Origin of the sequence: Moorella naiadis (nom. illeg.) (assembly GCF_051020825.1) — a bacterium.
GTDB lineage: Bacteria > Bacillota > DSM-521 > Neomoorellales > Neomoorellaceae > Neomoorella > Neomoorella naiadis.
Window position 1 is genome coordinate 1 of the sequence record NZ_JAXGFQ010000026.1, and the last position, 47115, is coordinate 47115.

A 47115-nucleotide genomic window follows, 5' to 3' on the forward strand; every position below is an offset into this window, starting at 1 on the left:
TCGCCGTTATGGTAAATATTCCTGCTACATTATGTCGATTTGAAGGTGTTTTGAGAGGGTTTTTGCACCGGAATCATGCTATATATTATTAAAGCTGCCGATCCAGGCATCGCGGCGCGACCCTTTTTTCCCGGTGGTAGGCTCGGGCCACCTGCCGGGCTGTTTGTACCTGCTCCATTTCTGCCCGGACCCTGGCTAAAGCTTGCTGCATTTTAATTGCGCTAGTTTCCTGCAGGGGACGACACGTTTCCCAAATTAAATACAAATTCCGGGCGGTTGCAGTTAGCTCCCGGTGTGTTACCGGCGGCAGGTCCGCATCCTCCCAATCCGGCGCCGCACTCCCGGAAGCTGCTGCTAAAAGGTTTTCCAATTGGCGCGTGGTTTGCCTGGCCAGGCTTAGTTTTTCCCGCCAGGGTAAAGCTGCCGCCAGGAGATTGTTTAAATCATCCCAGGCGCCGGCTTCTATGGCCTGCAGTTGTTCCTCTAGTTTATGTTGCCAGGCCTTGACCAAATCTTTTTCCTGGTTATAAGCCGCAATCAGCTTATCAGCGACCCTGGCTATTTCGTCCATACTATTACCCTCATGAATAATACTCGGCCTGCTAACCCTGCCTGCTCATCCCCACCCTGGTGCGGTAATCGTGAGTCTGATAAACCTTAGTTGCCTCTTCCCAGGTATCGCGTAGTTGTCGCAAAAGGTCGATCACTTCATTAATCATGTTTGCGCTTTTCTTCACGTTGGCTTGTACCAGGTGGCGATACATAAACTCATAAAGTTTAAACAAGTTTTCGGCGATATCGCCTACCTCCCGGTTCAAGGTCACCATCAATTCACTTAAAATATCCTCAGCCCGGCCCAAGTTTTTGCTCACGGCAGCATAATCCTTTTCCTCCACGGCCGCCAGACCCTGACGGCAAAAACGCAGGGCGCCGTCATAGAGCATCAGGACCAGCTTCTCCTGGGATAGGGTCTGGACCTGGTTTTCCTGATAAGCCTGATAGGGGTTGTTTACGAGCATATGTTGCACCTCGATCGGCATCCGCTTTGTCACATCAATATATCTACTTATTAAAGCCTGTTATTAAAGCCTGCTATGTCTTTACCCTCACTAAATTAATTGTATCTTGCATCTTCGCCTTTACTCCGCTTCATGAACATCAATATCATAAAACGAGATTTAATCCAATGGGCATAAGCTACTTCGCCTGATAGGCTCCCAATCCGGCAAGCTGCCCCGACAACCAGGCCCCCTGGCTCTGCAAAGACGCCAGTGCCGTCTCCATGGCCGTAAACTGTTGGCGCAACTGGTCTTCTTTGGCATTTAGCTGATCCTGCATGGCGGCAATTTGCTGGTTCATATCATCGATGATATTTTGTATCCCTTGTTCCTGGGAAGTGATAATCCCGTCACCTGCCCGCACGAGGGTGGCAATGTAGCTGTCGAGTTTCTCCGCCAAACCCGTTCCGCCGCTATTTTTAAATAGATTAGCCACGGCATTAGGGTCCGCCGTTAGGGCAGCGGTAAGTTTGGTGGTATCCAGGGTTATTTTACCGCTGCGGTCAAAGGTTAGCGCCCCGTCACCCACATTAGGTCCCGTAGAGATACCGATACTCCAGGGCGTTTGGTAATTCCCGGTCAATCCGGCTACCTGGCCGGTCATTAATTGCCACAAACGGCTCTGGATGCCCGCTAAAGTGGGGTCGCCCTGCAGGTCACCTTTGTCCCCTAATTTAGTGCTGATAAAATCCATGACTGAGTTGTACTGGTCCACCAGGGCCTGGATGGCATCAACCGCCGGCTGGGTATCATTGGCTACTTGTAAGCTGACGGTTTCTCCCGCTTCAATCGTACCATTTTTATTAGCGTCGGTAATCCCCAGGAGATTTAGCGTCACCCCGGCGATCACATCGCTTACCGTATTGGTTGGGCGGGAAATAGCCAGGCCGTCGACCGTAAATTTGGCATCCTGGGCGGCCTGGACGACAGCCCCCGCTAAAACAGTCCCGCTGGTATCTACCAAACCCAAACTATTCAGCACCTTATTGGGATCACTAAAAGTTATACCCCCGGCGGCTCCGCTGGTCTTGCTGGTAATTACCAGCCGGTGATCCACCACGCTGGCCGTTACTATATCCCCGGCTCCGGGACTGGTTTGCCCTGAGGGCGGTAGGGCATTAATCAAATTACTGATGGACTGCAAACTGTCAGTAGCGCTGACGGTAACACTCCTGGTCTGTCCTCCCACCGTAATGCTAAAAGTACCACTTAAATTTAAAGCCGCAGTATCATCAGTAGTTACTTGATTAACGCTGGCTACTTTATAAGCCTGGGCTAGTTGGATAACGCCGACCTGGTAGCTGCCGGCGACGGCTCCCGTGCCAACCGTAGCCGTAAGAGCCGCCGGGTTGCCGGAAGTGGCCTTCAGGCTGGTAAAAGTAGTTGCCAGCTCCAGATTCCCTAATTTACTTTGTAAAGAGGTCAGTCGGGTATAGATATCCTGCCAGGCATTCTTCTGCGTTTCATAGGTTGATTGGCGTTGTTGTAAATTTACCAGCGGAATGCGCTCGATGTCCATTAACTGCTGGATAATACTATCCGTATTTAATCCCGAAGCCAGACCGCTGATATACATCGTCCCGCTCATTTGCCCACCCCCTATATCAATTCATCAAGTAGCAAGCCTACCATATACTGCATCTGGTCGGCTATTTTGAGGACGTTCTCGGGAGGTATGCGGCGAATAACTTTACCCTCCTTGGCGTCAATTACTAAAACATAATACTGGCCGCTTTCCTCATCCAGCTTGAACTTTAATTTGATATCAAACAGGCTGGTGGTACTATTAAGTTTCTTGATGGCCTTTTCATAGTCTTCGCGCGTATACCCCTGTTGTCCCTGTTGCTGCTCGCCTTCAGCCGAGATACTAATCTTCTTGGCATCCTGGACCGCCGGCTTCTGGGTCTGGCTTTGAACCTGCCCCAGCACCAGGGGATCCACGCCTTCCACCCGCATCATCATCGCCTCCCCCATCCGTAAGCTACTCACTCTTAGTATATCGGCTCCGGTTGGAGAGGCTTGATAAGTTAATATGTTTTAGATTACAAGTTTTTGAGTGTTTTATTTAACCCATGGTTTTTAATTCACGGCCGGGGTTTGCTTAAATATTTTTCCTTTAAGTCGCCCTAAGAGCAACCCCCAAGCCTCCAGGGCCGGTAATAATTCATATCGCAAATGATCAGCCATGCAGCTTAGATTTTCCTCCTCCATTTCCTGCATCATTTTGCTTAAAATCGTATTAATAGCTTGTAATTGTTTTTGGATCTCTTCATTTATCGGCCCATCATTTTGAAGAATATTTAGGGATGAAGTTACGTTAAAAAGCCAGTCCAATCCTTCCGTAAAAAGGGCCATCATTCCCTGGGCTTCGCTAAGCTTATTTGCCAAAAACAAATCGGCTATTTTCTCCGTAGCCGTTTGCAGTTTAAGCAAGTAACTCTCCGCTTCCAGGATAGATTCTTGCTCGAGTTCACTCATCTGGCTTCTCCTCCTTCCTTTCTAATGCCCTAATGTAACCTTCCAAATCGTCTACCATCTTATTTAGATTTGTTTTTAGATGCGCCCCATAAGCTACGAGAGCCCGGGAAAAAAGGGCATAAGTATCCACCAAAAGCTTAAGTTTTTCCTGTAGTCCTTTTTCCTCGTTTACTTTAGGCACCAAGAAACTGTTAATTGTTTCGAGAACATGGCTAATTTCAGGCAGCATAAAATACTGGAAAACCGGCATCCCGGTAATTTTTTTATCAATTGCCTGGAAATATTTAGCGGTAGTTTCAAATTCTTCCCATGTAACCCGGGTACTTTCCCCGGTTGCAGCTATCTTTTTATCCAACTCCTCCTTACATAAAGTCATAATCCTGCCTAGATCTTTCCGGGCTAACTGCAACTGGGTTAATACGGGGTAGAAACGCTCCGGCGAGAGATTTTTTTCTTCCTTGCACTCCTTGGTATCCTTTTTTAATAATTTCAGGTCAATATCCTCCCGGCACCATTTTGCCAGGGCATCCGTAAGGGGCATGACGTGTGTCCCCTCAATATGGGCTCCCGCCGCCGAAGCATTAATAAAAAACCGGCTTTCCTGAGCTTTGTTCCGGATATACTGCTCAAACCAGGTTTTCATTGAGCACAAGGAACGGCTCGTTAAAACGGTGTCACCATTAATTCCTTTTACCTGTAAAAAAGAATCCCTGTTCTCCTGGGGAATTTCTTCCCGGTGGGTCGCTCCCTCGGCATGGGTAAAACCGCCGGTATAAGCCAAATCCTGGCCCACAAAAATAATCGGGTTGCATCCCATTTGATAAACGATATCCAGGGCCGTATTAGCTACCGAAGGGCCGCTTCTAATGTTTATAGTTTGCCGGTCGCAAAGATAATCCATCCACTGGACAAAGGGAAAGGTATCCAGGGTAATCACATAACGCCGTCCCTTAAATTCGGAAACAATACGCGGATAAATAGTCGGCGGATATGCTAAAATTAAATCTTCCGTGACCAGGTTTTTAAAATGCTGGTAATTGGCTGCATCGCCATCGACCGATACCAGGAGATCGGGTTTTAGGCCGTATCTTTCAAAGATCTTAACCGCCGAACCATTACAAACTATTAAAGCCTTCCCCTTGGCCAACTGTAAAGTTGTGATACTTTTAGTAAGGGAGGGCCCGGCCGAGACCAGGATGGCCGGTACACCAGTAAACTTATTCTTTAGGGAGGAGATATTATTATCTCCAAGGGAACTAAGGAAATTCTCGGTATAATTGTCGAGCCAGGTAAAGGAGAAACTCTCGATGGTCGCCAGGTTGACTGTCCTCTGGATAAACTTTTGTCTCAATTGTTCCTGCAGCCATTTTATCTTTTCCGGGATGATAAATCGATAGGAAGGCATAGGTAAAATTTCTATTTTTTTGTAAAGGCTTTGGTTGATAATATAATCTACTTTGTTTAATACTTCCTCGCCTTCCCCTGCCAGAAGATAAAAACGGGGATTGGCGGCCAGGTGGTGTAAATCCCTTAAAGATAAAGCTGCCTGTAAAACGCCGCCGACAACCTCAACGGCCAGAATTTCCGCCCGTTCTTTGTTATTTAATAAAGCCTCCGCATAATAGCCTAAACCAAAACCGAGCATAACAAAAAGTTCCGTTTCATCATCTTGTGATTGGGCCCAACGGTTTGCTTCCTCGCGGGGGTTATAGAGGCTATGGAGCGGATAATGTTTACCGCCAGCTTCATACAGCAAAGTCGCCCAATGACTGGGGGTAATCTCTATCTTTATTCTGGTATCAGGCTTAATAAAATTCAACTGCTGTTCCAGGTGAAAAGCGGCAATATTTTTTAGGTACCGGTCTCCCGTCATAATATTTCCCCTTGCTGTATTAAGGACCGGCCTTGAAGCCGGTCCTTTAAACTGCATACCTTAATAACTTTAAGTATTTTTACCTCAACAATTGTAATACAGTTGCCGGTATCTGATTGGCCTGGGCCAGCATCGCAGTGCCCGCCTGGGAGAGAATTTGATCCCGGGTAAAATTCATCATTTCCTGGGCCATATCAACGCCCCGGATCCGGGATTCCGCGGCCGTCAGGTTCTCGCTGGCGACATTGAGGTTATTAATGGTGTGCTCCAGCCTATTCTGCACGGCCCCCAGGTTGGCGCGTTCCGTGGAAACTTTGCCGATGGCATTATCAATAGTACTCAACAAAGCGGAAATACTGGCAGCTGTTTTGCTCGCTCCCGAAACATTGATTTTGTTTGCTGTGCCGCTAGCAATCCCCAGTCCCGTGGCGCTCATATTATTTATGCTAAGCTGTATAGTTTGCCCGCTGTTAGCTCCGATCTGGAAAGTAAATTTTGCCTGGGCCATTGTAGTGCCGCTAACTTTCCCAAGAAGATTTTTGGTGTTAAACTGAGTTGTACTAGCAATCCGGCTTAGTTCACTCTTTAAATTATCTAATTCCTTTTGGATCTGACTACGGTCCGCCGCAGTATTGGTATCATTGGCAGCTTGTACCGTTAACTCCCGCATCCGTTGCAAAATGGCATGGGTTTCATTAAGGGCGCCTTCTGCCGTCTGGATTAAAGAAATCCCATCCTGGGCGTTGCGCACCGCCTGGTTCAGGCCATTAACCTGGCCCCGCATTTTTTCGCTGATGGCCAGGCCGGCGGCATCATCAGCGGCCCTGTTGATCCTGAAGCCCGAGGAAAGCTTTTCCATAGATTTGCTCAGGGCATTCTGGGTAATTGATAAATTCCGGTAGGCATTCAGTGCTGTTAAATTCTGGCTGATAATCAACTTAAATCATCCTCCTTGAAGTTAATGCCGGCATCCCTGCCTTGAATTTTAAAACCTTTACCGCCCAACATCCTGCTGCCCTTTATTTTTCCGCCTCACCTCCTTGAAAAGAGTTTCAGCCTTGCTCAGGTAAAACATCTTCTCCTTCTATTATCGTCACTTTTAAATCATTATTTAGACCTAAAAAGCCTGCTGTTACTTTTTAATGCACCTTCAGCGGCTTTAAACCCTTATAAATGTCCACCCTCTGTAAAATAGTCTGGGCCCGCTCTAACCAGGTATGTTTTTGTATTGCCAACCGTCTCCCTGCCAAAGCTATTTCATTTAATTTATCCTGGCGGGAAAGAAGACCGGCGACCTGGTCCGGTAGAGTATCAAGTTTGGTCCACGAATATAAAATAATATTCTCGCCATTAACAAATTCCTGGGCGTAAAATTTATTATAGTCGCTTACAGCAACCGCCCCGTTTAACATAGCCGAAAAAACGCGTTCATGAGACCCGTCAGGAAAATTGGGGCCAATATTAAGGACAATTCTGGCCCGCTGCATGAGATTTAACATTTCCGGAAAGCTTATAGCCTGATGGATAATGAAATTGCCGTCCAACCCGGCGCTTTCCCAATTCGAACCGTATATTTCGACTTTCAAGCCACTCCTGGCCAGTGTTTTCAGACATGCCAAGCGACGGTAGGCCCGGATGTATTTGTCAACAAGGGGCAATAACAAAATAAATTTTCGCGTCAACTCATAACTGAGGTAAATCCCCCGCGCCGCTAAAACCTGATCTGCTCCTTCTTCAATACTTAAACAATCTTGGGTCAGCAAAAAGTCAGCTATATCATTCAGTAAATTTGTCAACAAATTTTTGGGGTCATTCCAGAGATTACGGAGGATATCAGGATCGGCAAAAGAACCGCCAAATAGAACATCTATATCCCGCGGCTGTTGGTTGGGATTAATACTGCCCTGGCTAACATAACAGCCACCGTGAGGCAAAAAGATAGAGGACTTTTGGAAACTAAAATAATTATTTATAAAGTTAACATGGGACCGATCTACGCAAGCTATAATTAAATTCTCTACCTCTTGTTCCAGCCGTTGCAGGTGATAAACCGGGTGATCCACCATGATTGCAACAAAAGGTACTTCCCGGGCATCATATAAAGACTTAGCACCTAAGCGGAAATCTATACCAATTGCATTGAAAGCTATAACCAACTCAATAGGGCCTGCAAAAGCTTCTTGTAATCGCATCGACGAATCTGGTGCTAAAAAGTCTACGATATCAACATCCTTACCCAAAGATTGAAAAGCTCCCGTCAGTTGATCCGCGAAGATACGCAGGACATCATATTGAGACTGCCCTTTGTAAATTACAACTTTGCCCATCGCTATTTCCCCTTTAAAAAACTTGTCCGGCATTAATAATCCCATTTTTCATACAGCGGTTTAAAATAGCCCTGGCCACCTGATTTTCGCCATTAATTTCAAGAGCCCTTATCGCTTTGTTTGCTGCTGCTAGATAATCTCCCTGTATTTCTAAACATAGGGCATTTAGCAACAGCACTTCCATGTCATCCGGAATGAGCTCCAAATATTGACTGCTGGCATCTCTACATTCTTCTACCTGACCTGTTTTGATGTACATTGCCAGCATACTCTTAAAATTAATTATGTCGGTGTTAGATAACGTTTGATCGGATACGATTTCTGCCGCAGGAAAAGGCAAATTGTTGGCAGTAAAAAGGGCGAGCACGGCCAATCCGGAACGCCAGAGATATTTGGCCCCCGCTTTTTTAAGGTCATGAATCGTCCAGCCAGATAAATGTTCTTCATAGGGATTCTTAAAAACTTCTCCCTGATCAAAATAGACATACGGCGTTGCGATTAAAAAATTGCGACCTTTGTCCTGGCAATAATTTATAAATTTGTAGGCATCCTTTTTACGGAAATGCTCTAATACATCAATGGCAATAATACAATCGTACATTCCATCCATTTTTTCGATTATCGTTAAAGCATCGCCAAGAAAAATTTTATCATAAATATACTTGTGAACAGGTGTTAAATACCTGGAGTCGATCTCAATTCCGTCAATCTTCTTTGCCCATTTAGCATATCCCCCTTCTTCCCCCGGCTTTAAGTCCAACAGCTCACGTAAAAGAAAACCATACTTGCCAAAACCGACGCCGATATCCAGGACCGAATAAGGGTTGAGCATTGTTACAACCTGGAGTACATCTAAAAGATGGCCAAAATTGCTAGATGGCAAAAATCATCACTCCTTTAAACCTTTCTCCGCAAAACTTCAGCCAGGGCAAAATCAACTTCATTATCGATATCCACCGAGCGCCTAAGGGGCATAATATAGGCGTATGTTCGCGGGCCATACCAGGACTTTTGCTTTTTCATAAATTCCCATGTGCCCAAATAAATAGCCCCGTTCAAACGATAAAAAACGGGTAATTCCTGGCGGTTTAGATTTAGGATCTCGGGCTGGATAAAATTTTCCATACTTAGATCTTCTGGCAAAGTGTTACTCCACCAGGGGTGGTGGTCAACTTCACATACTGAAACGACTGCCTGGGCATTGCGTTCCAGCATTAACCGGCAGGCACCCAGGATGTCGTCCGCATTACGTAAAGGGCTGGTCGGCTGCAGGGCCATTACCCAATCGAAAAGGCGCCCCTGTTCCTCGCACCAGGCCATGGTGTGGGCGAGGACATCGCTCCCCCGGGCCGTGTCGGTTGCCAGCTCTGCCGGGCGTATAAATGGTACTTCCGCCCCGGCTTGCCTGGCTATCCTGGCTATTTCTTTACCGTCAGTTGAAACCAACAGGTAATCAAAAACGCCGCTGGCCCTGGCGGTCTCGATGGTATGGACAATTAAAGGCTTCCCGGCTAGGGGCCTGATGTTTTTTCCCGGTACGCCTTTGGAACCGGCCCGGGCGGGGATAAAACCGAGGATGGTTTTACCTTGATACACCAATTCTTCTCCTTTCCACTTACGAACACGGACTACTACTGTGTGACCGCTAACCCGGCGACCACCGTTCAGCCGGGACATCCTATGCCGCGGGTTGGATTACCAATGTGACCGTTACCGCGGCCTGAGGAAGTTCCGGTACCGGCAATTATCCTACATCAGGCCGTCAAAGGCCCGTAGGGTCTGGCGGTATTCGTCCCACTGGCCGATATCAAACCAGCGGCCGTGATGGGGGTATACTCCCACCCGGAGGCCTTTATCTTTAGTGGCCATAATCAAATCCGTCATATGTATGGAAGAGCCCTTATCCAGGCCCTCTAAAACCTCGGGCTCTAACACATACAGGCCGACATTGACCAGAAAATGAAAATTGGGTTTCTCTTCTATCAGGTGAAATTCCCCGGCGTCGGTGCGCAAAACGCCGTAAGGAACGGTAAAATCCCGCAGAGCTCCCACTATAGTCAGGGCATTTCCCTTCTCCCGGTGGTAACGCAATAATTCTCCATAATTCATCTCAATGATAACGTCGCAGTTGGTCACCAGGAAAGTCGCCCGTAGTTGCTGCCGCAGGAGCCTTAGGGCGCCGGCGGTCCCCAGGGGCTCTTCTTCCTGAACAAAATTTACCTTATAAGGCCGCCCGTTGCTGTCGTTGAAATATAATTTGACCACCTCGGCCTTGTAACCTAAGGAAAGGAAAAACCGCTTAAACCCCTGGTCATAAAATCTGTCCATCAACACCTCCACTATCGGCTTATCGCCCAAGGGGATCATGGGTTTGGGCAAAATTTTAGTAAAGGGGTCCAGCCGGGTACCCTTTCCCCCGGCCATAATGACCACCGGTTCCGGTCTTTCCACGCTTTTATTGTCGAAAAGGTCTACCCATAGTAAAAGGTCGACTACCCGGTTCTCGCCATCTACCAGGGGGATATGGCGAATACTGTGGGCCAGCATTAACTGCCGGGCCGCCGCCAGGGAAGCATCTGCCGGGAGCACCCGGGGACGGGGCTGCATCACCTTACTTACCGGAACATCCAGGCTTTCTCCCCGTAAAAGGGCGCGGCGTATATCGCCGTCGGTTATTATACCGGCGAGGTGCCAGCCGGCATCCCCCACCAGCAGCACCTGCAGGCCGGCCCTGTCCATACGCGGCAGGGCCAGCTTCAGGCTCTCATCGGGCCAGGCCCATAAATCCTTGAGCTGTTCATCGTGCCAGCCCATGGTCATTCCCCCGTATACAGGCCACATTCCAATTCAAGACTACCATGCCGCTGCCGCGGCACCAGCAGAAGGATGAAAGTAGTAAATTGTGCTATTGCCAGGATAAAGCACCTGGTTATCCCGTAATAACCGGGAGGCGTCCGGGCGCCAATCCTTAGATCATATCCCAGTCTAAAATACAGCCGGCGGGGATATCCTGCCTGGCCCGGCGACCTACCACCAGGTCCCAGTAGCTGGGGGGGATGCCTGTCCCGGGCCGTTTGGCCACCAGGCAGGCTTCGGTGACTATCTCCCCGGCGGTTATGTCCCTAGCCGCCACCAGGCTGCGCCTGGCTGCCGGCATGATGGCCAGCTCGCCCGGCGCCGGCCGTTTGATGCCGTCCCCCAGGCTTTTTTCCACCTGGCGGACGGCCGCGACCATTTCTTTAAACTCTCCCGGCTCCAGGGAGGCGCGGTGGTCGGGACCGGGGAGGGTGCGATCCAGGGTTAAGTGTTTCTCAATCACTTCCGCCCCCAGGGCCGCTGCTGCAATGGGTATAGCGATTCCCATGGTGTGATCTGAATAGCCTACCGGTAGAGCGAAGGCCTGCTTCATGGTCAGCATGGCCTTTAAATTTACTTCCTCCGGCGGGGCAGGGTAATTGGTGGTGCAGTGCAGGAGGATAATATCCGTCGCCCCGGCTTCCCGTATAATCTGTATTGCCCCCTCTACTTCACCCAAGGTCGCCATGCCGGTGGAAAGGATGACCGGCCGCTTTTTGTTGGCGATCCGGCGCAAGTAAGGGCAGTTGGTGATTTCGCCCGAAGGGACCTTAAAATACGTTACACCGAGCTCTGCCAGAAAGTCGATGCTTTCCATATCAAAGGGCGAAGATAGAAACATGATGCCCCTTTCCCGGCAGTAACTATGGAGCTCCTGGAATTGGCTGTAGCTCAGTTCCAGCCGTTTAATCATCTCCAGCTGGCTTTCGTCTCTTTCGGGTATATTTTCCCTTTGATATTGGGCCCGCTCGGCATTGGGGTTTACTACTGCTTCAGCTTTGAAAGTCTGAAACTTGACGGCGTCTGCCCCCGATTCTATCGCCGCATCTACTAATCTTTTAGCCAGCTCCAGGCTGCCATTGTGGTTGACGCCCGCTTCGGCGATAATGAAAACCCTACCGGACATGGTAATTCCTCTTTTCCTCGGGAGCGGGAAAATCCAGGCGTTTTTCTAACAGCTTGCGATCAAGAGGTATTTCCTCCAGTACTTTGACAATCCTGCCGCTTACGTTGCCGTCTCCATAAGGATCGTAAGGATTGACAACTCCTTTTAACCTTTGCCGAAAATCTCGATCTTCTAAAGCTTTCTTTATCCCTTTAACAATTTCTTCTTTTTTGCAAGGGACATCTATTATACTAGCGGCCCTAATTCTGCCTTTTTGGCGTTCGCCGATATTTACAGTCGGGACATGAAAACTCGGCGCTTCAATTATGCCGCTGGAAGAATTGCCGACAACGACGGAGGCTAAACGCATCAAGCCCAGGTAACCCCTCGAACCAAGGCTGTCCTTGATGATTACATTAAGGCTATCTCCTGCATAACGTTGCCACGCAGCAATAATACTCTGAAAGCCGGCTTCAGTCCCCGGGTAGGTAATTACCTGCTGGGACTCTGAAAAACATCTTAAAGCAGCTATCAGCTTATCTACTTCTTCTGCGGGAGAATGGCCCTTTTCTAATGTTTCGGGGTGGTAAGTGACCAGCATGGTCGGTTTCCCAGGATCAATGCCTAAACTCTCTTTTAATTCATCTATGAGCATATAGTCTTTGTTGTAAATATTTTCCACCGCCGGAGCGCCCACGACATGGATGCGCCAGGCTTCCTCGCCCATCTGCCTTACTCGCCAGCCGTATTCCCAGGTCGCCGGGAAATGGAGATGCGCCATCTTGGTAATGGCGTGTCGGACCTGGTCGTCCAAAACCCCGCCAGTTGATTCCCCACCGGCAATATGGGCTATTGGTATTCTTTGAATTAACGCTACTGTAGCCGGTGCAATAAGTTCGTATCTATCTCCCAATAAAAGGAAAACGTCCGGTTTGATTTTCTCAACTATATCAGCGAAGGAAATTATGGCCAAACCCACTGATTTTATAATTGCATCTTTATTATCAGCGGCCAGGGCATTGTTAACTGTAGCAGTGATGTCAAAACCATCATTCTTAATCTCGTTGATGGTATATCCTTTCCAAGGAACCAGGTGCTCACCGGCAACAATAAACGATAACTGCAATTGCGTTGATTCCTTGATTCCTCTCAAAACCGGTTTAAACAAGCCATATTCTGACCTGGCAGAGGTTAAAACCGCGATTTTTCTCACAGGTTGCAGGCCTCCAATAAATGATCCTGGTCAGGATCTAACCCGGGCCGGGTTACCGGCTACGGTGGCCCCTGCCGGTACATCGTCGATAACTACCGCCCCGGCTCCGACTATGGCACCCCGTCCGATGCGTTTCCCCTGGATGACGCAGGCGCCGGCGCCGATGAAGGCTTCCTCTGCAACGATAACACTGCCGCAGAGAATAGCTCCAGGACCAACTTGCGCCGAATGTCCTATCCGGCAGCCGTGTTCGATTATGGCTCCGGTATTAATAATTACATTTGCGCCAACTGTAACCGCCGGGTTAATTACGGCGCCGGCCATAATTACAACGCCATTACCAAGGGTAGCACCCGAGGCTATTATAGCTGCCGGGTGACGCAGTACCGGAAAATTAAAGCCCAGGCTGAGGACTTTTTCATACAGCTTGCGGCGGTAGTCGTTATTAAAACCGGCCATACCCATAGCCGCCATGTCTACGCCGGCCCGTTTAACGGCGGGTAAAACATCATCGCCGCCCAGGTATTTGATACCCAAATCTGCTAGCGCATTATCCTGTCGCGGGTCAGTGCAGCCGATAATTTCGTAGTTGCCGGTTGCCTGGATTATCTCGCTGACGACTATGGCGTGTCCCCCGGCGCCGACAATCACAATCGGTAAAGACATGGCTGAACAGGTCAGCCCCTCTTTATTAATTTATTAATAAGATTTAAGAACTGCACATACGGCCATTATATCCTCTTCGGTCAAAAAACTGGCGCTGGGTAAGTTTATACCGTTTTGATGCAACTGGGCAGCTATTGCACATGGGGGAAAGTTAGACCCACGGTAGCACGGTTGCTGGGATACAGGCTTAAATAAGGGGCGGGCCTGGATGCCCCGGCTTTTTAGCCACTGGATCAGAACGGGCTTGTTGGCTTTAAATTTCCCCTCGTCCAATACTATTGAAAAAAGCCACCAGTTACTCTCCGCCCCGGGTAGCTCTTCTTGCCAGCTCAGGCCGGGGAGGCCTTGCAGTTCCCGGCGATAAATCGCTGCATGGCGCCTTTTGGTCGCCAAAAACTCCGGCAGGCGTTCTAATTGCGCCAGGCCCAGGGCCGCCTGGAGATTGGTTAGGCGGTAATTGAAGCCTATCTCCTTATGCTCATACTCGGTTTCCCCGGGCTCCCGGCCTTGGTTGACCAGGAGCCTGGCCCGGCGGGCCAGGTCAGGGTTGGCCGTTACCAGCATACCGCCGCCGCCGGTAGTGATAATTTTATTGCCGTTGAAGCTAAAAACGCTTATCTGGCCGAAAGTGCCTGCTTTTTTTCCTTTATAAGTTGAACCTAAAGCTTCAGTAGCATCTTCTAGCACATACAGCCCGTACTTCCGGGCCAATCCCAGGATGGCATCCATGTCGGCCGGGTTGCCGTAGAGGTGGACCGGGATTATTGCTCGTGTGTGTTTGGTAATGGCTTTTTCTATCGCGGCGGGATCGATGTTCCACGTCCAGGGATCAACGTCGACCACTACCGGCCTGGCCCCGGCGTATACGACCGGATTCACCGTGGCAATAAAGGTCAGGGCTGGTACAATAACTTCGTCCCCTGGCCCGATCCCCAATAATTTCAGGGCCAGGTGCAGGCCGGCCGTGCCGTTTACTACTGCTACTGCCTGGCTGATACCTAAATAAGCGGCAAAGCGCTGCTCAAACTCCCTTACTAGGGGCCCTGCTGAAGAGACATAACCGCTTTCCAAGGCTTTTAATACATAGTCCTTCTCCAACTCACCGAGATTAGGCCAGTCCAGCGGGATCTTGATTTCCTGCATCAGTAAGGCGCCGCCTTATATGTTATATTGCCCAGTTTTATATAACTCCAGGCGATTTTTAAACCACTCAATTGTCATTGCCAGTCCTTCCCTTAAGGAGACTTTTGGTTGCCATCCTGCCAGCTGGTTTGCTTTGCGGTTATCGCAGCATAAACGTTCTACTTCACTCGCTTCCGGCCGATAACGTTCTGCATCCGCCCTGGTTTTTACTTTTACCCCCGTTAATTTCTCTAACAGATTAACCAGGTCGCCGATGCTTATTTCCCGGCCGCTGCCGATGTTTACTACTTCCCCCACTGTATGAGGTGAAAGGCCTGCGGTTATAAAACCGCTTACAGTGTCTTTGACAAAATTGAAGTCCCGGGTCGGGGTTAAATTACCGAGTTTGATTTCCTCCTGGCCGTTTAATAACTGGGTTATTATCGTTGGGATTACCGCCCGGGCCGACTGACGCGGGCCATAGGTATTAAAAGGCCGGACGATAGTTACCGGTAAAGCAAAGGAGCGGTAAAAACTCCAGGCCAGTTGATCGGCCCCGATTTTGCTGGCTGCATAAGGTGATTGGGCCTGGAGGGGATGGTTTTCGTCGATTGGCACGTAACGGGCTGTGCCATAAACTTCCGAGGTTGAGGTATGGACCACCCGGGCAACCCCTTGCTCCCTGGCGGCCTGGCAGATATTATAAGTCCCTTCGATATTGGTTTTGATATAAGCAATTGGTGAGACGTATGAATAAGGTATACCTATCAAAGCTGCCAGGTGATATACGGCTTCTCTTCCCTCTAACGAAGCTTTAACGCTATCGTAATCGCGGATATCGCCGGTATAAACTTCGATGTCATCCTTAAATTCGCTTTCCTCCAGCCAACCCCAGTTATTGCGGGAGTTATAGTGGATGAACGCCCGCACGGTGTGGCCCTGTCTTACGAGCTCTTCTGCCAGATGTGATCCTATGAAACCGCCGGCACCGGTAACTAAAATACGCAAAAAATGTATCTCTCCTTTGTTTTTGTTGTTTTCCTTTATATGTTATTTTGGGTGCCTTATTTTGTCCTATTATATATTAATTTTGTTTTTATATATTAATTTTGTTTCTTGGCTTTGACATCTATGATTATCGACATTTTGCAACAAGGCTGTAGGGGTAAAAGTAAGATTTTCTTGCGTAGCTGGAGAATAATAAAAAACCCGGCCACTGCTGCACTGCCGAGAATAATTATATTTCATATCATAACAACGGTAAACCCTCAATGCTATTACTATTAACGCTGTGTCACTTTAAAAGGTAAATTACCCAGGGCTACGGCCGGCGTCCGGGCGGCGGCTTTGTTTTCGTCCGCCACGGCGGCCAGGAGTTCCTGACGGACGATGGGCACCTCCGGCGGGGCGTCGATACCGATGCGGACTTTATCGTCTTCAATGCTGACGATGGTGACTTTAATGCGGTTATCGATGATTATAGCATCGTTTACCCGCCGGGTGAGGACCAGCACAGGCGGCAACTCCTCCGCAATGAGATGTGTGAGGTAGATGTGAGAGATGAGAGGTGAGATTCTTGTAGAAGCCGGCGTCGCCAGTTTCAAATAAACATCCGTCTACCTCTTATTTCCCCCGTTCGGTGGTACTGACTCGCCACCAGCGAATGACGCCCTAAACAGTGGGTGCCTGGTAGTATATTTTGTCCCTTCCAAGACGATCTGCATACCCCGCCTGGCTGTGAGGTTAATGACCACGGGTCCGACCAGGTTGGCCGTGGCCCGGCGGATGTCGCCGTCAGGGATGGTCACGACGGCATAGACCAGGGCGTCCGCCGGTTTCTCTATATTTAACTCTTCCTGAAGGCTGGCCGGCAGCTCGACGGCGTAGCCAGGGAAAAAGAGGAAAGGGTCGGCCAGGAGGAAAGCCACCTCCGGGTCGGCGGCGGCTTGGAGCCAGGTGAAGGCCTGGTTTTCGGGGATAGGGTAAAAGAAGAACTCCCGCAGCTCCTCGAAGGCAGGAACGCCTCCGGGGAAAAAAAGTAGTTCTTCCGGTTTTACTTCTACCGGGCCAAAACGGGTGGTGCTGATTTGCACGGGTATTGCCTCCCTGATAAATAAAGCGCCCGCCGGGGCAATAAAAATTACCCCGCAGGCCGTAATCTTTTTAATGCGGTTTGACCTGAAAAAGGCCCTGTTATTTCCATTTCCTTAAATAGCGGTTATTAACGGCTAATTTGCAACCGCTTACTTAGCCATACTCTTAAAGATAGGATTAGTAAAGATCCGGTGTGGTGGCTTACTTTGCACGGGTTAGTAAGGCAGTTTACCTGTTGTCAGCCGCCCGACCTGAGCTGTCACCCTCACGCCAAAACTAATGTAGGTAATCAATCAGGCTCGGCTGCAGGACCATGGCGCCGGTGGCCAGGGAGGCGCGGTAGACATTCTCCTGGTTTTTGTAATTCATGACGGTCTCGGCCAGGTCGATATCCTCCAGCTTGGACATGGTTTTCGTCAGGCCGATCTGGGTGTCGTCCAGGCGGGAAGTGGCCATCTCCATACGGTTGCTCTTAGCGCCCAGGGTGGCGCGGAGATCCAGAATGTGGTCGATGGCCTGGTCAAACTGGCCCAGAGTGTTAGAAACAGCGGTGTTGTCGTGGTTCATTAAGGCGGTATGGAGATCCTGCAGTAAACTAAAGATGTCTTTATCCGGTATACCATCGTTATTGGTATCAATTGCCTGCATAAAAGCAGCATTCCCGTTCACGTTGACGGCAATCGTTACCTGGGGCGCCACTTCCCAGTTCAAATCCTGGGTATTGCCGCTATAACTCACTGTACTGCCGGAACGGGTAAAAGGGGCGGCGGTGGTCCGGCTGCCGCCGAAAACAAATCTACCGCCGTAGGAGGTGTTGGCTGTCTGCACTAGCTCGTCAATAAGTTGATCCACTTCCGCCCCCAGGGCTTCCATGGATTCTTTGGGCATAGTACCGTTGGCGCCGTAGACGGCCAACTCGCGGGCACGCTGGAGGGTGGCGGTAACCATGCCCAGAGCGCTTTCCGAGGCGTCAAGCCACCCTTTGGCGTCTTCCATGTTCTTTTTATACTGGTCGTTGGCGGCGATGGAGGTCTTAAAGGCCAGGACCCGGGCGACGACGATGGGATCATCGGAGGGACGGTTGACCCTTTTGCCGGAGGACATCTGCTCCTGGGTGCGGGCCATGTTCTCCAGGTTACGGTTGATATTGCGGATCACATTATTATTAAGCATTCTATTGGTTACGCGCATTTTTTCACCTCCGGCGGATTACGCTATTAGAGTGGAACACTCGATTTTTTACTGCCGGTCGCTGACTCATAACCTATGAAGGGGAGAAAGGTTTTAACGGGCGACACCCATGCCGTTGATGATTTTATCCAGCATGCCGTCCAGGGTGGTAATCATCCGCGCCGCGGCTTCGTAGGCGCGCTGGTACTGGAGCATACTGGCCATCTCCTCGTCCAGGGAGACCCCGGAAATGGACTCCTTACGGTTGGTGAGCTGGTCCACCAAAACACCCTGATTGGTGGTCATGCGCGTCGCCTCGTGGGCGTCGACGCCTAACTCGGCAATCAAATTTTTGTAGTAGTCGTCGAAGGTTGTCCCTGCAAGCCCGGTAATAGATGCTTGCTGTAGTTGGGCTATGGCCAGGGCGTTACTCCCATCCCCTGGTATGCTGCCGGAACTAGCCGCGGCGGCTACTTTGGCCACATTATTTTTAATATCTGCGTTTACTTGGATATTTGCTGCCGTAATCGGACCCCCACCGTTGGCGACAAAAAAATTCTCCCCCTTAATACCATATAAGTCATAACCGCTTGTATGTTTACTATTAACCGCGGTCGCCAATTCATTGACCAGGGTGTCTAACTTTGTTAAATAGGCGCTGGTTTTATTTCTTGCTGTTTGTAGGCCATATATTTCACCGTTAGAAATAATTAAGTTCGGCTGGGTACCATCTACCCAGCTAACAGTTGAACCCGAAGCCTGGAGTTGGTGGATGGTGGTACCATCTACCCCTGCCACTAGATTGCCTCCGCCGCCCAAGGTGACGGTTATGGTGCCGTTACTGGCCAAGGTAGTAGTACAATCAATTATCTTACTTAATTTATCTACCAATAAGTCCCGTTGGTCCAGGAGGTCGTTGGGCTGGTCGCCGGCGGCGATAATATTTTTTATCTGACCGTTCAAATCGGCTATTTGTTGGGCGATGGAGTTGATATCGGTTACCTTTAAATAGACGCTCTGATCGATGTCGCCCTGGATAGTGGTCAACTGCTGGCTGCTGTGGTTGAGAGCCTCCGCCAGGGCGTTGGCCGTCTCGACAACGGTAGTCCGCACCGGGGAGCTTTCAGCGTTCTTCGAAAGTTCCTGCCAGGAGGCCCAGAACTGGCTCATCAGGGTGCTCAGGCCTGTGTCCGAGGGTTCGTTGAAGACAACCTCGACCTGCTTTAATACGTCCTGCATCTGCTCCCACTGGCCCAAAGAGCCGGTTTCCCGGCGGATCTGGGTATCCAGGAAGGCGTCCCGCAGGCGGGTGGTTTCCTGGCTGTCGACGCCGGTGCCGATCTGCCAGCCGGTGCCGCCGGGGTGGTTCATACCTGGCACGGGGTAAGCGGGGGTCGGGGCCAGCACTACCCGCTGGCGGGTGTAGCCGTCGGTGTTGGCGTTGGCGATGTTATGGGAGGTGGTATAAATGCCCCGCTGCTGGGCCTGCATGCCGCGCATGGCGGTGTTAAAGCCGAAAAAAGTTCCAGGCACTGGGATTCACCCTTTACGCTGGTTTTTTCCTCCTGCCGCCAGATAACTGCTCGAGCTCGAGGCGGCAGGTACAGTAAAATGCCGGCCTCCGGTCGGGCTACACCACCCGGTCCATTATAGCGGGCAACGTGCCTTCCGGCACCAGCAGGGAAAGTATCTTCTGCACATAGGCCAGGGATTGGCGGGTGAGGAGGCGGTTGGTGTCGTTGATTTCCTGGAACTCCCGGACGGCCTGGCGCAGGGTTGCACGTAAAGCTTCGCTAAAGTCAGTAGGTGGAGGTGAAGCGCCCGTTACCTGCCCCCGTTGAACTTGCCTAGTAGTGGAGGCCGCCCGGTCGGGAACTTCTAACATCATCACCTGTTGCCGTTCCTGTTCCAGCTCCCCCAACCGCCGGGCGAGGTCGCCTTTACGAGCGGTAGCCGCCTGGATGCCCGCCAGATCATTGGTAATCAGGGCGGCCTGCTCTTCCCGGCAAGCGGTTATAAGCTGCCGCACAACCTCCAGCTCAGCCTGTAAGACTTCCGCCAGGCTCCTCACCGGCCCATCTCCTTCAAAATGGCGGCGGCTACTTCCCCCGCCGGGATGTTATAGGTGCCCGCCGCCAGGCGGGCGCGGATAGCCTCCACCCGGGCGGAGCGAGTGTCATCCCCTCCGGCCAAGTGGGTTTTTAGTTCGCGGATAAAGCGGCTGTCGAAAGAAAGCTGGATAATGTCTTCTTCCGGCCGGGCCTGCGCCGGCTGAACTTTACCTTTAATTCCCGCGTCTTGCTGGTAGGCCGCGCGTACCCTGTTCCAGGAAACTGGTCCCTGTCCGGTTATCTGCAAACCCCTGCACCCCTGTCAACCTAATCTTAAGTCACTATCTTTATATCGGTAAACCAGGGTAGAACTTTACCCTGGCGGAAAAAGGTAAGCGGTGGTCAGCGGGACAACGTCTAATTACGGGCAATGAAGTTGTTGGTTGGCGCGGCCCCAACCAAATTAAGTATCACTTAACTGGGTTTCTCCTGTCATCCTCGGATCATCGCCGTACCTTCTCCGTTTTATGGACGATGGTAAAATAAAACATGATTAAAACGCTAACCCGTCCCGGTCACCAGGGTTACCATAGCCGGGGCGATTTCCGGCAGGGGCAGGACCCGGTCGGCCAGGCCGGCCTCTACCGCCGCCCGGGGCATGCCGTAGACGACGCTGGTGGCTTCGTCCTGGGCGATGACCTGGCCGCCGCCGTCTTTAATAGCTCGTAAACCCCGCAGGCCGTCGTTCCCCATGCCGGTGAGGATGACCCCCAGGCTGCGGGAACCGTAGGCCCTGGCTACCGATAAAAAAAGGGCGTCGGCCGCCGGCTTAAATAAGGTGGCGAAACCCGCATCGTCGGCCAGGTGCACCTTAACTGCACCAGCCCGCCGTTCCAAGAGCATCTGCCGCCCCGCCGGGGCGATGAGGACCAAGCCGGCCCGGACTACGTCCCCTTCCTGCGCCTCCCGGACCTCCAGGGGGGAAAGCTCGTTCAGCCGCCGGGCCAAGGGGCCGGTGAAGCCCGGGGGCATGTGCTGGACAATTACTACGCCGGCCGGGAGATCGCCGGGCAAGGACGCCAGGACCTGGCGCAGGGCCGCCGGCCCGCCGGTAGAGGCGCCGATGGCGATGATGACCGGCGCAGGCCCGGCACCGGAAACCGGCACTATGGAGGAACTATCGGTCAAGGTGGCTCCTGATTGGAGGCCGGTCCGGCTGTCCGTTTCACCAGCCGCCGCTGCCGCCCGGTCTGCCGCTGTCCCCCTACGGGTCCGGATATCCTCCCGGTCCGGTCGGGGAGAAATAAAAGCTGCCGGGATAATCTCCCGGCAGGGTTTACCCCGGCCAAGACGCCCTACCGGCACCCGGGCCGCGGTTTTGACCTTTTCCGGCAAAACCCGGGCCAGTTCCTGGACATCTGCGGTTTTAACCGGCTTCAGGACAAAATCGACGGCCCCCAGTTCCAGGGCCCTCAGGGTCACCTCGGCCCCGGCCGTCGTATGGGCGGAGAACATGATGACGGCCACCGGGTTATGCGCCATCAGGGCTTCCAGGGTCGCTAGGCCGTCCAGGACCGGCATCTCCTGGTCCAGGGTTATCACCTGCGGCTGCAGGGCCGCAACCTTCTCCAGGGCCTCCCTGCCGTTACGGGCATAGCCCACTACCTGGATGGCGGGATCGGACGCCAAAATATCACTCACCAACCGGCGGCTGAAGGCCGAGTCGTCGACGACCAGGACCCTAACTGGCCAGTTCACGGTCCGGCTCCTCTCCCAGGAAGTTTACCAGGCTACGCACGTCCAGGATCAGGGCCACGCTGCCGTCGCCCATGATGGTCGCCCCGGCCAGGCCCGGAATCTTACCGATGAAGTTCCCCAGGGACTTGATGACGATCTCCTGTTCGCCCAGGAGGTTGTCGACGATAAAGCCGACCTGTTTTTCCGCCAGACCGACAATGACGACGGCGTAGTTCTCTCCCTCCGGCGCGGTGGTGCTCAGCCCCAGGGCCTGCCCCAGGTAGATCAGGGGCAGGACCCGGCCGCGGACGACCACCACCTGCTGGCGGTGGACATGCTGGATACTGCTCGGGGCGACGTCGATAATCTCCATCACGTTGGCCAGGGGGAAGGCGTAGACCCGGCCGCCGACGCGGACCAGCAGGGAGCGATTAATGGCCAGGGTCAGGGGCAGCTTGATGGTAAAGCAGGTCCCCTTGCCCGGGGTGGTGCGGATGTCGATGGTACCGTTGATTTTTTCGATATGATTGCGAACGATGTCCATCCCCACACCCCGGCCGGAGACGTCGGTTATCTTGGCGGAGGTGGACAGGCCGGGCAGGAAGATCAGGTCCACCACCTCCCGCCGGCCCAGGCGGGCGGCGGCCTCGGCGCTGATGAGGCCTTGGGCTACGGCCTTGGCTTTAATCTTCTCGGCGTCCATGCCGGCGCCGTCGTCTTCTACGGTGATGACGATCTGGTTCTCCTGGTGGAAGGCCTTCAGGCGTACTGTCCCCTGGCGGGGCTTGCCTTGCTTAAGGCGTTCCTCCGGGGGCTCGATCCCGTGGTCGATGGCGTTACGCAGCAAGTGGATCAAGGGGTCGCCGATTTCCTCAATGACCGTCCGGTCCAGTTCCGTTTCCCGGCCTTCGATGATAAAATCAAGCTCCTTGCCGGCCTTGCGAGCCAGATCCCGGACCATGCGGGGGAAGCGGTTGAAGACCTGCTCGATGGGGAACATGCGGGCCTTCATGATCTCCTCCTGCAGGTCAGAGGTGATGCGGCCGATGTGCAGGGAGACCTCTTCCAGGGTCTCCAGGAGTTCTTCGTTGGCCAGCTTGGCCTGCAGGCCGTTGCCGACCTCGGCCAGGCGGGTGCGGTCGATGACCAATTCCCCCACCAGGTTCATGAGGTTCTCCAGGCGCTGGACGTCCACCCGCACCGTTTGGCTGACCCGGTGCTCGCCGGCGGCCCCACCTCCACTGACCCCCGGGGCGCCCTCGCGGTCCGGCTGTCCCGGCTGGGGCGCCTGACTATCCGCTGCCGCCACCCGGTCTTCCTCCAGGATGATGGGCCGTACTTGGACGTCCTTAATTTCCGACACCGATTTAACCACATTGGCCAGGGTATCGGCATCCTCCCGGCTGACGAAAGCCAGGACAAAGGAGTCGTTAAATTTCTCGGCCTCCAGCTCCTGGGTATGGGGGACGCTCTTGATGACCTCGCCCAAGTCTTTCAGGTTGTTGAAGACCAGGTAGGCCCGGGCCGATTTCATCTGGCAGCCGGCCTCCAGCTGCACCCGGATCTCGTAGGCGCGGAAGCCCTTAACCTCTGCCGCCCGGATGACGTTCTGCTCCACGTCGTCCAGGGACAGGGTTTCGAGGGTGTTAGCCCCGGCCACCGCGGGGGCGATGGGGCCGGCCAAGACTGCCTCCAGGCGGGCGACTACTGCCGCGACTTCGCCTTCGTCACCTTGACCGGCGGCGATGCTGTCCTTTAAGCCCCGCAGTTTATCCACGGCGGCCAGGAGGATGTCGATGATCTCGCGGGAGACGGCCAGCTTCCCCTGGCGTAAGGAGTCCAGGACGCTCTCCATGCGGTGGGTGAGGGTGGCCAGGCGGTTGAAGCCCATGGAGGCCGAGGAGCCCTTCAGGGTGTGGGCCGCCCGGAAGATGGTGTTCAACAGGTCTTGGTCGCCGGGGGTCTGCTCCAGCTGGACGACGGCCTCGTCCAACTGTTGGAGCTGTTCCTCGGCTTCGTCCAGAAAGACGCCCAGGTATTGGGACATGTCCAGGTCGCTCATTTGCTCGCCACCCCGGCGGCCACTTCTTGCTGCAGTTCGCGCTGCTCGCTCTCCCGCAGCACCCGGTCCAGGGCCAGGAGGATAATCAATTTGTCGTTCCACTTGCCCACGCCCTTTAGGTAGGCGACGTCGATGCCGCTGATCATGGGCGGCGGCGGCTCGATGCTGTCGGCCGGCAGGCGCAGGACCTCCGAAACCGAGTCGACGATCATGCCCACCGTCATCTCGCCCAGCTCGACCACCATGATGCGGGTATTGTTGGTAGCCTCGGCGGCAGGCAGGTGGAAGCGTTTATGCATGTCGAGGATGGGGATAATCCGGCCGCGCAGGTTGATGACCCCTTCGACAAAGGCCGGGGTCCGGGGGATCTCGGTAATGGCCTGCAGGCGGATAATCTCCTGTACGTGGTTAATCTCAACGCCGTAAGTCTCGCCGGCCAGCTGGAAGACGACCAGCTGGACTTCCGGGACCGTTTCGGCTGCCATATGTAAATCCCACCTTTCTATAGAAAAAAGAGAAGAAAAAAGAGAAAGAAGAGCCTTTCGGTGACTCGGAAGCAAGATGTACTTACAGGAAAATTCTGCGTCCGGGGTCCGATTCCTGCAGGTGCGGAAATATTTTTGCCAGGATAGCAGCCGCCGTGCTGGTAAATGCTATTTTAGTAGAGCCTGTCCCCGCCAAACCCGCAGCGGTTACTGTAAGTATCAACCATTCTTAGTAGGAGTCTATTTGCGGAGGGGGTGAGCAATTATGCCCCAGGTTAAATGCCGGGTGGCCAACTGCATCTACTGGCAGGACGGCGCCTGCAACGCGGAAAAGATCAACATCGCCGTCGAAGGGGTGCCGAACAACTCCAGCGCCCACAACGACCGCGATACCGAGTGTGAGACCTTCCAGGCCCGGGCCTAGGCGGGGGCCAGACCGGCAAGGCCGTTATCCCCGGTTAGCCCGGCAAAACGACAGCCAAAGTTGAAGTCAGGGGAACACCGCCCCTTTACAGTTTGAACCGGGCGATGGCCGCCTCCAGCTGACCAGCAGCGGCTGCCAGTTGCCCGGCGGCCTGGCTGATCTGGTCGACGGCCGCCGTCTGCTCTTCCGTCGAGGCCGACACCTGCTGGGTGCTGGCCGCCGCTTCCTCGATGCCGGCGGCGATACTCTCCACCCGCTCCTTGACCTGGCGGGAACCGGCGTACATGTCCTCCGCCTTTTCCGCTACGTTCTTGATCCTGGCTACCATGGTCTGGATGGCCTGGTCGATGGCGTTGAAGGCCTTGCCGGTGCGGGCCACCACCTCAGTGCCCTGCTGGACATCCTTGGAGCCTTCGGCCATGCTGGTGACCACCCGCTCCGTCTCCCGCTGGATCTCCTGGACCAGGCCGACAATCTGCTTGGTAGCTTCAGCCGATTGCTCGGCCAGCTTGCGCACCTCTTCGGCGACTACGGCGAAGCCCCGGCCCTGTTCCCCGGCCCTTGCGGCTTCAATGGCTGCATTCAAGGCCAGGAGGTTGGTCTGCTCGGCAATGCCGGAAATGACGCCGACGATCTGGCCGATTTGCTGGGAACGATTCCCCAGTTCACCCACCACCCGGGCCATGCTATCCATCCGCTGGGAAATAGCCGCCATCTGGTCCGTAGCCTCGGCCACGGCCCGGCTGCCTTCGGTAGCTTTAATCGCCACCTGGTCGGAGGCCGCCGCCATTTCCTCGGTGTCGCGGTGGACTTCTTCGACCCTGACCACCTGGCCGTCGGTGGCCGCCGCCGTTGCGCTGACCTGCTGGGCCTGGTCTTCCGCCCCTTTAGCCATCTCCTGGACGGTCGCGGCCACCTGGCGGGCGGCCTCCCCCACTTCCTGGGACATGCGGGCTAGGTCCTGGCTGGCCGCGGCTACCTGGCCGGTCATATCGCGCACCCGACTGATGACCTGGCGCAGGTTGTCGCCCATGGTGTTGAAGGCTGTGGCCAACCTGCCGATCTCGTCTTTACTGGCCACCTGGAGGGGCTCGGCGGTAAGATCGCCGCCGGCTACCCGATCGGCGTAGGCCGCCACCTGGCCCAGGGTCTTACCCACCATGCGGCTGATAAACCAGGCGATGAACAGCCCCAGGAGCAGGGTCAGGAGCAAGCCGGTCAGCAAAGTCGCCCGGGCGCTGGTGAGGGCCGCGTTTAATTGCTGCTCCGCCGCGGCCGTACTTTCCACAATGGTTTTATCCATATGATTGCCGATGTTGTTGACGTTGTCCAAGGAGGCTCCCATCTGGAAGCTCAGGATGGGCAGGGCCGCCATGCGGTCTTGCTGGCTGACGTTGACGATGCTGTTATGGAAGGTATCGCTAAAGCTCTTGGCCGCCTGGCTCATGGCCGCCAGGTAACCGGCCACCTGGCTGTCGAGTTTTTGATTCTCCAGCTGGGCTCGAGAATTTTCGAAACGTTTCATGGCGTCGTCAAAGCCCATGACGTGGGTCTGGGAGCCGTTGATTATGTAATCGGTAGCCCGGCGGTAGGCGTCCCAGATATCATTGCTCATCTCGTTAAAAAGCATGTTCTGGTTATGCAGCGTCGTCGCCTGCTGGTATAGATTGGCCACCTTTATGAGATTGAAATTGACGTAAACGACTACGGCGACAAAGATGGCGATCACCAGGCAAAAGCCAGCCGTCAGCCTGGTCCCCAGGCGCCAGCGGCTGAAGAAGCCGGCCCGCGCTTTACGCGGGGCTGCCGGGGTTTTCTCTTGCCCTTTGGCCTGGGGCTGCTGCGGCTGCTCTGGTTCCTGTCCCGGCTGGCCTATCAGTCCCTGCGGCTGCCGTTCCTTCTTTTTAAACAGTTTTAAGCCCATAAAAATTCCTCCTCCGGTTTGGACGAAATATAAAAAGGGCTACCCGGTGGGTAGCCGTTCCACCCGTGGTAACTGGCTGTCCTGGCCCTTGGTCTGGGCTGTAGACCCTCTAGTTTTGCGCCCCTACCTTTCAGCAGGTTTGCCCTTTCGGGGAAATTTTCCTTTTTTCGCCTTAATTATACCGCAGGAAGGGCAGGATATGCAAGATATACCAGGGAAGAAATTGGAGGTGGGGTAATTCGCAGGCGGCGCCTAACGGTATCTCCCAGCGGTACCGGACCTTATGGAGTTTTACCGGCAGCGATGAGTTCCGACACCGTCACTAGTTCGTAACCCTGGTCGCGCAGGTCTTTAATCAGCTCCGGCAGGGCGACCAGGGTGCCAGGATGGGCCTCATGCAGGAGGACGATGCTGCCGTCGTGAACATTGGCCAGGACCCGTTTAAGAATGGCGGGTGGTCCGGGGTTGGACCAGTCCCGGGGATCGACACTCCAGGTGACGGTGCGCTCATGCAAATCGCCGGCCGCGGCCAGGAGGTTGGGCCCCATGGCGCCATAGGGGGGCCGGAAATACTTGACCGGCTGGCCGGTGATCCCGGCCAGGGCGGTGGCGGCCCGGTTTAAATCATCCCGGGCCGCCTCCCGGGATACCTTACCCAAGTTGGCGTGGCGCCAGGAGTGACTGGCTACCTCATTGTTGCCAGCCAGGACGGCCTGCACCAGTTCCGGGTGGGCCGCGGCCCGGCTGCCCACCATAAAAAAGGTGGCCCGGGTCCCCATAGCCGCCAGGACCTTCAGATAACGTTCCGTCCAGCCCGGGGTCGGGCCGTCGTCAAAGCTAATGGCCACCCGGTGCCCGGCCCCGGCCACCTGGCGCAGGGGCTGGGGGTTTTGCTGGGGCTGCGGGTCAGTGGCCTCTTGGGACTGCTGAGGTGGGGCCGCGCCAGGAGTAAAGCTGCCCTGGGGCGCGGCAGCAGGAGGCTGGTCGTTCGGGGCGGCCGGCGATGAGGTTTGGGTGTCAGGTTTGCTGGCCGCCGGGGTGAGGGGTACGATAAGCGCCGGTGGTACGCTGACCGTCAGATAGCTGCCTGGTAAACGGTGGCCGCTAGGGGTACTGTAAGTGTTCCCGGCCGGCCGGGCCAGGCTGTCGCCGCCGGCAGTCAGGACGACGGCGATCAGCCCCGCCAAGGCTGCCAGTTGCTCCAGGCTCAGGATTAACGCCGGCCAATCCGGCCGCCAGGGATGCCTGATCACCCTGGACCCCCAGGCCCAGCACTCCACCACGTATTTTACTACCTGGCTCATTTCCGGTCGCCCCTTTTTGGTCTTTCCTATGATTAGACGTTACCCGGAGTTATTTGTTCCGCAAAAAAGGGCCAAAAATGTTGGAATTTAGTTTACCATAATATGTTAGAACGGTTAGCAGGGCTGGAGCCGGCACAATTTCATAACGGTAATAACGCTGGATATAGGCCAGGGCTTGCTGTAAATGTTCGGCTCCGGCGGCTCCTTCCAGGCTGAGCCAGAAGGTTGCGCCGCGGTTATAAACGGCCCGGTGGTAGGTCTGATCGCTGCCGTACTCTTCCAGAGGCAGGTTGATGGGATCGCTGCTGCCGGCAGCCAGCCGGGTGATCTCGGCCAGTTTCGCCTGGTAGAGGCCGGGGTCATAGCGCCGGTAAAAGAGCAGGGTGCTGTACTCGGCCAGGCCCTCGTCGATCCAGGCGGCCTGGTGTGTATCATTGCCCACCAGGTTGTACCACCACTGATGGGCTACCTCGTGGACGACCACGGCCGGGCTGTAGGGCTTGCGATTACTCAGGAGAATCAGACCCGGGTATTCCATGCCCATCAGGTTATCAAGGGGGACAAAGGCTAGATGGAAGTAGCTGTAAGGGTAGGGGCCGTAGACCTCCTGGAAGAATTCCAGGGCCTGCCGAGCGACCTCCAGGGCCGCCCCTGCCGCCTCGCCCCGGGCCGCGGCCACCAGTTGGACCGCCCCCGCCTGGCAAGCGGTGAAGCGCCAGTCCGAGGCGGCAGTAAAGGCAAACTCCCGCACCGGCTGTTCGCTGTTAAAGGACCAGTCGGTCCATTCTCCCTTCGCCTGGCTGCCGGTAAGGCGGGCACTGGCCAGGACCTGGTAACCGGTTGGTAGGGAAAGGCGCACCCGGTAGTAGGCGGCAGATGCGAAATAGGGGTCGCCGTAGGACGTTCCGGCCACTCCGGCCCAAGAGTCGCCCTCTTTAGGAGCCAAAATGGGATACCAACCAGATACCTGGCTCAGCTCCCCGGACCGGCCCAGGCGGTTATTACCCGGCGGCACCGTGGTTTTAAAGGTTAGGGCCAGGGAAAGGGTCTCCCGGGGGGCCAGGACCCGGGGTAAGGGTACCTCCAGCTGGCCTTGCCTTTGGCGTACGGCCACCGGCCGGTTGTTGACCACTACCCGGGTAACCGTGGTGGCGGCGCCATTGCCAAAGGGGGCGTTGGCCGGGAGGTTGAAATAGAGCCGGCGCAAAGGGGCCAGGTAAGGGTTCTGGTAGGCCAGGAGAAGTTCACCCTGGATTATGCCTTTTGCCGGGTCGTAGCTGGCCTGGAGATCATAAACTGGGTGGTAACGAAAATGGAAACCGCTGTCAGCCTGGATGGGGGGGAGGCGCAAGTCGGGGGCCGCCGGGCCGGACCAGCTCTCCCCGCCCCTGCCAGGGAAGATGACGCTGGCAGCACCAGGAACTATGACCCTATCAGCACCAAGCTCAGCAGTTTGGCCCTCCCGGACCTCGCCTGCCGTCCTGGAAGCGTCGCCGGTCGAACCGGCGCCGTTGCCGGCAGTAGTGTTGTCAGCAGTTCCACCCCCAACAGTACCGTTCCCCGCATCGCCCGCCGACATGCCCAGGACCTCCAGAGCCAGGGAGAAGGGGATATAGAGTTTGCCTTCTATTAGGAAAGGAGCTGCCGCCAGCCGCCGGGGGACGCCGTTGACAGTAGCCTCCCGGCTGCCGGCGGTGACGGTCGCATTCACACTACCTCTAAGGACGCCACGGCCCTGGTACCAGTCAGCACTGCCCCCGGCCAGGGGTAAAAAGTCCCCGGCGGAAACCATAATCTGGCTGCCGGCCTGACCTGTAGCTACCAAAGGCGGCACGTCAAGGACTATTTGCTTAAAGGTAGCGTCCAATGGGATCCTGACCGGCTTCGGGTCGGCCCGCAAAGTGGCCCGGAGATTAGTGAAGATGACTATGATGCTGAGACCTAAAATTATCAGTCCCAGAATTCTCTTAGGCAAAGGCTTCACCGCCTCGCCCTTTATTTCGACAGCAGAATCCTTTCTCCTGCCGGGGTAGCGAAAAGTAGCGTCTCTACTTACGCGCAGCGGCGGCGTCCAGGGCAGTACGCATAGGTGTCTCTACGAAGAACATAATAAAAATAGGAGTGATGATCATGGGCATCTGGCGCACCCAGAAAATCGAAGACTTAAAGCAGGAGGCCCGGGATAATCAAGGCCTCAAGCGCAGCATCGGCACCCCGGAACTAATCGCCCTGGGGGTTGGGGCGATTATCGGCTCCGGCATCTTTGTCCTGACGGGGGTGGCCGCCGCAAATTACGCCGGCCCGGCCCTGGTCTTCTCCTTTCTCATCTCCGGCCTGGCCGCCGGCCTGGCGGCCTTGGTCTACGCCGAGATGGCGTCCGCCATCCCGGTGGCCGGGAGTGCCTATACCTACGCCTATGCCTCCCTGGGAGAGATCGTCGCCTGGCTCGTCGGCTGGAACCTGGTGCTGGAGTACCTGGTGGCCTCAGGGGCTGTGGCCGTAGGCTGGAGCGGTTACGTCACCGACATGCTGGCCTCCATCGGTATCGCCCTGCCCCGCTCCCTAGTTACTTCACCCCTGGGCGGCGGCCTGGTCAACCTGCCGGCTATATTGATAACCGCCATCATGACCGGCGTCGCCATCGCCGGTACCACCACCAGTGCCCGGACCAATAAGATTATTGTCGGGATTAAGCTGCTGGTGATCCTGGTCTTCCTGGCCTTGGGCATTCCCCGGGTCAACCCGGCCAACTGGCACCCCTTTCTCCCCTTTGGCATCGCCGGGGTCGTCCATGGGGCGGCCATTATCTTTTTCGCCTACATCGGCTTTGACGCCGTGGCCACCGCCGCCGAGGAGGTCCGCGACCCGGCCCGGGACCTGCCCCGGGGGATCATCGGCTCCCTGGCCCTGGCCACTATATTATATGTCGCCGTGACCATCGTTCTGACTGGTTTGACCCGGTATGTCAATCTTAATACTCCCTCCCCGGTGACTACCGGCCTGCTGGCTGCCGGCGTCCGGGGGGCGTCCCTCATCGTGGGCATCGGCGCCCTGGCCGGCCTGACCAGTGTACTGCTGGTGACCATCTTCGCCCAGAGCCGGGTGTTTATGGCCATGGGTCGCGACGGCCTGCTGCCGCCCCTCTTCACGAAGGTCCACCCCCGTTTTAAGACTCCCTGGCTGACGACCATTATCGTCGGCGCCTTTGTGGCCCTGGTGGGCGGCTTTTTACCGGTAGATATAATTGCGGAACTGGCCAATGTCGGCACCCTGACGGCCTTTTTTACCGTTTCGGTGGGGGTACTTGTTTTAAGGCGCCGCCAACCGGACCTGAAGCGGCCTTTTAAAGTGCCCTTGATGCCCTGGACGCCCCTGCTGGCCATGGCCTTTGCCCTGTACCTCTTTTTTAACCTACCCAGCCTGACCTGGATTCGTTTCGGCGTCTGGGTGGCCCTGGGCCTGGTGATCTACTTCGCCTACGGCCGTCACCACAGCTCCCTGGCGCGCCGGGAGTTAGAGGAAGCAGCCCTTCCCCGCCCGGCTTGCCGGCCCTCGCCCGTGGGAATACCCGGTCCGGCCCGGAGGCCCTTACCCTTCAGGCTACCTTCCCCAGCGCCGGCCTTCCTGCGCCTGCTATTACCCCGGTGGCGGAAATAAATGGCAACAACTTGAAGCTCCCTGACGACAAGGGTATCAGGTTTTTTAAGCACTTTAACGTCGCCGGCCAGGTTACCCGGGTAAAAGAGGCGCCTCTATGTACGTAGTAAAAACGCCAGGAACCAGGGTAAAAAAATTCCGGGAGTGAGCAACTCCCGGAACTCGTAACTACCTTTCTAATTGTCATACCCAGCTCTATTGGGTCGGTTTTTCGGCCAAGACGATATTGATATTCAAGGTCTGGCCGCGGCGGAAGACCTGGAGCTGCACCTGCTGACCGACCTTCATGGCCTGAACTTTGGCCACCAGGTCATTGGGATCCTTTACCGGCTGGCCGTCCATCTGGAGGATGACGTCGTATTTCTGCAGGCCAGCCCGGGCCGCCGGGCTACCGTTCACTACCTGGGCGACGATGGCGCCTTCCTGGCTCTGCAGGCCCAGGATGTCGGCTACGTCAGGTGTTACCTGCTGCAGGGCTACCCCCAGCCAGGGCCTGGTGATTTTTCCCTTGGTCATCAGGTCTTTCAGAACCGGCTGCACGGTGCTGCTGGGGATGGCGAAACCGATTCCCTGGGCGCCGGCGTTGACAGCGGTGTTAATGCCGATGACTTCGCCCTTGAGGTTCAACAAGGGACCGCCGCTGTTGCCCGGGTTAATGGAAGCGTCCGTCTGCAACAGGTTCTCATAGTGGCGGTTCTGGACGTCGATGGGCCGCCCCTTGGCGCTGATCACGCCGACTGTGACGGTGTGATCCAGGCCGTCGGGGTTGCCGATGGCGATGGCCCAGTCGCCGACCCGAACCTGGTTGGCATCACCTAGGGTCAGGTAAGGCAGGGGTTTGCCCGCATCCACTTTTACAACCGCCAGATCCAGGGAGCTGTCGGCACCGACAACTTTGGCGTTCAGGGGTTTGTCGAAACCGACGATGGTCACCTTGACCTGTTTAGCGCCGTCAACGACGTGCTGGTTGGTCAGGATATAACCATCGCTGGAGATGATAAAACCCGAACCCAGGGCATGCTGGACCTGGGGGCCGCTGTTAAACTGGTCGCCGAAGAACTGCCGGAAAAAGGGGTCATTAAAGGGGGTGTTGGCGGCCGGGGTCTCCGTCACCGTATCGATACGCACCACCGCCGGGCCGGTTTTTTCAACGATATCAGCAATGGTCTCCGGCCCCAGGCCCGGCGGGATGCTGGCCGAGGCCGGCTGGGCTGTGCCCACGGCGTTCTGGTAAGCCTGCGGCGACCCGGCTGCTGCACCGGTGACATGATAGAAGCCTGCCGTTACCGCCACCCCGGCCAGAAAGACTAATAAGACCGCCAGTACAGAAATCCTTGCTCGTCCTGCTCGAAGCCACATGTTTCATACCTCCAATCCTTTACTCTTGCTTTTGAGGGTATTATAAAATACAAAGTTGAAATTTACATGAAGACAACCTGAGAAAAAGATAAGAAATGCGTCTATTCCTGCCAGGCTACGGTTATCCCGCCGTCGTTCGGGCCGGCGGTTAGCAGTGCCGGCCAGGGAAAGCCCTCCCCGTGCAAAGATTTTGCTCAATTAGCATTATATAACCGCCTTGCAGTCATTGCAACCGGGAAAAGCCTCTGGTATACTTGATGGGGAAAATATGAGCTTCAACTGGAAATAAATAGCCGGCGGCGCCGGCAGGTCCGGTTGGCTATTCGCCTCCCGGTGCGGCCGGGCTTCCGTTAAAAGCTTCCCGTTAGGAAAGGAAGGTGCCGCAAATGAAGAAATGGCAGTTAATCCTCTTTATCGCCGGCTGGCTCGTCCTGGGTCTCCTGGTGACGGCCGTCAACAGCCTGGGAGGGGGAGAACACGGGGGCCACGAGCCCGCCGTTACTACAGCCGCAGCGGAAACCGCCCACTGAGCGCCACCTGAAAGGCGCTTTTCATTTTGGGGAGGTGCGTTATCATGCAAGCTGAAGCCATCTTTACCGGCACGGAGATGCTTCTGGGCCAGATCATCAATACCAACGCCGCTTTCCTGGGCCGGGAGCTGGCCGCCGCCGGCATCAACCTTTACCGTCAAGTGGTAGTCGGCGATAACCTGGAACGCATCCGGGAAGCCATCGCTGCCGCCCGCCAGCGGGCGGACCTGATTATCGTCAGCGGCGGCCTGGGACCGACGGAAGACGACCTTTCCCGGGAAGCCCTGGCTGCGGCCCTGGACCTGTCCCTGGTAGAAGACCCGGCGGCCAGGGAAAATATTACCCGTTACTTCACGGCCCGCCGGCGTTCCATGACGGCCAACAATTTTAAACAGGCCCTGCTGCCGGCCGGGGCCCGGGCCCTGGATAACCCCTACGGTACGGCGGCCGGAGTCTACCTGGAACACGAGGGCAAGGTCTATGCTCTGCTACCCGGACCGCCGTGGGAGTTTGAGCCCATGGTAACGGACCGGCTGTTACCCTTGCTAAAACCCTACGGCGCCCGGCGGGAGGTCATCTTCTCCCGGGTGCTGAAGATTAGTGGCCTGGGCGAATCCGCCGTCGAGGAAGCCGTCAAGGACCTCCTCCACGGCGATAACCCCACCGTGGCGCCCCTGGCCAAACCCGGCGAGGTAACGCTACGCCTGACGGCCCGGGCTGGCAATACCGAGGCAGCCCGGCAACTCATTCAGCCCCTGGAGGCGGCTATCAGGGAGCGCCTGGGGGAATACATCTTTGGCATTGACGATGAAACCCTGGAGGGTGTGACCGGCACCATGCTGGCCGCCCGGCGCTTGACCCTGGCCGTGGCCGAATCCTGCACCGGCGGCCTGCTGGCCCACCGGGTAACGAACATCCCCGGTAGTTCTGACTACTTCCTGGGCGGCCTGGTAACCTACAGCAACGAGGCCAAGGTGAAGTTCCTGGGGGTGGAGCCGGAAGTCCTGGCCGCCCACGGGGCGGTGAGCTCCGAGGTGGCCGCTGCCATGGCCAGCGGTGTGCGCCGGGCCGTGGGTACAGACATCGGCATCGGCATCACCGGCATCGCCGGGCCGGGCGGCGGCAGCCCGGAAAAGCCGGTGGGACTGGTTTACCTGGGGATAGATTTTCAAGGCAGGGTGGAGGTGCGGCGGGAGCTTTTTCTGGGCCAGCGCGAAAGTATCAAGTGGCAGTCGACCCAGAGCGCCCTGGACTTCCTGTGGCGAAGTTTACGGGGAAAGAAATAGGCTGTGGCCTGGACTATTAGTTATGCAGCGGGTTGCTTAACGGGTGAAGATGTGGTTGCCGATCTGGGTTATCTGGGGCCGGGTCCAGATCCAGGGGCTGGTGGCCTTAGCCGGGTTGAAAAAGTAAAGGGCGCCGTTGCTGGGGTCCCAGTCATTCATGGCGTCATGGGTGGCGGCGTAGTCCCGGGCCAGCACCTGGACCTGCCAATAGCGGCCGTTGGCCACGCTTTCAAAGGCCCAGGGTTCGAAAATGATACCGGCAACTGTTTTCGGAAAGTTAGGATCGCGCAGGCGGTTTAAAACCACGGCTACGACGGCTACCTGGCCCGGGTAGGGCTCATCCTGGGCCTCGGCTGCCACCAGCCGGGCCAGGAGATTGGTGTCGTCAGTCCGGAAGTTAGCCGGCAGGGGTTTAGCCGCCGGAGGCGGGGGCGATGGCAACGGCCGGGCCAGGTAGTAGCTGATGCCGGGGATCGCAAGGATAAATACCAGCAGCCCCAACAGGGCCCGGGCCTGCCAGGCCTTTGGCAGGCGTAAGGGCGTCAGGTGCCGCCAGGTGTACTGCAACTCTTCGGTAGTGGCCTGCCAGGCTGACTGGAACCGGGCTATCGTCGTCCTACCGGACTGCCTTAGAAAATCAATGAATCGGTACCAGCGTTCTGTTAGCCGCGGCCATTTTTCCGCCAGATAACAGTGCCACCCGCCATGCCCTGACATATTTTCCACCCTTCCCTCGCCACGATCTTAAATATATTTTGGCTGGAAAGGGCGGCAAACTTGCACTGCCACTTTTACTTCCATCTCGATACTCCCAATAAGCAACTCTGCAGTTCCTCCCGGGCAGTGAGGGGTACTGCAGCCTTCAGTCTTACTTCGGCGCCATAATCTGTTGCCAGCACTTTGCCGCCGCACGTATTGATAAGGTATAGTACCCGGTCCAGGTCGGCGTAGCTGCAGGTAAGCTCCATTTCTCGCGTCATTACCCGCCGGACGGCTCCCGCTTCTTCCAGGACGCGGCGGGCTACCAGACCGTAAGCCTCGATGAGCCCCCGCACCCCCAGCTTTTTGCCGCCGAAGTAACGGGTCACCACTACCGCCACGTTGGTCAAGCACAGGCTGGTGATGGCCCCCAGGATGGGCCGGCCGGCCGTACCGGCGGGCTCGCCGGCGTCGCTATAATAGGTTATCTCCTGCCGGCCCGCCCCCAGGCGGTAGGCGAAGCAGTTGTGGGTGGCCTGGCGGTGCTCGGCCTGGATCTGGGTAATGAACTCCCTGGCCGCCCCTTCGCTATCGACCTCTCGCGCGTGGCCGATAAACAGGGAACGCTCGATTTTTATTTCGGCTATGGCTTCCCGAGCTATTGTAAGGTAAGAATCGTCATTTTCTACAGGAACGTCGCTTGTAGCAGATAAGCCGTTAGACTGCACTTCTTTTCTCTTCATAAGGGAAACAACTCCTTCAATAACGCATAAAAACACCCACCGCCCGGGAATTAACAGATTCGGCGGTGGGGTTTTAGTAGCCATATCTTCTACCAGATTAAATCCGCGGCTGGCTGGCGGCTAGGACCCAAACTTCGGTTTCGGCGGGTAAATTCTCCGGCCTTAGATCAATTTGCCCCTCCCCATAACGGCGTACGTTGGCCCGCCCGGCCGTAAATTCGTCGACGCCGGCGATGGGGAAGCCCTGCATACCTGGTACCAGGTAGTGCATGGGCAGGACTACCCGCGGTTTTAAAGCCGCCACCACCTGCCAGGCCTGGTTGGCATCGATGGTGAAGTAGCCGCCCACGGGGATCATCAACACATCCACCCGGCCAATGCTCTGCACCTGGCCGTCGCTGAGTAAGTGCCCCAGGTCACCCAGGTGGACCAGGCGCAGGGCGCCGATTTCCAGGATAAAGACGGCGTTTTTGCCCCTTTTGGACCCCAAGACCTCATCGTGGTAAGTAGGCACGGTATAAGCGTGTACATCCTTATAGGTATGGTCGACCTGTTCCCAGCCGGCGCCGTCCGGGGTCAGGCCCCGCCAGACCTGGGGATCACCTTTGATGTTATCCAGGTAGTTATGATCAAAGTGTTCATGGGAAACAGTCACTACGTCGGCGGTAACTACCGGCGCCGCCGGCGAAACCTGCGGCCCGTAAGGGTCGGTAACCAGTCGCACCCCCGCCGGGCTTTCTAGATAAAAACTCGAATGACCTAACCAGCGCATTGTTACAACTCCTTTCTGTTTTTTCCAGTGGTTCATAACGCCTTGACGCTCGCAGTTAGGGTAAAACCTCAAAACCCATCTGGCTAAAGTGCGTGTCAAAGGCAAAAGCCTTACGGCAGTTCAATCTCCGCATGACAGCGAAGCTGGTACAATCTGTATAGCTGAAATCCTTGTCAGCATACTTTTGCGCTATTTCCCAGGCTTTGGCTTCATCCGCTTCCTCTACATGCAAGAGTTTAAGGATTTTACTCGCTTTTAATGACTGCCCTATTGTGACAGCCATACTATGGTTCCGGCAAAAGTAGGTATAAACTTCGGCAAAAATGAAGTTCGTAGTTACAGGGATCAGCCTTCTCATGAGGAGGTTATCAGGGGTAAAAAACCTGACCGCATCCATATGATAAGCATCGTCCTGATCGTAAAGGGCTATCCAGGCTGAAGTATCGATGAAGAGAAGCTCTTTCTTTCCCACCTGCTGTTGCTGCATATCACTTGTCCCCGTGATGGCGCCGGTAAATATAATGATCATGATTTATCGAGCCATCTTTACGCTTACGCCCGGTAGAAACATTCGTCTGTCCCAGGTGAAAAATAGGATCCTCAGGATCGATCTCTTCCTGCTTGTTTTGTTCTTTAGCTATCAATTGCCGCACGACCTCTGCCATGCTGATATTATACCTGGCAGCACGATCCTTTAAAAATTGATGCTGTTCCTCATCCAGGTAAAGTTGGGTACGATACTTGTACTCCATTCTTATCACCCGCTAATTACAGCATACAGCATGACGGCATAGATGTCAAGCAGGAAAGAAACACAACAGGCCTGCCTTGAAACTCAAAGCAGGCCAATGTTATCCCCTCACCTCGCAGTAATAGTCGACTGCCAGGGCGGGTATGCTGGTGATTACAGTATAGATGTCAAGGATCCACACGGCATATTTGGCTGGCCAGCCGAGCGCTAAGATCCGCCACGTTAACTGCCAGTAGGACACTGAAGACATCCATATTTTCCTTGCCAATAGGTTTTATCCGCCTAAATCTAAAGTGGCCAGCACGTACTATCAGAAGCTGGCCACTTCATTCAGTTATCCCCGGGCAACAGGGGCAATGTATCGGCGCCATGGGTGAGAACCGTAACCTTAGCGTCTTTACCCAGGTGCGCCCAGGCCAGATCCAGGGCTTCCTCTACTGTAGCGGCGTGCTTAAAGCCTAACCTGGCCGCCGCTGCAGCGCTTATTCCGTCTGAAACCAGGCAAACCTCGGCATGCTGGCGCACCTTGGCCCAGGCCAGTGCCAGGGCACCGGCTACTTTATCCTTAATCCGGCCTTCCTCAATCTGGGCGTCGATATCCTCCGGTTCCTGGCCGGCGAACTCCAGCATCTCCGGGTGGGTAACGGCCACCCCTTCCGGGCAGGGGGTGACGATAATAATCGTCCCTCCTTCTTCTACCAGCATATCGCACGGGTATAAGGTCTTATGGGCCTGCCAGAACTCAATGTCGCAAGGATGGGAGCTGGCCAGGACAATGGGCGTGTGCCCCGGCGCCGGGATACCGTAAACCTGCCGGCTAGTTGCAACCCCGGTGCGGAAGGCCTGGCGGATATCACCAAAGAAAGCTTTCACCACCTGGCCTTGCGGATCCAGGACCGTGTTGAAAATATAATTAACCCCCGCTTGGTCGGCGATAGCCTCCATCTCATCCCGCACTTTATTTTCTACAATGCCCAGCATGTTACGCCGGGTCCGCACGCTCAGCAAGTGGGTGGCCGCCGTGGTATCCTCGCCACAGATCCCGGGCTGGACGATTTTCGCCCCGCCGCTGTACCCGGGGATATGGTGGGGCACGATACTGCCGATACCAATGACTATATCCGCTTCTAACACCAGCCGGTTTATCTTTACCGGTGTACCGTTGGCCGTAAGGCCGAAATCATGGAGGGCGGTTGGATTACGAAAATCATGATTGATGACTTCAACCCCGGAAACGACATCAGCCCCCAATTTTCCTTGCAGCTCCTGAGGGGTCATCGGCCGGTGGGTGCCCAGGGCCATTAGGATCTTGATATTTTCCCGGCGGACGCCACCGCTGGCCAGCTCTCTGATTAGAGCCGGAACGATAAGATTGGCCGGCGTCGGACGGGTGTTGTCGTCACAGAGGAGGAGCACCCTGCTGGATGGTGCGGCCACCTTAGATAAAGCAGGGCAGGCGATGGGGTTCTCTAAGGCACGCTGGATCTCTTTTTCGGTCAGGGGCAGCTCTTGACCCTTAGAAGGTGACAGGACCGCATTCAACCTGTCCTCAGGGATGCTAAAACCCAATTCAGAATCTCCGTATGGTACTTTAAGATTGCAAACCACAGAGATAATCACCTCTCAATAAACCTCTCAACAAAAAACTTGCGGCAACCGAAGCTTCCTAAGCCATATACATGCCGCCATTAATGTCAATTGTCGTCCCGGTTATCCATTCGGCGGCTTCGGAAGCGAGATAGACGGCCATTTCCGCAATATACCACGGTTGGCCAAGCTTACGCAAAGGAATTCCCGCTAGGATTTCCTCCATTTTTGCCTCAGGGAAGTTTTTAGTCATTTCGCTTGCCAGGGTGCCCGGTGCTATGGCATTAACCGTAATGTTGTATGGCGCCAAAATGCGAGCCAGGGCTTTAGTTAAACCGATGATACCGGCTTTGGAGGCGGAATAATGACATCCCGGCGCTATCCCCCCGGCCCGGCCGGCAAAGGAAGAGATGTTAATTATCCGGCCGTATTGCTGTCCTTTCATAACCTCTGCCACTGCCTGAGTACAGAAGAAGGCGCTTTTCAGGTTAACAGCTAAAACTTTATCCCATTCTTCTTCAGTAATCTCACCCAGGGGCGTAGTCGGGCAAATACCGGCGTTATTGACCAGGATATCCACCTTGCCGAAGGTTTTTATAGTAATATCCACCATCTCGTTGATGCTCCGGACTTTGGCCACATCCACGGTTAAGCCCAGGGTTTGTGTTTCATTACTCAACTCACCGGCGGTTTCAGCAGCGTTATATAAATCGGCGACAACTACCCTGGCGCCCTGGTTTACGAACCTAGCTGCCATTTCTCGGCCAATTCCCCGTGCGGCACCGGTAATAATGGCTACCTTGCCTGCCAGCATTTTACCACCCCTAATCTTTTATATCCTGCCACAATAGCACCGGGCCATGTTGGACTTCCCTGCCGCCAGGCGCAATCGCAGAAGATAAAAATAGTAGAGCACGTTATTTTTATTTTTAGCTCACAACATTAATGATTAATGCATTACCAGACCACCGTTCACATCCAGGACGGCTCCCGTAATATAGCTGGCCCACCTGCTGGCCAGGAACAATGCGCCTAGAGCCAGTTCTTCCGGCTCGGCCATACGCCCCAGGGGGACTTGCTTTAAAAACTCCTGTAACCTCTCCGGGGTGAGGTTGGCCATCATTCTGGTATTAACCGGACCTGGAGCGATGGCATTAACGCAGATGCCATCGGCGGCGTACTGCCGGGCCAGGCCGCGGGTAAGGGTTAAAACGGCGCCTTTAAAGGTATTGTAAACAAGCGAGTTATCAAAGCCGCCGGTATGAGCACCCTGAGAGGAGAAGTTGATAATGCGGCCGTATCGGGCTTTCTTCATTGCCCTGGCGGCAGCCCGGGAAAGAAAAAACTGGCTCTTGAGGTTAACATCGTGGATGCGTTGCCAGGAGTCCTCATCTACTTCGTCCAGAGACACCCGGAGAATGATGGCGGCGTTGTTAACCAGGATATCTATGCGACCATATGTTCCTTCCGTAACCTTGACAACATCCTCACATTCCTGAACCCGTGATAAATCCTTTACCAGGCCCAGATGAACATCCTTGTTGGGCAACTGGGATATGGTGTTATTGAGTTCAGCGGCATCGATATCCACGGCCGCTACCTTAACCCCGGCGGCGGCAAAAACATTGGCCAGGGCACGGCCGACGCCACGCCCGGCACCGGTAATAATTGCAACTCGTCCTGCCAGTCCCAGGTCTAAGAGGCCTTCGCACATTCTATTTTCCCCCTAACCCATATTGCTTGGGCTCTTATTCTTGACCTGTTACTTTCCTGGCAATCTCGCACCAGCGCCGGACCTTCTGGTAGTCCTCCTGAGGGTGGTCGTTCATTACCTGAAAGGCGTCGGCGCGGATGCTGAAGGCGGCCTTACCCCGCAGAGTATTGACCAGGTATGCCAGTTTCCCTTGCATCTGCTCTTCGCTGGCCTCAATGACATCGGCAACGGGATCAAGGCAGACGTCAAAGGCTACCTCCGGGGCGAAAAGTTCCAGGGCCTTTTCTACATCCGTCCACGGGGAGACATGGAGCATCTCCAGGTTGGGGATCTGTTTGATTACTGGTAAGAGTTTAGTGAGATTACCGCAGCTGTGAAAGTAGACGATGCCATCATGAAAGGCGCTGAGTTCTTGCTCGTAAGCTAGAATGGCGCTCTGATAGAGTTCCGGGCTGATAACGTTGCCATCGATTTCATCGTTATATAATTTGGCTTTGGTAATGGGCTGGCCGATAAACCGGGCCCTGGCTTTACTCCAATCCTTGTGGGCTTCCATGATAAAGCGTAGTAAGCGCTGCACCCATTCCGGGTTCAGAATGGTATCCATTAACAGGTTCTGCATCCCCCGCAGGTGCATGGCTACGCCAAAGGGACCGAAAACCCAGTCCGGGAAGATGACCGGCAACCGGTCTTTGACCAGTTCGTTAAAACGGGCATAGAATTCGTGCACCCGGGGCATTAGCCCGCTCTTGTAGAAGTCAGGTATTTCAAGTTTGTCCAGGTCTGCGTATTCCTTGAGTACTGGTTCGCTGGCAATCCAGGGGCCGCGGTCTTCATGCCAGACGACGGGGATGCCGAACAGGCTGAGCTCAAAGACCACCCCCGGCCAGGGGGTTACTTCGCCGGTAAAGTAGGTGTTATCACGGAAGACCTTAAATTTATGCAGGTTGATCTGCAGCTGGCCGGCCAGGTAGGCCCTAGGGTCGCTCCAGTAACGAGCAATGTCGAGGCCCAAGATAACTGACCACAGGGAGATGTCTGGTTCGACGATGAAGGGTACCTGACCGTCCATCTGCAGGGCCGGCAACCCCCGCCAGTTGCCCCGGGCCCAAGGGGGCTGGGGACGCCAGAAGCGGGCGTTTTGGGCATTGCGGTCGCTGTGGACAGCCGCAGCCATTTCGTCGATGAGCCTATCCAGATTCACTTCAGCCATTACTTTTGATCTCCTTCTGCCTTTTCAACCTTGTTTTAATATAGAAGTCAAACTCCAGGCCGCCGGGCGGCACCAGCGCAAGGGATGAAGATGAAATGGTTAATGGTATTGTTTTCAGAGTAGACGCCCATGCCGCCCCGGTGGCACCAACAGAAAGATGAAAATGGTAAACGGCGTTATTTTCAGGATAAGCGTCCAGGCCACCAGATAGCACCAGTAAATGGGGGAAAAGGAGCCTGCCGGGACCTTAAACTAGAATCTGAGACAGTTAAATAGAGGGGTTCTCCATAACTGTACCCACGGCCTGCAGGAACCTGGCTGCCAGGGCGCCGTCAATCAAACGATGGTCTACGGATAACGTAACTTTGGTAATGGGCCGGATCTTGATATCCCCTTCGGCACTTACCACCAATTGCTTCTTAATCGTACCAACAGCCAGGATGGCGCTCTCCGGGGGATTGATGATGGCCGTAAACTGGTCGACGCCGTACATGCCCAGGTTGCTGATAGTAAAGGTGCCGCCTTCAACCTGCTCGGCCGTTAATTTCCCCTCCCGGGCTAGTTGCACCAGTTCTGCCCGGGCGGTGGATATCTCTTGCAGGGTTTTTCGCCCGGCGTCTTTGATTACCGGGACAATCAGGCCCCGGCCGGCATCGACGGCGATACCGATATTCGCTGCGGCGTGCTGGACTATTTCATTTTCGTTCAGGGAGACGTTGACCTGGGGGTACTCCTGCAGGGCCCGCCCTACGGCATAGACGAAGAAATCGGTCAAGGTTACTTTGTAATCCCATTCCTCTTTGAGCTTCAGGCAGGCTGTCATGTCGATTTCTTTCGTAAAGTAGACGTGGGGCCGTTCCTGGGCACTCCTGGACAACCGTTCGGCAATTATCTGGCGTATCCCTTCTAACAGGGTCCGGGTTTCCCCGGCACCTGAGGGAGCAACTGCGGTGGTGGTCTCCAGGTACTTGATGAGGTCTTCTTCGACAATGCGGCCGTTTTCACCTGTTCCCTGGACTTTCCTCAGGTCGACGCCTTTTTCCCGGGCCATTTTTTTCGCCCGCGGGGTGGCCAGCAAGGGCTGATTTCCGGCTTCTTTTGCTGGTCCTGTTTCTGCGGGGGCTGGAGCCGGGGCCGAGCTCGTGGCGGCGGGGGTTGATATGGTTTCCTGGCTGGCTTTATCCCCTGTTAGCTCACGGATGTCTTCGTCGGCCGTGCCGATGATGGCTACCGGGGTGGTCACCGGCACCAGTTCGTCTACGGGCACCAGGATCTTCCGCAGGATTCCGCTCTCTTTGGCCTCGACTTCCATGGTGACTTTGTCGGTTTCGATTTCAAAGAGGATGTCGCCCTCAGCTACTTCTTCCCCTTCTTGCTTGCACCAGTTGACGATCTTGCCTTCTTCCATGGTTACACCCAGTTTGGGTAAGAGTACCAGGGTTGCCAACTTGTTTGCGCCTCCTGTAGTTTTTTACTTCAGGGATTGCCGCACGGCGGCTTCAATGTCTTCTTCTAAAGGTATGGCCAGCCGCTCCAGGTTGCGGTTGTAGGGGATGGGTACGTCATGACCCGCCACCCGTTGCGGGGGTGCGTTCAGGTAATCAAAGGCCTGTTCGATGACCAGGGTGATTACCTCGCCGGCCATGCCGTAGGTTTTCGGGGCTTCGTGCACTACTACCAGGCGGCCGGTTTTCTTGACGGAGTTTACGATGAGTTCGGTGTCCAGGGGCCTGATGGTCCGGGGGTCGATTACTTCGACGCTGATCCCTTCCCGGCCTAATTTTTCAGCTACAGCCAGGGCACGTTCGACCATAGCTCCGGTGGCCACGACGGTGACGTCGTCCCCACTGCGTTTGATATCGCCCTTACCCAGGGCGATGCTGTATTCTTCTTCCGGCACTTCGCCTTTTTTGAAATAAAGAATTCGAGGCTCCAGGAAGACTACGGGATTATGGTCGTTAATGGCTGCTTTCAGCAGCCCCTTGGCGTCATAGGGGGTGGCGGGCATAACTACTTTTAGGCCCGGAATGTGGGCGTAGAAGACTTCTAGACTCTGGGAGTGCTGGGCCGCCTGCTGGCGGCCGGAACCGCTGGACATGCGGAAGACTACCGGGATGGTGGCCTGGCCGCCGAACATGTAACGGCTCTTGGCGGCGGAGTTGATGATCTGGTCCATGGCGATAAAGCTGAAATCGGAAAACATGAATTCGGCTACCGCCTTGGTGCCGGAGAGGGCGCCACCATAAGCCGCCCCGGCGATGGCCGATTCGGAGATGGGGGTGTCCAGTACCCGGCCGGGGAATTCTTCCATTAATCCCCGGGTGCAGGTGAAGGCGCCCCCGCGTAGTCCGATCTCTTCGCCGATGATGAACATGTGGGGGTCGTGCTGCATTTCTTCCCGTAAGGCTTCGTTTATGGCTTCCGCCATGGTTATCTGGCGCATTGACTATTGTAACCCCTTCCTGCTTAGTTTTCGTAGTAGACGTCGGTAAATAGATCGGCTGGCTCGGGTTCGAGGCCGGCCAGCCCGTATTCCAGGGCGTCGTCGATGGCCTGCTTGGCTTCGACCTTTAGGCCGGCTACTTCGTCCGGGCTGCAGATATTATTCTCTATCAGGTGTTTTTCCAGGAAGATAATCGGGTCTTTCTCCTGCCACTTTTCTAGTTCCCCTTTGGGCCGGTAGGTGCAGGGGTCGCCGACATAGTGCCCGTACCAGCGGTAGGTGACGGCTTCGATGAGGGTCGGCCCGTCGCCCTGGCGGGCGCGTGCGACTGCTTCTTTAACTGTCTCATAGACGGTAAAGATGTTGTTGCCGTCGATAGTCATCCCGGGCATACCGTAACTGGCGGCGCGTACGGAAATCTTATCTATTTTGGTGGAGCGGGCAAAGGAGGTGCTGACGGCGTAGCCGTTGTTTTCGCAGATGAAGACTACCGGCAGGTTGTACAGGGCGGCCAGGTTGAGGGATTCGTGAAAGCTGCCAGTGTTGGTGGCCCCGTCGCCGAAGAAGTTGATGCAGACATTTTTTTGCTCCCGGAGTTTGAAGGATAAGGCGGCCCCGGTGGCGATGGCGCAGCCGGCGCCGACGATGCCCTGGGCGCCCAGGACGCCTACGGACATGTCGACGATATGCTGGGAACCGCCTTTGCCTTTGCACAGGCCGTTCTTACGGGCCAGTAACTCGGCCATCATGCCTTTGAGGTCCGCACCTTTGGCGATGCAGTGGCCGTGACCGCGGTGGCTGGTGACGATGGTGTCCTCCCGGTTCAAGTTGGCGCAGGCGCCGACAGCGATGGCTTCCTCCCCGACGCTGACGTGCATGCCGCCATAGGCCAGGTTCTTCTGGTATAAATCGAGCAGGTTTTCTTCAAAGAAACGGATGACCCACATGTCATGGTACATCTTGCTCAGTTGTTCTTTCGTTAAGGTGGTTGTTGCTCCCACTTGTATGCCCTCCTATAATCTGGACTAAAAGGCTGCTTTGAGGATTTCAACCAGATCGGCTTCGGTTACTCGCCGCGGATTACCCCTGACTAGGCGTTCAATCTTGATGGTTTCAGTTGCTATCTCCGGCAGTTGCTCCTCTTCAATACCGATCTCCCGGAGGTGGGTGGCTATACCAATGTCCTCCTGGAGCTTTTTAACAGCCTCTACACCTTTCCTGGCTGCCTCCAGATCAGACAAGCCGGCCATATTCTCGCCGAAGAGTTCCGCAATCCGCTTCAGCTTGGCGGCAGCGGCCGTCAGATTAAAGGCTACTACGTAGGGCAGCATGAGCCCGATTAAGCACCCATGAGAAGCATGAACGCGTTTGGCCAGGGGGAAACTGAAGGCATGGACCAGGCCCAGCCCGGAATTACCGAAAGCCATGCCGGCAGTTAAACTGGCTAGGGACATGTTATATCGGGCGGTTTCGTTCTGTCCCTGGAAAACAGCCAGACGGAGGTTACTGGCAATCAAACTGATTGCTTTTTCAGCCAGGGTCTCAGTCAATTCAGTCGAACCGCCAAAGATATAATCAACATCCGGTGGCAGGTATTTGCTGGAGACGGCAATGTAAGACTCTACCGCGTGACCCAGGGCGTCGATACCTGTTTCGGCCGTTACCCGCGGGGGCATGCTCATGGTTAATAGAGGGTCAACTATGGCTACCCAGGGCCGGATGTTATTATCGGTGATGCCGCCTTTGAGCTCTTTTTCTTCATCTTCCAGCACCGATACCGGGGTAACCTCCGAACCGGTTCCGGCAGTAGTGGGGATAGCAATAATGGGAATGGTCTTACCCGGTACTTTGTTTTCGTCATAGTAATCAGCAGGATTACCGCCAAAGGTGGTCAGGATGGCTGCCGCTTTAGCCACATCGATAGAGCTGCCGCCGCCAAGGCCGATAGTAGCATCACAACCATGAGCTTTTACTTCTGCCGCTGCCGCCAGAGCAGTTTTGGTGGTCGGTTCGGGGATGCCATTATCCCAAAAAACATAATTATGACCCGCCAGTACTTCCTTTATTTTGGCGCCAATGGCTGAGCCGCCGATATTTTTATCCGTAACAATGAAGGGCTTGTTCACTTTTAACTTCTGCAAACACCCTGGTAGCTCACTGAGGGTACCAGGCCCGAATACAACTTGCCCGGCGATAGAATACTTCCATACGTTACGCATAAGAAATACCTCCATAATATTTTTTATTTTGGAGTTAGCAGTGCCTTATTGGACTATGGGGAATTGATACCAGGATTAAACCTGGCGGTAATTATATTAACCATCTTAATTTCTTCCTGCGTTTGTCAATACAAAAATGATCCACTATGGCAAAGTAAATCTGATCCACTTATGATAAAGTAAAAGTGATCCA

The 47115-nt window shown here is 55.0% G+C and carries 46 protein-coding genes and 1 riboswitch; of the genes, 4 read left to right on the top strand and 42 right to left on the bottom strand.

Annotation, left to right across the window (positions count from 1 at the left end):
* Nucleotides 1–88 precede the first annotated feature (88 nt).
* From SDD30_RS13705 to SDD30_RS13825, 25 genes are all read right to left on the bottom strand, one after another.
* Complete coding sequence (locus SDD30_RS13705; protein WP_434075493.1) at nt 89–571, bottom strand: hypothetical protein; 483 nt, start codon at nt 569–571, stop codon at nt 89–91.
* A gap of 31 nt (nt 572–602) precedes the next feature.
* Nucleotides 603–1019, bottom strand: coding sequence for a flagellar export chaperone FliS (fliS, locus tag SDD30_RS13710; RefSeq protein WP_434075494.1), 417 nt, complete (start codon nt 1017–1019; stop codon nt 603–605).
* 178 nt (nt 1020–1197) lie between these two features.
* Complete coding sequence (gene fliD / locus SDD30_RS13715) at nt 1198–2646, bottom strand: flagellar filament capping protein FliD (protein WP_434075495.1); 1449 nt, start codon at nt 2644–2646, stop codon at nt 1198–1200.
* Nucleotides 2647–2657: 11 nt separating this feature from the next.
* A complete protein-coding gene (locus SDD30_RS13720) occupies nt 2658–3047 on the bottom strand; it encodes a flagellar protein FlaG (protein WP_434075496.1) in 390 nt (129 codons plus the stop codon).
* A 90-nt stretch (nt 3048–3137) separates the two neighbouring features.
* The gene (locus SDD30_RS13725; protein WP_434075497.1) at nt 3138–3536 is read right to left on the bottom strand and encodes a DUF8042 domain-containing protein; all 399 of its coding nucleotides are present in this window, start codon (nt 3534–3536) and stop codon (nt 3138–3140) included.
* Nucleotides 3529–5409, bottom strand: a complete 1881-nt coding sequence (locus SDD30_RS13730) for a motility associated factor glycosyltransferase family protein (protein ID WP_434075498.1) — start codon at nt 5407–5409, stop codon at nt 3529–3531. The genes SDD30_RS13725 and SDD30_RS13730 overlap by 8 nt, the downstream gene beginning before the upstream one ends.
* Nucleotides 5410–5488: 79 nt before the next feature.
* Nucleotides 5489–6346, bottom strand: a complete 858-nt coding sequence (locus tag SDD30_RS13735) for a flagellin N-terminal helical domain-containing protein (protein ID WP_434075499.1) — start codon at nt 6344–6346, stop codon at nt 5489–5491.
* 202 nt (nt 6347–6548) lie between these two features.
* On the bottom strand, nt 6549–7736 hold the full coding sequence (locus SDD30_RS13740; protein ID WP_434075500.1) for a glycosyltransferase family protein: 1188 nt from the start codon (nt 7734–7736) through the stop codon (nt 6549–6551).
* Nucleotides 7737–7749: 13 nt separating this feature from the next.
* Nucleotides 7750–8619: a hypothetical protein gene (locus SDD30_RS13745; protein ID WP_434075501.1), complete on the bottom strand. Its 870-nt coding sequence runs from the start codon at nt 8617–8619 to the stop codon at nt 7750–7752.
* 14 nt (nt 8620–8633) lie between these two features.
* Nucleotides 8634–9332, bottom strand: a complete 699-nt coding sequence (locus tag SDD30_RS13750) for an acylneuraminate cytidylyltransferase family protein (RefSeq protein WP_434075502.1) — start codon at nt 9330–9332, stop codon at nt 8634–8636.
* A 153-nt stretch (nt 9333–9485) separates the two neighbouring features.
* On the bottom strand, nt 9486–10550 hold the full coding sequence (locus tag SDD30_RS13755) for a nucleotidyltransferase family protein (RefSeq protein ID WP_434075503.1): 1065 nt from the start codon (nt 10548–10550) through the stop codon (nt 9486–9488).
* Nucleotides 10551–10704: 154 nt separating this feature from the next.
* Nucleotides 10705–11718 carry an N-acetylneuraminate synthase gene (gene neuB, locus SDD30_RS13760; RefSeq protein WP_434075504.1) on the bottom strand — a complete coding sequence of 338 codons (1014 nt, stop codon included), beginning with the start codon at nt 11716–11718 and terminating at the stop codon, nt 10705–10707.
* Nucleotides 11708–12910 (bottom strand): UDP-N-acetylglucosamine 2-epimerase, encoded by a 1203-nt coding sequence (gene neuC / locus SDD30_RS13765; protein WP_434075505.1) that lies wholly within the window; start codon nt 12908–12910, stop codon nt 11708–11710. The genes neuB and neuC overlap by 11 nt, the downstream gene beginning before the upstream one ends.
* 30 nt (nt 12911–12940) lie before the next feature.
* Nucleotides 12941–13576: an acetyltransferase gene (locus SDD30_RS13770; RefSeq protein ID WP_434075506.1), complete on the bottom strand. Its 636-nt coding sequence runs from the start codon at nt 13574–13576 to the stop codon at nt 12941–12943.
* A 33-nt stretch (nt 13577–13609) separates the two neighbouring features.
* On the bottom strand, nt 13610–14719 hold the full coding sequence (locus tag SDD30_RS13775) for a LegC family aminotransferase (protein ID WP_434075507.1): 1110 nt from the start codon (nt 14717–14719) through the stop codon (nt 13610–13612).
* Between the two features lie 15 nt (nt 14720–14734).
* Entirely contained in the window at nt 14735–15706 is a 972-nt protein-coding gene (locus SDD30_RS13780) for an NAD-dependent 4,6-dehydratase LegB (protein ID WP_434075508.1), read from the bottom strand.
* 275 nt (nt 15707–15981) lie between these two features.
* The gene (gene csrA / locus SDD30_RS13785; RefSeq protein ID WP_434075509.1) at nt 15982–16212 is read right to left on the bottom strand and encodes a carbon storage regulator CsrA; all 231 of its coding nucleotides are present in this window, start codon (nt 16210–16212) and stop codon (nt 15982–15984) included.
* 102 nt (nt 16213–16314) lie between these two features.
* Complete coding sequence (gene fliW / locus SDD30_RS13790; protein ID WP_434075510.1) at nt 16315–16791, bottom strand: flagellar assembly protein FliW; 477 nt, start codon at nt 16789–16791, stop codon at nt 16315–16317.
* Between the two features lie 277 nt (nt 16792–17068).
* Nucleotides 17069–17983, bottom strand: coding sequence for a flagellar hook-associated protein FlgL (flgL, locus tag SDD30_RS13795; protein WP_434075511.1), 915 nt, complete (start codon nt 17981–17983; stop codon nt 17069–17071).
* 93 nt (nt 17984–18076) lie between these two features.
* Nucleotides 18077–19495, bottom strand: coding sequence for a flagellar hook-associated protein FlgK (gene flgK / locus SDD30_RS13800; protein WP_434075512.1), 1419 nt, complete (start codon nt 19493–19495; stop codon nt 18077–18079).
* Between the two features lie 97 nt (nt 19496–19592).
* Complete coding sequence (locus SDD30_RS13805; RefSeq protein WP_434075513.1) at nt 19593–20033, bottom strand: flagellar protein FlgN; 441 nt, start codon at nt 20031–20033, stop codon at nt 19593–19595.
* The gene (gene flgM, locus SDD30_RS13810; RefSeq protein ID WP_434075514.1) at nt 20030–20320 is read right to left on the bottom strand and encodes a flagellar biosynthesis anti-sigma factor FlgM; all 291 of its coding nucleotides are present in this window, start codon (nt 20318–20320) and stop codon (nt 20030–20032) included. Before flgM ends, SDD30_RS13805 begins: the two co-directional genes overlap by 4 nt.
* A gap of 254 nt (nt 20321–20574) precedes the next feature.
* Complete coding sequence (locus SDD30_RS13815) at nt 20575–21771, bottom strand: protein-glutamate methylesterase/protein-glutamine glutaminase (protein ID WP_434075515.1); 1197 nt, start codon at nt 21769–21771, stop codon at nt 20575–20577.
* On the bottom strand, nt 21755–23812 hold the full coding sequence (locus SDD30_RS13820) for a chemotaxis protein CheW (protein ID WP_434075516.1): 2058 nt from the start codon (nt 23810–23812) through the stop codon (nt 21755–21757). The genes SDD30_RS13815 and SDD30_RS13820 overlap by 17 nt, the downstream gene beginning before the upstream one ends.
* Nucleotides 23809–24297, bottom strand: coding sequence for a chemotaxis protein CheW (locus SDD30_RS13825; RefSeq protein WP_434075517.1), 489 nt, complete (start codon nt 24295–24297; stop codon nt 23809–23811). The genes SDD30_RS13820 and SDD30_RS13825 overlap by 4 nt, the downstream gene beginning before the upstream one ends.
* Nucleotides 24298–24562: 265 nt before the next feature.
* Here SDD30_RS13825 and SDD30_RS13830 point away from each other — a divergent pair, with 265 nt between their 5' ends.
* Complete coding sequence (locus tag SDD30_RS13830; protein ID WP_434075518.1) at nt 24563–24721, top strand: DUF1540 domain-containing protein; 159 nt, start codon at nt 24563–24565, stop codon at nt 24719–24721.
* 85 nt (nt 24722–24806) lie between these two features.
* Here SDD30_RS13830 and SDD30_RS13835 read toward each other — a convergent pair whose 3' ends face one another.
* The 3 genes from SDD30_RS13835 to SDD30_RS13845 all read right to left on the bottom strand — a co-directional run bounded on the left by SDD30_RS13835 (nt 24807) and on the right by SDD30_RS13845 (nt 29924).
* Nucleotides 24807–26645, bottom strand: coding sequence for a methyl-accepting chemotaxis protein (locus SDD30_RS13835; RefSeq protein ID WP_434075519.1), 1839 nt, complete (start codon nt 26643–26645; stop codon nt 24807–24809).
* Nucleotides 26646–26709: 64 nt separating this feature from the next.
* Nucleotides 26710–26799, bottom strand: a riboswitch (cyclic di-GMP riboswitch).
* A gap of 127 nt (nt 26800–26926) precedes the next feature.
* Nucleotides 26927–27949, bottom strand: a complete 1023-nt coding sequence (locus SDD30_RS13840; protein ID WP_434075520.1) for a polysaccharide deacetylase family protein — start codon at nt 27947–27949, stop codon at nt 26927–26929.
* A 49-nt stretch (nt 27950–27998) separates the two neighbouring features.
* Complete coding sequence (locus SDD30_RS13845; RefSeq protein WP_434075521.1) at nt 27999–29924, bottom strand: M1 family aminopeptidase; 1926 nt, start codon at nt 29922–29924, stop codon at nt 27999–28001.
* Between the two features lie 155 nt (nt 29925–30079).
* Here SDD30_RS13845 and SDD30_RS13850 point away from each other — a divergent pair, with 155 nt between their 5' ends.
* Nucleotides 30080–31606 carry an amino acid permease gene (locus SDD30_RS13850; RefSeq protein ID WP_434075522.1) on the top strand — a complete coding sequence of 509 codons (1527 nt, stop codon included), beginning with the start codon at nt 30080–30082 and terminating at the stop codon, nt 31604–31606.
* Nucleotides 31607–31801: 195 nt separating this feature from the next.
* On the opposite strand, the gene SDD30_RS13855 is transcribed toward SDD30_RS13850, so the two are convergent.
* Nucleotides 31802–32965, bottom strand: a complete 1164-nt coding sequence (locus SDD30_RS13855) for a trypsin-like peptidase domain-containing protein (protein ID WP_434075523.1) — start codon at nt 32963–32965, stop codon at nt 31802–31804.
* Nucleotides 32966–33351: 386 nt separating this feature from the next.
* Between SDD30_RS13855 and SDD30_RS13860 the strand changes: the two genes are divergently transcribed.
* Both SDD30_RS13860 and SDD30_RS13865 read left to right on the top strand, forming a co-directional pair.
* A complete protein-coding gene (locus tag SDD30_RS13860) occupies nt 33352–33495 on the top strand; it encodes a hypothetical protein (protein WP_434075524.1) in 144 nt (47 codons plus the stop codon).
* Between the two features lie 44 nt (nt 33496–33539).
* On the top strand, nt 33540–34781 hold the full coding sequence (locus tag SDD30_RS13865) for a competence/damage-inducible protein A (protein WP_434075525.1): 1242 nt from the start codon (nt 33540–33542) through the stop codon (nt 34779–34781).
* 36 nt (nt 34782–34817) lie between these two features.
* On the opposite strand, the gene SDD30_RS13870 is transcribed toward SDD30_RS13865, so the two are convergent.
* The 13 genes from SDD30_RS13870 to SDD30_RS13930 form a co-directional block, all read right to left on the bottom strand.
* Nucleotides 34818–35498 (bottom strand): cell wall hydrolase, encoded by a 681-nt coding sequence (locus tag SDD30_RS13870; protein ID WP_434075526.1) that lies wholly within the window; start codon nt 35496–35498, stop codon nt 34818–34820.
* Between the two features lie 74 nt (nt 35499–35572).
* Nucleotides 35573–36223, bottom strand: coding sequence for an IMPACT family protein (locus SDD30_RS13875; protein WP_434075527.1), 651 nt, complete (start codon nt 36221–36223; stop codon nt 35573–35575).
* Nucleotides 36224–36320: 97 nt separating this feature from the next.
* Nucleotides 36321–36995: an MBL fold metallo-hydrolase gene (locus SDD30_RS13880; RefSeq protein ID WP_434075528.1), complete on the bottom strand. Its 675-nt coding sequence runs from the start codon at nt 36993–36995 to the stop codon at nt 36321–36323.
* Nucleotides 36996–37050: 55 nt separating this feature from the next.
* Nucleotides 37051–37524, bottom strand: coding sequence for a type II toxin-antitoxin system VapC family toxin (locus SDD30_RS13885; RefSeq protein WP_434075529.1), 474 nt, complete (start codon nt 37522–37524; stop codon nt 37051–37053).
* Entirely contained in the window at nt 37484–37747 is a 264-nt protein-coding gene (locus tag SDD30_RS13890) for a ribbon-helix-helix domain-containing protein (RefSeq protein WP_434075530.1), read from the bottom strand. Before SDD30_RS13890 ends, SDD30_RS13885 begins: the two co-directional genes overlap by 41 nt.
* Before the next feature lie 329 nt (nt 37748–38076).
* Nucleotides 38077–39366: a nickel-dependent lactate racemase family protein gene (locus tag SDD30_RS13895; RefSeq protein WP_434075531.1), complete on the bottom strand. Its 1290-nt coding sequence runs from the start codon at nt 39364–39366 to the stop codon at nt 38077–38079.
* Nucleotides 39367–39412: 46 nt separating this feature from the next.
* Complete coding sequence (locus SDD30_RS13900; protein WP_434075532.1) at nt 39413–40147, bottom strand: SDR family NAD(P)-dependent oxidoreductase; 735 nt, start codon at nt 40145–40147, stop codon at nt 39413–39415.
* Between the two features lie 135 nt (nt 40148–40282).
* Complete coding sequence (locus SDD30_RS13905) at nt 40283–41047, bottom strand: SDR family NAD(P)-dependent oxidoreductase (protein WP_434075533.1); 765 nt, start codon at nt 41045–41047, stop codon at nt 40283–40285.
* A 34-nt stretch (nt 41048–41081) separates the two neighbouring features.
* A complete protein-coding gene (locus tag SDD30_RS13910) occupies nt 41082–42260 on the bottom strand; it encodes a uroporphyrinogen decarboxylase family protein (RefSeq protein WP_434075534.1) in 1179 nt (392 codons plus the stop codon).
* Between the two features lie 268 nt (nt 42261–42528).
* The gene (locus SDD30_RS13915) at nt 42529–43707 is read right to left on the bottom strand and encodes a dihydrolipoamide acetyltransferase family protein (protein ID WP_434075535.1); all 1179 of its coding nucleotides are present in this window, start codon (nt 43705–43707) and stop codon (nt 42529–42531) included.
* A 24-nt stretch (nt 43708–43731) separates the two neighbouring features.
* Nucleotides 43732–44703, bottom strand: coding sequence for an alpha-ketoacid dehydrogenase subunit beta (locus tag SDD30_RS13920; RefSeq protein ID WP_434075536.1), 972 nt, complete (start codon nt 44701–44703; stop codon nt 43732–43734).
* 23 nt (nt 44704–44726) lie between these two features.
* Entirely contained in the window at nt 44727–45704 is a 978-nt protein-coding gene (locus SDD30_RS13925; protein ID WP_434075537.1) for a thiamine pyrophosphate-dependent dehydrogenase E1 component subunit alpha, read from the bottom strand.
* Between the two features lie 24 nt (nt 45705–45728).
* Nucleotides 45729–46922 carry a hydroxyacid-oxoacid transhydrogenase gene (locus SDD30_RS13930; RefSeq protein ID WP_434075538.1) on the bottom strand — a complete coding sequence of 398 codons (1194 nt, stop codon included), beginning with the start codon at nt 46920–46922 and terminating at the stop codon, nt 45729–45731.
* Nucleotides 46923–47115 lie beyond the last annotated feature (193 nt).

What these genes read in the sequence shown, in the direction of transcription:
- SDD30_RS13875 (WP_434075527.1), bottom strand. Translation starts at nt 36,223, where the DNA reads ATGAAGAGAAAAGAAGTGCAGTCTAACGGCTTATCTGCTACAAGCGAC.
- SDD30_RS13920 (WP_434075536.1), bottom strand. Translation starts at nt 44,703, where the DNA reads ATGCGCCAGATAACCATGGCGGAAGCCATAAACGAAGCCTTACGGGAA.
- SDD30_RS13730 (WP_434075498.1), bottom strand. Translation starts at nt 5,409, where the DNA reads ATGACGGGAGACCGGTACCTAAAAAATATTGCCGCTTTTCACCTGGAA.
- neuB (WP_434075504.1), bottom strand. Translation starts at nt 11,718, where the DNA reads ATGTCCGGTAGGGTTTTCATTATCGCCGAAGCGGGCGTCAACCACAAT.
- SDD30_RS13825 (WP_434075517.1), bottom strand. Translation starts at nt 24,297, where the DNA reads ATGGCAGCCGAAACGGTCCCGGAAGTCCAGCTGGTCGTCTTCCAGCTG.
- SDD30_RS13860 (WP_434075524.1), top strand. Translation starts at nt 33,352, where the DNA reads ATGAAGAAATGGCAGTTAATCCTCTTTATCGCCGGCTGGCTCGTCCTG.
- SDD30_RS13705 (WP_434075493.1), bottom strand. Translation starts at nt 571, where the DNA reads ATGGACGAAATAGCCAGGGTCGCTGATAAGCTGATTGCGGCTTATAAC.
- SDD30_RS13740 (WP_434075500.1), bottom strand. Translation starts at nt 7,736, where the DNA reads ATGGGCAAAGTTGTAATTTACAAAGGGCAGTCTCAATATGATGTCCTG.
- SDD30_RS13885 (WP_434075529.1), bottom strand. Translation starts at nt 37,524, where the DNA reads ATGATCATTATATTTACCGGCGCCATCACGGGGACAAGTGATATGCAG.
- SDD30_RS13930 (WP_434075538.1), bottom strand. Translation starts at nt 46,922, where the DNA reads ATGCGTAACGTATGGAAGTATTCTATCGCCGGGCAAGTTGTATTCGGG.
- SDD30_RS13835 (WP_434075519.1), bottom strand. Translation starts at nt 26,645, where the DNA reads ATGGGCTTAAAACTGTTTAAAAAGAAGGAACGGCAGCCGCAGGGACTG.
- SDD30_RS13910 (WP_434075534.1), bottom strand. Translation starts at nt 42,260, where the DNA reads ATGGCTGAAGTGAATCTGGATAGGCTCATCGACGAAATGGCTGCGGCT.
- SDD30_RS13900 (WP_434075532.1), bottom strand. Translation starts at nt 40,147, where the DNA reads ATGCTGGCAGGCAAGGTAGCCATTATTACCGGTGCCGCACGGGGAATT.
- fliD (WP_434075495.1), bottom strand. Translation starts at nt 2,646, where the DNA reads ATGAGCGGGACGATGTATATCAGCGGTCTGGCTTCGGGATTAAATACG.
- SDD30_RS13865 (WP_434075525.1), top strand. Translation starts at nt 33,540, where the DNA reads ATGCAAGCTGAAGCCATCTTTACCGGCACGGAGATGCTTCTGGGCCAG.
- SDD30_RS13850 (WP_434075522.1), top strand. Translation starts at nt 30,080, where the DNA reads ATGGGCATCTGGCGCACCCAGAAAATCGAAGACTTAAAGCAGGAGGCC.
- fliS (WP_434075494.1), bottom strand. Translation starts at nt 1,019, where the DNA reads ATGCTCGTAAACAACCCCTATCAGGCTTATCAGGAAAACCAGGTCCAG.
- SDD30_RS13775 (WP_434075507.1), bottom strand. Translation starts at nt 14,719, where the DNA reads ATGCAGGAAATCAAGATCCCGCTGGACTGGCCTAATCTCGGTGAGTTG.
- SDD30_RS13870 (WP_434075526.1), bottom strand. Translation starts at nt 35,498, where the DNA reads ATGTCAGGGCATGGCGGGTGGCACTGTTATCTGGCGGAAAAATGGCCG.
- flgL (WP_434075511.1), bottom strand. Translation starts at nt 17,983, where the DNA reads ATGCGCGTAACCAATAGAATGCTTAATAATAATGTGATCCGCAATATC.
- SDD30_RS13890 (WP_434075530.1), bottom strand. Translation starts at nt 37,747, where the DNA reads ATGGAGTACAAGTATCGTACCCAACTTTACCTGGATGAGGAACAGCAT.
- SDD30_RS13830 (WP_434075518.1), top strand. Translation starts at nt 24,563, where the DNA reads ATGCCCCAGGTTAAATGCCGGGTGGCCAACTGCATCTACTGGCAGGAC.
- SDD30_RS13725 (WP_434075497.1), bottom strand. Translation starts at nt 3,536, where the DNA reads ATGAGTGAACTCGAGCAAGAATCTATCCTGGAAGCGGAGAGTTACTTG.
- SDD30_RS13820 (WP_434075516.1), bottom strand. Translation starts at nt 23,812, where the DNA reads ATGAGCGACCTGGACATGTCCCAATACCTGGGCGTCTTTCTGGACGAA.
- SDD30_RS13905 (WP_434075533.1), bottom strand. Translation starts at nt 41,047, where the DNA reads ATGTGCGAAGGCCTCTTAGACCTGGGACTGGCAGGACGAGTTGCAATT.
- SDD30_RS13755 (WP_434075503.1), bottom strand. Translation starts at nt 10,550, where the DNA reads ATGGGCTGGCACGATGAACAGCTCAAGGATTTATGGGCCTGGCCCGAT.
- SDD30_RS13770 (WP_434075506.1), bottom strand. Translation starts at nt 13,576, where the DNA reads ATGTCTTTACCGATTGTGATTGTCGGCGCCGGGGGACACGCCATAGTC.
- SDD30_RS13840 (WP_434075520.1), bottom strand. Translation starts at nt 27,949, where the DNA reads ATGAGCCAGGTAGTAAAATACGTGGTGGAGTGCTGGGCCTGGGGGTCC.
- SDD30_RS13855 (WP_434075523.1), bottom strand. Translation starts at nt 32,965, where the DNA reads ATGTGGCTTCGAGCAGGACGAGCAAGGATTTCTGTACTGGCGGTCTTA.
- SDD30_RS13880 (WP_434075528.1), bottom strand. Translation starts at nt 36,995, where the DNA reads ATGCGCTGGTTAGGTCATTCGAGTTTTTATCTAGAAAGCCCGGCGGGG.